49 protein-coding genes, 1 pseudogene and 1 riboswitch (2 of these 51 cut by a window edge) are annotated in these 57,671 nt (G+C 49.2%); of the genes and pseudogenes, 29 read left to right on the top strand and 21 right to left on the bottom strand.

Annotation, left to right across the window (positions count from 1 at the left end):
• The 13 genes from M988_RS15720 to M988_RS15660 form a co-directional block, all read left to right on the top strand.
• Positions 1 to 1,660, top strand: the final stretch of a protein-coding gene (locus tag M988_RS15720; protein WP_064574929.1) for an alpha-2-macroglobulin family protein. Its footprint begins 3,329 nt before the window's first position; 1,660 of the gene's 4,989 nt are visible here — the last part of the coding sequence; its start codon lies beyond the left edge, outside the window; the stop codon is at positions 1,658 to 1,660.
• Positions 1,661 to 1,670: 10 nt separating this feature from the next.
• Positions 1,671 to 3,995, top strand: a complete 2,325-nt coding sequence (gene pbpC, locus M988_RS15715; RefSeq protein ID WP_039185857.1) for a peptidoglycan glycosyltransferase PbpC — start codon at positions 1,671 to 1,673, stop codon at positions 3,993 to 3,995.
• A 298-nt stretch (positions 3,996 to 4,293) separates the two neighbouring features.
• The gene (gene ndk, locus M988_RS15710; RefSeq protein ID WP_004847454.1) at positions 4,294 to 4,725 is read left to right on the top strand and encodes a nucleoside-diphosphate kinase; all 432 of its coding nucleotides are present in this window, start codon (positions 4,294 to 4,296) and stop codon (positions 4,723 to 4,725) included.
• A gap of 410 nt (positions 4,726 to 5,135) precedes the next feature.
• Positions 5,136 to 6,272 carry a dual-specificity RNA methyltransferase RlmN gene (gene rlmN / locus M988_RS15705; protein ID WP_095661749.1) on the top strand — a complete coding sequence of 379 codons (1,137 nt, stop codon included), beginning with the start codon at positions 5,136 to 5,138 and terminating at the stop codon, positions 6,270 to 6,272.
• Between the two features lie 87 nt (positions 6,273 to 6,359).
• Positions 6,360 to 7,112 carry a type IV pilus biogenesis/stability protein PilW gene (pilW, locus tag M988_RS15700; protein WP_039185860.1) on the top strand — a complete coding sequence of 251 codons (753 nt, stop codon included), beginning with the start codon at positions 6,360 to 6,362 and terminating at the stop codon, positions 7,110 to 7,112.
• The gene (rodZ, locus tag M988_RS15695; RefSeq protein WP_064574927.1) at positions 7,102 to 8,106 is read left to right on the top strand and encodes a cytoskeleton protein RodZ; all 1,005 of its coding nucleotides are present in this window, start codon (positions 7,102 to 7,104) and stop codon (positions 8,104 to 8,106) included. The genes pilW and rodZ overlap by 11 nt, the downstream gene beginning before the upstream one ends.
• Positions 8,107 to 8,312: 206 nt before the next feature.
• Positions 8,313 to 9,437, top strand: a complete 1,125-nt coding sequence (gene ispG / locus M988_RS15690) for a flavodoxin-dependent (E)-4-hydroxy-3-methylbut-2-enyl-diphosphate synthase (protein ID WP_064574924.1) — start codon at positions 8,313 to 8,315, stop codon at positions 9,435 to 9,437.
• 117 nt (positions 9,438 to 9,554) lie between these two features.
• Complete coding sequence (gene hisS / locus M988_RS15685) at positions 9,555 to 10,829, top strand: histidine--tRNA ligase (protein ID WP_004847443.1); 1,275 nt, start codon at positions 9,555 to 9,557, stop codon at positions 10,827 to 10,829.
• A 13-nt stretch (positions 10,830 to 10,842) separates the two neighbouring features.
• On the top strand, positions 10,843 to 11,463 hold the full coding sequence (locus M988_RS15680) for a YfgM family protein (RefSeq protein WP_008812504.1): 621 nt from the start codon (positions 10,843 to 10,845) through the stop codon (positions 11,461 to 11,463).
• Between the two features lie 11 nt (positions 11,464 to 11,474).
• Positions 11,475 to 12,653 (top strand): outer membrane protein assembly factor BamB, encoded by a 1,179-nt coding sequence (gene bamB, locus M988_RS15675; RefSeq protein ID WP_008812505.1) that lies wholly within the window; start codon positions 11,475 to 11,477, stop codon positions 12,651 to 12,653.
• 190 nt (positions 12,654 to 12,843) lie between these two features.
• Complete coding sequence (der, locus tag M988_RS15670; RefSeq protein WP_004847438.1) at positions 12,844 to 14,331, top strand: ribosome biogenesis GTPase Der; 1,488 nt, start codon at positions 12,844 to 12,846, stop codon at positions 14,329 to 14,331.
• A gap of 160 nt (positions 14,332 to 14,491) precedes the next feature.
• The gene (locus M988_RS15665) at positions 14,492 to 15,448 is read left to right on the top strand and encodes an AEC family transporter (RefSeq protein ID WP_008812506.1); all 957 of its coding nucleotides are present in this window, start codon (positions 14,492 to 14,494) and stop codon (positions 15,446 to 15,448) included.
• Between the two features lie 9 nt (positions 15,449 to 15,457).
• Positions 15,458 to 15,679 (top strand): zinc ribbon domain-containing protein, encoded by a 222-nt coding sequence (locus M988_RS15660; RefSeq protein ID WP_020303909.1) that lies wholly within the window; start codon positions 15,458 to 15,460, stop codon positions 15,677 to 15,679.
• Positions 15,680 to 15,766: 87 nt separating this feature from the next.
• Here M988_RS15660 and M988_RS15655 read toward each other — a convergent pair whose 3' ends face one another.
• From M988_RS15655 to xseA, 3 genes are all read right to left on the bottom strand, one after another.
• The gene (locus M988_RS15655) at positions 15,767 to 16,963 is read right to left on the bottom strand and encodes a MalY/PatB family protein (RefSeq protein ID WP_039185870.1); all 1,197 of its coding nucleotides are present in this window, start codon (positions 16,961 to 16,963) and stop codon (positions 15,767 to 15,769) included.
• Positions 16,964 to 16,977: 14 nt separating this feature from the next.
• Complete coding sequence (gene malX, locus M988_RS15650) at positions 16,978 to 18,549, bottom strand: maltose/glucose-specific PTS transporter subunit IIBC (protein ID WP_020303908.1); 1,572 nt, start codon at positions 18,547 to 18,549, stop codon at positions 16,978 to 16,980.
• Between the two features lie 377 nt (positions 18,550 to 18,926).
• Positions 18,927 to 20,303, bottom strand: a complete 1,377-nt coding sequence (gene xseA / locus M988_RS15645) for an exodeoxyribonuclease VII large subunit (RefSeq protein ID WP_064574921.1) — start codon at positions 20,301 to 20,303, stop codon at positions 18,927 to 18,929.
• Positions 20,304 to 20,473: 170 nt separating this feature from the next.
• Between xseA and guaB the strand changes: the two genes are divergently transcribed.
• The 3 genes from guaB to M988_RS15630 all read left to right on the top strand — a co-directional run bounded on the left by guaB (position 20,474) and on the right by M988_RS15630 (position 25,989).
• Positions 20,474 to 21,940 carry an IMP dehydrogenase gene (guaB, locus tag M988_RS15640; RefSeq protein WP_008812510.1) on the top strand — a complete coding sequence of 489 codons (1,467 nt, stop codon included), beginning with the start codon at positions 20,474 to 20,476 and terminating at the stop codon, positions 21,938 to 21,940.
• A 102-nt stretch (positions 21,941 to 22,042) separates the two neighbouring features.
• Positions 22,043 to 23,620: a glutamine-hydrolyzing GMP synthase gene (gene guaA / locus M988_RS15635; RefSeq protein WP_004847419.1), complete on the top strand. Its 1,578-nt coding sequence runs from the start codon at positions 22,043 to 22,045 to the stop codon at positions 23,618 to 23,620.
• Between the two features lie 311 nt (positions 23,621 to 23,931).
• Entirely contained in the window at positions 23,932 to 25,989 is a 2,058-nt protein-coding gene (locus tag M988_RS15630; RefSeq protein ID WP_064574920.1) for a hypothetical protein, read from the top strand.
• A 157-nt stretch (positions 25,990 to 26,146) separates the two neighbouring features.
• Here M988_RS15630 and hemL read toward each other — a convergent pair whose 3' ends face one another.
• Entirely contained in the window at positions 26,147 to 27,430 is a 1,284-nt protein-coding gene (gene hemL / locus M988_RS15625; protein WP_004847413.1) for a glutamate-1-semialdehyde 2,1-aminomutase, read from the bottom strand.
• Positions 27,431 to 27,678: 248 nt separating this feature from the next.
• Between hemL and clcA the strand changes: the two genes are divergently transcribed.
• Together clcA and erpA are read left to right on the top strand one after the other, a co-directional pair.
• Positions 27,679 to 29,115: a H(+)/Cl(-) exchange transporter ClcA gene (gene clcA / locus M988_RS15620; RefSeq protein WP_008812512.1), complete on the top strand. Its 1,437-nt coding sequence runs from the start codon at positions 27,679 to 27,681 to the stop codon at positions 29,113 to 29,115.
• Positions 29,116 to 29,240: 125 nt separating this feature from the next.
• A complete protein-coding gene (gene erpA / locus M988_RS15615) occupies positions 29,241 to 29,585 on the top strand; it encodes an iron-sulfur cluster insertion protein ErpA (RefSeq protein ID WP_004847400.1) in 345 nt (114 codons plus the stop codon).
• A 63-nt stretch (positions 29,586 to 29,648) separates the two neighbouring features.
• Here the strand turns inward: erpA and yjdN are convergent, their stop codons facing one another.
• Positions 29,649 to 30,077 carry a VOC family metalloprotein YjdN gene (yjdN, locus tag M988_RS15610; protein WP_008812513.1) on the bottom strand — a complete coding sequence of 143 codons (429 nt, stop codon included), beginning with the start codon at positions 30,075 to 30,077 and terminating at the stop codon, positions 29,649 to 29,651.
• A 241-nt stretch (positions 30,078 to 30,318) separates the two neighbouring features.
• On the opposite strand from yjdN, the gene M988_RS15605 reads away from it, so the two are divergent.
• Together M988_RS15605 and M988_RS22485 are read left to right on the top strand one after the other, a co-directional pair.
• Positions 30,319 to 30,543, top strand: coding sequence for a PTS transporter subunit IIC (locus M988_RS15605; protein ID WP_064574918.1), 225 nt, complete (start codon positions 30,319 to 30,321; stop codon positions 30,541 to 30,543).
• Positions 30,515 to 30,721 (top strand): annotated as a pseudogene (locus M988_RS22485) (cupin domain-containing protein); the annotation flags it as partial. The gene M988_RS15605 and the pseudogene M988_RS22485, both read left to right, overlap by 29 nt.
• 93 nt (positions 30,722 to 30,814) lie before the next feature.
• Here the strand turns inward: M988_RS22485 and mngB are convergent.
• Both mngB and mngA read right to left on the bottom strand, forming a co-directional pair.
• Entirely contained in the window at positions 30,815 to 33,469 is a 2,655-nt protein-coding gene (mngB, locus tag M988_RS15600) for a mannosylglycerate hydrolase (RefSeq protein WP_064574916.1), read from the bottom strand.
• A 59-nt stretch (positions 33,470 to 33,528) separates the two neighbouring features.
• Positions 33,529 to 35,442, bottom strand: a complete 1,914-nt coding sequence (gene mngA / locus M988_RS15595) for a PTS 2-O-a-mannosyl-D-glycerate transporter subunit IIABC (RefSeq protein ID WP_061059150.1) — start codon at positions 35,440 to 35,442, stop codon at positions 33,529 to 33,531.
• Positions 35,443 to 35,620: 178 nt separating this feature from the next.
• Here mngA and M988_RS15590 point away from each other — a divergent pair, with 178 nt between their 5' ends.
• A complete protein-coding gene (locus M988_RS15590; protein ID WP_048797690.1) occupies positions 35,621 to 36,373 on the top strand; it encodes a GntR family transcriptional regulator in 753 nt (250 codons plus the stop codon).
• Here M988_RS15590 and M988_RS15585 read toward each other — a convergent pair whose 3' ends face one another.
• From M988_RS15585 to mtnN, 3 genes are all read right to left on the bottom strand, one after another.
• Complete coding sequence (locus M988_RS15585; protein ID WP_008812518.1) at positions 36,374 to 36,988, bottom strand: TRIC cation channel family protein; 615 nt, start codon at positions 36,986 to 36,988, stop codon at positions 36,374 to 36,376.
• A 215-nt stretch (positions 36,989 to 37,203) separates the two neighbouring features.
• Complete coding sequence (btuF, locus tag M988_RS15580) at positions 37,204 to 38,022, bottom strand: vitamin B12 ABC transporter substrate-binding protein BtuF (protein WP_048797689.1); 819 nt, start codon at positions 38,020 to 38,022, stop codon at positions 37,204 to 37,206.
• Positions 38,023 to 38,046: 24 nt separating this feature from the next.
• A complete protein-coding gene (gene mtnN / locus M988_RS15575; protein ID WP_064574915.1) occupies positions 38,047 to 38,748 on the bottom strand; it encodes a 5'-methylthioadenosine/S-adenosylhomocysteine nucleosidase in 702 nt (233 codons plus the stop codon).
• Positions 38,749 to 38,913: 165 nt separating this feature from the next.
• Here mtnN and dgt point away from each other — a divergent pair, with 165 nt between their 5' ends.
• From dgt to M988_RS15555, 4 genes are all read left to right on the top strand, one after another.
• Positions 38,914 to 40,425, top strand: coding sequence for a dGTPase (gene dgt / locus M988_RS15570; protein WP_064574914.1), 1,512 nt, complete (start codon positions 38,914 to 38,916; stop codon positions 40,423 to 40,425).
• Between the two features lie 254 nt (positions 40,426 to 40,679).
• Positions 40,680 to 42,107, top strand: coding sequence for a serine endoprotease DegP (gene degP, locus M988_RS15565; protein WP_008812522.1), 1,428 nt, complete (start codon positions 40,680 to 40,682; stop codon positions 42,105 to 42,107).
• Between the two features lie 306 nt (positions 42,108 to 42,413).
• Complete coding sequence (locus tag M988_RS15560) at positions 42,414 to 42,698, top strand: hypothetical protein (protein WP_004847375.1); 285 nt, start codon at positions 42,414 to 42,416, stop codon at positions 42,696 to 42,698.
• Complete coding sequence (locus M988_RS15555) at positions 42,695 to 43,033, top strand: type II toxin-antitoxin system RelE/ParE family toxin (protein WP_074388456.1); 339 nt, start codon at positions 42,695 to 42,697, stop codon at positions 43,031 to 43,033. Before M988_RS15560 ends, M988_RS15555 begins: the two co-directional genes overlap by 4 nt.
• Positions 43,034 to 43,192: 159 nt before the next feature.
• Here the strand turns inward: M988_RS15555 and emrB are convergent, their stop codons facing one another.
• From emrB to cobD, 11 genes are all read right to left on the bottom strand, one after another.
• Positions 43,193 to 44,728: a multidrug efflux MFS transporter permease subunit EmrB gene (gene emrB / locus M988_RS15550; RefSeq protein ID WP_008812524.1), complete on the bottom strand. Its 1,536-nt coding sequence runs from the start codon at positions 44,726 to 44,728 to the stop codon at positions 43,193 to 43,195.
• Between the two features lie 17 nt (positions 44,729 to 44,745).
• Complete coding sequence (gene emrA / locus M988_RS15545; RefSeq protein WP_008812525.1) at positions 44,746 to 45,921, bottom strand: multidrug efflux MFS transporter periplasmic adaptor subunit EmrA; 1,176 nt, start codon at positions 45,919 to 45,921, stop codon at positions 44,746 to 44,748.
• 24 nt (positions 45,922 to 45,945) lie between these two features.
• Positions 45,946 to 47,403 (bottom strand): efflux transporter outer membrane subunit, encoded by a 1,458-nt coding sequence (locus M988_RS15540; protein ID WP_064574913.1) that lies wholly within the window; start codon positions 47,401 to 47,403, stop codon positions 45,946 to 45,948.
• 34 nt (positions 47,404 to 47,437) lie between these two features.
• A complete protein-coding gene (gene mprA, locus M988_RS15535; protein WP_004847364.1) occupies positions 47,438 to 47,956 on the bottom strand; it encodes a transcriptional repressor MprA in 519 nt (172 codons plus the stop codon).
• A gap of 157 nt (positions 47,957 to 48,113) precedes the next feature.
• Entirely contained in the window at positions 48,114 to 48,455 is a 342-nt protein-coding gene (ygaH, locus tag M988_RS15530; RefSeq protein WP_174705379.1) for an L-valine transporter subunit YgaH, read from the bottom strand.
• A 22-nt stretch (positions 48,456 to 48,477) separates the two neighbouring features.
• Positions 48,478 to 49,239 carry an AzlC family ABC transporter permease gene (locus tag M988_RS15525; protein WP_064574912.1) on the bottom strand — a complete coding sequence of 254 codons (762 nt, stop codon included), beginning with the start codon at positions 49,237 to 49,239 and terminating at the stop codon, positions 48,478 to 48,480.
• Positions 49,240 to 49,471: 232 nt separating this feature from the next.
• Positions 49,472 to 49,966, bottom strand: a complete 495-nt coding sequence (locus tag M988_RS15520; RefSeq protein ID WP_020303905.1) for a DUF1198 family protein — start codon at positions 49,964 to 49,966, stop codon at positions 49,472 to 49,474.
• Positions 49,967 to 50,055: 89 nt separating this feature from the next.
• Positions 50,056 to 51,030 carry a DMT family transporter gene (locus tag M988_RS15515; protein WP_064574910.1) on the bottom strand — a complete coding sequence of 325 codons (975 nt, stop codon included), beginning with the start codon at positions 51,028 to 51,030 and terminating at the stop codon, positions 50,056 to 50,058.
• A gap of 97 nt (positions 51,031 to 51,127) precedes the next feature.
• Positions 51,128 to 51,949 carry an AraC family transcriptional regulator gene (locus tag M988_RS15510; RefSeq protein WP_039187377.1) on the bottom strand — a complete coding sequence of 274 codons (822 nt, stop codon included), beginning with the start codon at positions 51,947 to 51,949 and terminating at the stop codon, positions 51,128 to 51,130.
• Positions 51,950 to 52,070: 121 nt separating this feature from the next.
• On the bottom strand, positions 52,071 to 52,625 hold the full coding sequence (locus tag M988_RS15505) for a Dps family protein (RefSeq protein WP_008812532.1): 555 nt from the start codon (positions 52,623 to 52,625) through the stop codon (positions 52,071 to 52,073).
• 309 nt (positions 52,626 to 52,934) lie between these two features.
• Positions 52,935 to 54,014: a threonine-phosphate decarboxylase CobD gene (cobD, locus tag M988_RS15500; RefSeq protein ID WP_064574909.1), complete on the bottom strand. Its 1,080-nt coding sequence runs from the start codon at positions 54,012 to 54,014 to the stop codon at positions 52,935 to 52,937.
• 203 nt (positions 54,015 to 54,217) lie between these two features.
• A riboswitch (cobalamin riboswitch) is annotated at positions 54,218 to 54,410 on the top strand.
• Positions 54,411 to 54,584: 174 nt separating this feature from the next.
• Here cobD and M988_RS15495 point away from each other — a divergent pair.
• The 4 genes in view from M988_RS15495 to cbiD are tightly spaced (at most 49 nt apart) and all read left to right on the top strand, a layout consistent with a single transcriptional unit that may run on beyond the window.
• Positions 54,585 to 55,949 carry a cobyrinic acid a,c-diamide synthase CobB gene (locus M988_RS15495; protein ID WP_039187373.1) on the top strand — a complete coding sequence of 455 codons (1,365 nt, stop codon included), beginning with the start codon at positions 54,585 to 54,587 and terminating at the stop codon, positions 55,947 to 55,949.
• Positions 55,949 to 56,902: an adenosylcobinamide-phosphate synthase CbiB gene (gene cbiB, locus M988_RS15490; protein ID WP_039187438.1), complete on the top strand. Its 954-nt coding sequence runs from the start codon at positions 55,949 to 55,951 to the stop codon at positions 56,900 to 56,902. The genes M988_RS15495 and cbiB overlap by 1 nt, the downstream gene beginning before the upstream one ends.
• A 49-nt stretch (positions 56,903 to 56,951) precedes the next feature.
• A complete protein-coding gene (locus M988_RS15485) occupies positions 56,952 to 57,596 on the top strand; it encodes a cobalt-precorrin-8 methylmutase (RefSeq protein WP_039187436.1) in 645 nt (214 codons plus the stop codon).
• Positions 57,593 to 57,671, top strand: the 5' end (the start) of a protein-coding gene (cbiD, locus tag M988_RS15480; RefSeq protein ID WP_008812537.1) for a cobalt-precorrin-5B (C(1))-methyltransferase CbiD. 1,085 nt of this gene lie beyond the right edge of the window; 79 of the gene's 1,164 nt are visible here — the first part of the coding sequence; the start codon lies at positions 57,593 to 57,595; its stop codon lies beyond the right edge, outside the window. The genes M988_RS15485 and cbiD overlap by 4 nt, the downstream gene beginning before the upstream one ends.

Raw genomic sequence — 57,671 nt, 5'->3', positions numbered from 1 at the left:
TGTTGGGATGCAACTGCCTGGCGAACAAATCAGTGACTATCAGCACAGCTGGAAAATAGGTGTCCGCCCAGCGTATCCCGCTGAAACACGCCATTTGGCGAGCGTGATTCAGCCGGGAGAAAGCTGGAGTGTGGATGCAGCACAGCTTTCTGGGCTAGATGCTCCTGAAGCGAAGTTATTACTGACAAGCCGTCCGCCACTGAATATAGCCCGCTATATTCGTGAGCTGTACGCCTATCCGTATGGTTGTGCGGAGCAAACAACCAGTGGGCTCTATCCATCGTTATATACCAACCAGCAGCAGTTGGCGCAGTTAGGCATTAAAACTTCAAGCGATGAGGTTCGCCGCCAAAAAATTGAAACGGGTATTAATCGATTACTGGGAATGCAGCGCTACAACGGCAGCTTTGCGTTATGGAGTAGCGATGGCCCAGAGGAATATTGGCTGACCGCTTATGTAACCGACTTCTTGCATCGCGCGCGTGAACGTGGATTTGCGGTGTCTGACGACGGATTAAAGCAGGCAGATGCCGTATTACTGCGTTACCTGCAGGATCGTAACCGAATTGATGTGAGTTCCAGTGCTCGTCCAGACGCGACTCGCTTTGCCGTACAAGCCTATGCGGGATTTGTATTAGCCAAGCAAAAACAGGCTCCGTTAGGCGCTTTGCGTGAGTTGTATGAGCGCCGAGCTCAGGCTGAATCGGGTTTACCGCTGGTTCAATTAGGCATTGCTCTGAAGGTCATGGGGGATGTGCCGCGCAGTGAAGAGGCTTTGAAACAAGGCTTGGCAATGTCGCGTCAGTCTAACAATTACTGGTTAGACGATTATGGTAGCCCAGTGCGCGATGAAGCGATGATTATCGCGCTGATGGAAGAGTTTAACGTGGAGCCAAAAGCACAGGAGCAGCGCTTACTTTCACTGTCCGATCGGCTGACAACCATCAAATATTTGTCTACGCAGGAACTGAATTCTGTGTTTATGGCAAGCAAAGACGCTATTGGTCAACCTGAGGGGCCATGGAAAACGGTTATTTCATCTGCCAAAGGGATGGATTTAGCCAGCGGTGAAAGCATGCAGGTGAAAGATTATGATGAGTCTTGGCTAGCTAATGGGTTAGTGATAGATAACCAAGGCGAGTCAGCACTTTATCCTCGTTTTGACGTAGTGGGGTATCCATCGTCAGCGCCTCAGCCGATGAGTAACAATTTGGATATCAAACGTGACTTCATTGGCTTGGACGGCAAACCTGTAGATTTAAACCAACTGAAAAGTGGACAATTGTTCTTAGTCCACTTGGAAATCTGGTCATCTGAGCATGTACCAGACGCGCTGGTGGTTGATTTGCTACCGGCGGGGGTGGAACTGGAAAACCAAAATCTTAATGATTCCAGCGCCAGCATGAATGAAGCTGCCGCCGAAGTGGTTTCCCTGTTAGATGCCTCTCGCCAGTCAGCGGTTAAACACCAAGAGTTTAGAGACGATCGCTATATTGCCGCGATAGACGTTCAGCCAGAACAGCATACAACGCTGCTGTATCTTGCAAGAGCCGTAACTCCAGGGAAATACTTACTCCCCGCGCCTCAGGTAGAGTCTATGTATATTCCACAATGGCGCGCGGTAGGAAGCACACCAGAATCAGTCACCATTGGGCAGTGATAATCGGTTGATGATATTACTAAAACGGTTATGCAAGTGGTGCGGGATAATCGCACTGCTTGCGCTGTTGGTTGTTGCTGGACTCTGGGTAGCGGATAAAGTGTGGCCGCTACCTATCAAAGATGTACAAGTTGCTCGCATCGTGGTTGCAGCTGATGGATCTCCGCTATGGAGATTTGCTGATGGGCAAGGCGTTTGGCGATACCCTGTGAATGTTGAACAGGTTTCGCCTTATTATCTCCAAGCATTGTTAACTTATGAAGATCGCTGGTTTTACCAACATCCCGGCATCAATCCTTTTGCTTTAGCCCGTGCCGCATGGCAAGACGTTAGTCATGGCAGGATTATTTCTGGTGGCAGCACGTTATCCATGCAGGTCGCGCGTTTGCTCGATCCTCATTCCCGAACGTTTGGCGGCAAAGTTCGCCAAGTTTGGCGGACGGTTCAGCTTGAATGGCACCTGTCTAAAACTCAAATCCTTGAGCTTTATTTAAACCGCGCTCCTTTTGGTGGCACGCTGCAGGGAATTGGCGCTGCTAGTTGGGCCTATTTGGGCAAACCACCTGATGAACTCACTCGCTCTGAGGCGGCACTACTTGCGGTATTACCTCAGGCTCCTAGCCGTTTGCGTCCCGATCGTTACCCTATTCGCGCACAGGCCGCGCGGAATAAAGTGCTCGATCGTTTGGCTGAGTATCAAGTATGGGAGCAGCAGCAAGTTGATGATATTAAGCAGGAACCTGTTTGGTTGGCGCCGCGTCAGATGCCACAGAGTGCACCGCTGTTAGCTCGACGGATGATTCAAACATATCCTCTGCAGGGGGTCATCAATACGACGATAGATGCCTCGCTACAGCGACAATTAGAAACGTTGGCTAAAGGTTGGGGCTCTCGTCTTCCCGCTAAGACTTCCGTTGGCGTTTTGATCGTTGATCATACTGATATGCAGGTAAAGGCATATCTGGGATCGCTAGATTTTGCTGACAATAGCCGCTTTGGACATGTGGATATGGTGAGAGCTTGGCGTTCTCCTGGCTCAACCTTAAAGCCATTCTTATATGGATTGGCCTTGGATGATGGATTGATCCACAACGAGTCGCTATTACAAGATGTTCCGCGGCGATTTGGCGATTATCGACCCGGTAATTTTGACACGGGTTTCCACGGCGCGGTAAGCGCCAGTGAAGCATTAACTCGATCGTTAAATCTGCCAGCCGTTCAGTTGTTGGAGGCCTATGGCCCTAAGCGCTTTGCTGCTCAACTACGCAACGCAGGGTTAGAACTGAGTTTTCCCGATCACGCCGAACCGAATCTTGCGTTAATTTTAGGTGGGGCGGGGGCGCGCTTAGAACAGCTGGTTTCCACCTACAGTGCTTTGGCTCGTCAGGGGGAAAGTGCTGACTTGCGCTATGTCGTTGGGCAGAAAATATATAACCGTCCATTAATGTCGCCGGGAGCGGCATGGATTATTCGGCGTACGTTAGCAGGACAAGCCAGGCCAGAGCCCGATGATTCACTTAGCGCAGTAGTGCCTCTTGCATGGAAAACGGGCACCAGCTTCGGCTATCGAGATGCGTGGGCGATAGGTGTCAATGCGCGTTATACCATTGGTGTATGGGTTGGACGGCCTGATGGTACGCCAGTAGCAGGCCAATTTGGTTATGCCACCGCGGTGCCATTGCTATTCCAACTGAATAATTTATTGCTGAATAACCCGACATTACGGGGTAATGGCTGGCCCACAGATCCGCGCCCATCGACGGTTACACGAGCAATGATCTGTTGGCCGAGTGGACAACCATCAAATGAACAAGACGGAAATTGTCGTCAAAGGCGCTCGACATGGGTACTGGATGGCACCACTCCACCTACGTTAGTTGCTCCAGAACAGGAGAGCAGTCAGGGGATTTGGCGGCATGAATGGCTAGATGATGAGGGTAAGCGAGTTGCTCCAGAATGTCATGGTGCGGTTGAAAAGTTGCTAGCACTCTGGCCCTTGCCGCTTGAGCCTTGGTTACCTGAGGCAGAAAAGCGAGCTAACCGTATTCCGGCAGCGAGTAAGGTTTGCCCTCCTCCGGTAGAAACCTTATCAGCTCCTCTCGTCTTGATTGGATTAAGTGATGGCTCAATTCTGCGACGTCCACCAGGAAAAACGGACATTGATTTGCGGTTGACTACGCAGGGCGGAGAGGGACAACGTTGGTGGTTTTTGAATGGAGAACTAGTTTCGCAGGAGGCATCGTTATTTTATCGATTCACTAAAGTTGGCCGTTATCAGCTCACAGTAATGGATGGCGGTGGACAAATTGCCAGCGTAGATTTTCAGGTGGAATGATACCGCTTTGTGCTTTAAATCAAAAAAGTAATATTTCCTTAACATTTTCATCTCATTTCAATAGGCAAATATTAGTCGCCCATCTATAATCGGCGGCGATTCATAGCCGGAGTTTGGCTATCGAGGTATGAAAATAAGAGAATAATCCTTTCATTCAAATGGTTAGAACTCTAAAAATATTCCATCTGCCTTGATGTGGTCGTAAACTCACAAAATAAGTCTCTCCGTAGTACTTAGCGTTAACGCGCTAATCGCGAAGGAGTTAACGGCTTTCATTGGAAGTTAGACAGAGGTTTAAATGACAGTAGAACGTACCTTCTCCATCGTAAAACCCAATGCGGTGGCTAAAAATGTTATTGGCGCTATTTATTCTCGTTTTGAAGCAGCAGGGCTGAAAATCGTTGCAGCAAAAATGGTTCATCTCACCCGTGAACAGGCTGAAGGTTTCTATGCTGAACACAAAGGCCGCCCATTCTTCGATGGTCTGGTTGATTTCATGACTTCTGGCCCGATTATGGTTCAGGTGCTGGAAGGTAAAGATGCCGTTCGCCGTAATCGTGAAATCATGGGGGCAACAAACCCTGAAAATGCATTAGCAGGTACGTTGCGCGCTGATTATGCAGATAGCCTGACCGAAAATGCGGCACACGGTTCTGACTCTTTAGAATCAGCCGAGCGTGAAATTGCCTATTTCTTTGCAAGCAATGAAGTTTGCCCACGCACTCGTTAATCGACTGCGCAAATCGGTAAGAGATTCTGTTCGTGAAGCTTAACGGCATAGCATCCCGCCGATAGACCGAGTACAATATCGCGCCCTGAGTGGTTATTCCTCAGGGCCGTTTTTTTAAACACATTATCAGCGTAATTATTAATACAATGTTTTTAATGTGTTGTACCTAACAAGACTGAATACGATGCGAACCGAGTTTGTATCTACCCGCAACAGGCGTTACGCTTGTCTAGTCAGTCACCTTAATTATCGTGCCGCAAAGTGTAACAACGAGGCCAGAGTTTAGTATGTCAAAAGATCCAGTGATCAAAGCCCATTCATCTCATTCAGATATTACGTCTGAATCTATTGTCGTCGAGTCAAACTTGTCTGAAATTAGCGCACCTATAAATGCTGCGCAGGCTGATGCTATGCAGTCTGCCCCGGCCAATACGTCGGAAAAAATTAACCTTCTCGATCTCGATCGCCAACAAATGCGCGAATTCTTCGCTAAGTTGGGTGAGAAACCTTTCCGCGCCGATCAGGTGATGAAATGGATGTATCACTACTGTTGCGATAATTTTGATGAGATGACCGACATCAATAAGGTGTTGCGTAATAAGCTCAAAGAAATTGCTGAAATTCGTGCCCCAGAAGTTGCTGAAGAGCAGCGCTCAACTGATGGCACCATTAAGTGGGCAATTCAGGTGGGCGACCAGCGGGTTGAAACGGTTTATATTCCGGAAGACGATCGCGCAACCTTATGCGTATCTTCGCAGGTCGGTTGTGCGCTGGAATGTAAATTCTGCTCTACCGCACAGCAAGGGTTTAACCGTAACCTGCGAGTATCAGAAATTATTGGTCAGGTATGGCGCGCTGCTAAGATTATCGGTGCGCATAAAGTCACGGGACAGCGCCCCATCACTAACGTTGTCATGATGGGCATGGGTGAGCCGTTGCTGAATTTGAACAACGTCGTGCCAGCAATGAACATCATGCTTGATGATTTCGGATTTGGTCTCTCCAAACGTCGCGTTACCTTATCGACCTCAGGCGTTGTTCCTGCTTTAGAGAAACTGGGCGATATGATTGACGTCGCGTTGGCCATCTCTCTTCATGCGCCGACAGATGAGATCCGAGACGAAATCGTACCTATCAACCGTAAATACAACATCGAAACTTTCCTCGGTGCGGTACGTCGCTATTTAGAGAAATCTAATGCAAATCAGGGGCGAGTGACGGTTGAGTACGTCATGCTGGATCATATCAACGATGGGATGGAGCACGCGCATCAGTTAGCTGAATGTTTAAAAGATACGCCATGCAAAATCAACCTAATCCCATGGAACCCGTTCCCGGGAGCGCCGTATGGCCGTAGCTCGAATAGTCGAGTAGACCGCTTCTCTAAAGTTTTGATGGAGTATGGCTTTACTGTGATCGTACGTAAGACACGCGGCGATGACATTGATGCGGCGTGTGGACAGCTGGCCGGTGATGTTATTGACCGAACAAAACGGACCATGAAGAAAAAAATGGCGGGTGAACCTATTACGGTTCGAGAGGTCTGACGCAGAGTGCGTTCATATTAGTGACTTCCCTAACGTTGTTGGTCAAACCCTTTGAGATTCAAAGGAAAAGGATAATAGGGTAAAGCAATGAAGCTAAAAATGAGATGGGTAGTAGGACTGCTGACGGTCGGTTTGTTGGCAGGCTGCTCAAGTTCTAAACCTGAGAGCCAGCAGACCGCGACGGTATCACAGAGCCGGTTGCAACTCGGGTTGGAATACTTGAATCAGGGCGACTTGAAAGCCGCTCAGCAAAATCTGGAAAAGGCACGGGATGCTGCGCCGGATGATTACCGTACTCAGCTTGGCATGGCGCTTTATCAGCAGCGTGTGGGAGATAATCAGGCCGCACAGGAAAGTTATCAGAAAGCGATGAATTTAGCGCCACAGAATGGCACCGTGATGAATAATTACGGTGCGTTTCTGTGTAGTTTAGGGCAGTATGTACCAGCACAACAACAGTTTAGTTCAGCTGCAAATCTTCCTGATTACGGTCAGGTTGCAGATAGCTTCGAAAATGCAGGTTATTGTTTTCTAAAAGCAGGACAGACTGAGGAAGCGCGTAAGCTATTTAGCCGCGCTTTGAAGAGCGATCCGGATAAGGGAGTTTCGTTAATTGCGGAAGCTATCCGGGAATTTGACCAAGGGAAGCGCGGAGATGCGCGAATAATGTTGGATGTTTACAATCATATTCTACCGGCTAGCGCTAATAGTCTATGGTTACAAATCCGCTTCGCTGCGTTAGATGGGCGCCAAACGAACTTAGAGCGTTATGGCAAACAACTGGCGCGAAATTTTCCACAATCTCAACAGTACCAGCAGTTCCTAGCGAATGAATACTGAAGCCCCCCAAGATCAAACAGCTCCATTGACTACAGGCGAACGCCTGCGCCAAGGCCGCGAAAAGTTAGAACTGTCACAACAGGCTGTTGCAGAACGTCTGTGTCTGAAAGTTTCAACCGTTCGTGATATTGAAGAAGATAAGGCTCCGGTTGATTTGGCCTCAACATTTTTGCGTGGGTACATACGTTCCTATGCAAAATTGGTTCATATCCCGGAAGACGAATTAACGCCGCTGTTAGAAAAGCAAGCACCGTTGAAGGCGGCAAAAGTTGCGCCAATGCAAAGCTTCTCACTGGGTAAAAAACGTAAAAAGCGCGATGGTTGGCTGATGATGTTTACCTGGCTTGTGGTATTTGTGGTTATTGGTCTCACCGGTTCGTGGTGGTGGCAAAATCATAAAGCCCAGCAAGAAGATATTGCGACAATGGCGAATGAATCCTCTGCTCAGTTGGCGAAAAATGGCCAATTACAATCATCAGATCCCTCTAATGGGTCTGATGATGTTGCGGCTGCCACGGATACTCAGGAGTCTGCCGGTACCCCGCCAGATTCCTCGGCAGCTGACGGTCAAGCGGCAAACGTTCCTGCGAGTTCGACGGCAACGGCACCTGTGGCCAATGCAGAAACTCAGCAGAGCCAGAACAACGCAGTTGTATCGCCAAGTCAGGCTCCGATTGATACGACAACCAATGCGAACGCAGCAACGTTACCTACTGCGAGTGCAACAGTGGATGCTGCTGCAGTCGTGTCCAATAATCTGGTAATGAAGTTTAATGCGGATTGCTGGTTAGAAGTAAAAGACTCAACGGGTAAGACGCTTTTCAGCGGTATGCAAAAATCCGGTGCATCTTTGGATCTTGCTGGAACAGCGCCATATAAGCTGAAAATCGGTGCTCCAGCAGCCGTGCAAATTACGTATCAAGGCAAACCTGTTGATCTGAGTCGCTTTGTTAAATCAAGTCAGGTCGCACGTTTGACACTGAACGCTGAGTGATCCAGTCAATCACTCATAGTGAGCGCAGTACGCTGCGAGCATAGATGAGATCACCAAAACTGGCGTTGCAAACAACGGTTAGTCTCGGTGATTCATTTTTGGCAGCGTTGGCAGTATAAGTATCTTGTTTACCTGAGTGCTGGTTAAATATTGGATTATGAAGAATCATTATCCCATTGATAGTACGGCACTTATGGAGAGTTAATATGCATAATGAGTCGCCCATTAAGCGGAGAAAATCGACCCGCATTTATGTTGGCAATGTGCCTATTGGTGATGGTGCACCGATTGCCGTGCAGTCGATGACAAATACCAAAACAACGGACGTTGATGCAACGGTAAAACAAATTCACGCCCTCGAACGTGTCGGCGTTGATATTGTACGTGTATCAGTTCCAACCATGGATGCTGCTGAAGCATTCAAGCTTATTAAGCAGCAGGTTTCTGTGCCGCTGGTCGCTGATATTCATTTCGACTATCGCATTGCGCTAAAAGTTGCTGAGTATGGCGTTGATTGCCTGCGTATTAACCCAGGCAACATCGGTAATGAGTCCCGTATTCGTTCGGTCGTTGATTGTGCTCGTGATAAAAATATTCCGATTCGTATCGGGATCAACGGTGGATCGTTAGAAAAAGATATTCAGGAAAAATTCGGCGAGCCAACGCCGGAAGCCTTGCTGGAATCAGCCATGCGCCACGTTGACATTCTGGATCGTCTTAACTTCGATCAGTTTAAAGTCAGCGTTAAAGCATCGGATGTTTTCCTTGCCGTACAGTCATATCGCTTATTGGCTTCCCGTATCGATCAACCGCTGCACCTCGGGATCACCGAAGCGGGCGGGGCGCGTAGCGGATCGGTTAAATCTGCGGTGGGTTTAGGCATGCTGCTGGCTGAAGGTATTGGTGACACGTTACGTATTTCGTTGGCCGCAGATCCTGTCGAAGAAGTGAAAGTTGGTTTCGATATCCTTAAGTCTCTTCGCATTCGTTCGCGTGGGATTAACTTTATCGCTTGTCCAACCTGTTCACGACAGGAGTTTGACGTTATTGGTACCGTTAACGCGCTCGAACAGCGTCTGGAAGACATTATTACGCCAATGGATGTATCTATCATCGGTTGCGTGGTGAACGGTCCGGGCGAGGCTTTGGTTTCAACGATTGGCGTGACAGGCGGACACAATAAGAGCGGCTTCTATGAAGACGGCGTACGTCAGAAAGATCGCTTCGATAACGAGAAGATGATCGATCAGTTAGAAGCCAAGATCCGTGCTAAAGCTTCAATGTTGGATGTGAATAAACGCATTGAAGTCAGCCAGATTGACGAGAAGTAATCGACCGTGGTCTGCATGGTCGTTTACTTTGATTAAACAATGTCCCGATTGATGAGATTGCCCTAATCCTCCATAATCGGGTTCATTTTTTTGAATTAAATAGTATAGAGAATTGACGTGGCGAAGAATATCCAAGCTATTCGTGGCATGAACGACTACCTGCCGGAAGACACGGCGCTTTGGCAGCCGATTGAAGCTGCGCTCAAACAAGTCCTGACCAGCTACGGTTACAGCGAAATCCGTTTGCCGATTGTAGAGCAGACCCCGTTATTCAAACGTGCGATTGGTGAAGTGACCGACGTCGTTGAAAAAGAGATGTACACCTTCGATGACCGTAATGGTGACAGCCTGACTTTGCGTCCTGAAGGGACTGCGGGCTGTGTGCGTGCCGGTATCGAGCATGGTCTGCTGTACAATCAAGAACAACGCTTATGGTACATCGGTCCGATGTTCCGTCATGAGCGTCCGCAAAAAGGCCGTTATCGTCAGTTTCATCAGTTAGGAGCCGAAGTCTTTGGGCTAAACGGTCCTGACGTAGACGCCGAGCTTATCCTGCTGACTGCCCGTTGGTGGCGTGCGCTAGGCATCTCTGAGCATGTCTCTCTGGAACTGAATTCAATCGGTTCTCTGGAAGCTCGCGCGAACTACCGTGACGCGCTGGTCGCTTATCTGGAACAGTTTAAAGATAAACTGGACGAAGATTGCAAGCGTCGTATGTACAGCAACCCGCTGCGCGTTCTAGATTCGAAGAATCCAGAAGTACAAGCCTTGCTGAATGACGCGCCGCGCCTGTCTGAATATCTCGACGAAGAGTCTCGTGAGCACTTTGCTGGCCTGTGTAAGTTACTCGACGATGCGGGTATTGCGTATACCGTAAATGAGCGTCTGGTGCGCGGACTGGATTATTACAACCGCACGGTATTTGAGTGGGTGACGAATAGCTTAGGCGCTCAGGGCACCGTTTGTGCCGGTGGGCGTTATGATGGTTTGGTTGCTCAACTCGGTGGGCACGCCACGCCAGCCGTTGGGTTTGCTATGGGCTTGGAACGTTTGGTTCTTCTGGTTCAAGCCGTTAACCCTGACTTCCAGCCACAGCGCGCGGTTGACGTTTATCTGATTTCTTCTGGTGAAGGCACTCAGAGTGCGGCGATGCGTTTGGCTGAAAAAATTCGTGATGCCTATCCGCAGGTCAAACTGATGACGAACTATGGCGGTGGCAATTTCAAGAAGCAGTTTGCACGTGCTGATAAGTGGGGCGCTCGCATCGCTCTGGTATTAGGCGAAAATGAGATGAACGCGGGTCAGATTAATGTTAAAAATCTGCAAAGCGGCGATCAGCAAACTATTGCACAGGACGACGTTGCTGCGATCCTGGCATCAATGTTGGCGTAAGGAGTAAAGAACAGTGGAAGTCTATAGCACAGAGAACGAACAGGTTGATGCCTTACGTCGCTTCTTTATTGAAAATGGTAAGGCGTTAGCGATTGGTGTTGTGATTGGGATTGGTGCACTGCTTGGTTGGCGTTACTGGCAGAATCACCAGCAGGCTGAAATGACAGGGGCTTCCCAGTCTTATCAGCAGGCAAGCGAGGCGCTGACCGGCGGTAAAGCTGACGGTGTGGCGTTAGCTGAAAAGTTTATTGAAAAAAATGCTAACAACTATGGTGTGTTAGCAGCGTTGCAGTTAGCGCAACATGAAGTTGACCAGAAAGACTTTGCTAAGGCTGAACATCAGCTAGCTTGGGCCCAAGGTCAAGCTAAAGATGAAAACTTGAAATCCCTGATTGATTTGCGTTTGGCTCGTGTTCAGCTACAGGAGAATAAGCTGGACGACGCATTGAAAACTCTGGATTTAGTCAAGGCGACCGGCTGGGTTGCTATGGCGCAGGACGTACGCGGCGATGTACTGGTTAAGAAAGGCGATGTAAAAGGCGCCCGCGAAGCATACAGCAAAGGCTTGGCCTCTGATGCTTCCCAGTCTTTGCAGGCTTTACTGCGCATGAAACTGAACAATTTATCCAACTAAGGGGATAATAAATGCAATTGCGTAAAACGCTCTTGGTGGGATTACTGTCTGTAACATTTTTGAGCGGATGCTCTTGGTTCAGCAGTGAAACTGACGTTGTAACCATGTCTCCGTTGCCAAAAGTTGAAAACCAATTCACACCAACTCAGGTCTGGAGCACATCGGTTGGTGACGGCATTGGTGAATATTATTCTCACCTGCGTCCTACTTGGCAGGATAACCGCATTTACGCCGCCGATCGTATGGGTGTGGTAAAAGCGATGGATGCGGAAAAAGGCGATGTGATCTGGTCTGTCAATTTGGCAGAGAAAGATGGCTGGTTCTCGCATAAAACAGCTCTGCTGTCCGGTGGCTTAGCGGTTTCGGGTGGCAAGGTTTATGTAGGGTCTGAGCGTGCAGTGGTATATGCATTGAACGCTGAAGACGGTACTGAAGCGTGGAAAACCACGGTTGCTGGCGAAGCGATTTCTCGTCCCGTAGTGAGTGATGGATTGGTATTAATTCATACCGCAAACGGTATGCTGCAGGCTTTAAATGAGGCTGATGGTGCAATCAAATGGACCGTTAACCTTGATATGCCTTCTCTGACATTGCGCGGCGAATCAGCGCCTGCGACTGCCTATGGTGCAGCAATTGTTGGCGGTGATAACGGACGCGTGAGTGCGGTGATGATGCAGCAGGGCCAAATGATTTGGCAGCAACGTGTTGCTCAGCCAATGGGCTCAACGGAGATTGACCGTCTGAACGACGTGGATACAACCCCTATCGTTGTTGATGGTGTTGTATACTCCCTCGGTTATAACGGTAACTTAGCGGCTTTGGATCTGCGTTCTGGTCAGATTCAATGGAAACGTGAAATGGGTTCAGTGAACGATTTCATCGTTGATGCAGGCCGTATTTACGTTGTTGACCAAGATGATCGAGTCGCGGCGTTAAGCGCTGACGGTGGTGTATCTCTGTGGAAACAAAGCGATCTGCTGCATCGTAACCTGACTGCTCCAGCGTTGTATAACGGTTATCTGGTTGTGGGTGATAGCGAAGGTTACCTGCATTGGTTGAATACTGATGACGGTCGTTTTGTTGCTCAACAGAAAGTAGACAGTTCGGGTCTTCTTAGCGCGCCGCTGGTAGCCAGCGATAAGCTGATTATTCAGGCTCGCGGCGGTAAAGTTTACGCATTTACCCGCTGATATATCCAATGATTTGGTGTATTAATGCCAAGTTAGACGGTTATAAAACAATTATTTAGGGCGGCAATATGGTCGTCTGGGAACGGCTCCTGATCACCTCAGGAGCCGTTTCGTCTTCTGAAAAGTCCTTGCGCGGGCGCGATCTTTCCCCGTGTATTTGGAATTAAATTAAGTAATAGAGGCTTCAACAATGATACCTGTCGTCGCGCTGGTCGGGCGCCCGAATGTGGGTAAATCCACTTTATTTAACCGCTTAACGCATACTCGTGATGCTCTGGTTGCGGATTTCCCTGGGTTGACCCGTGACCGTAAATACGGTCGTGCTGAAGTGAGTGGTCATGAATTCATTATCATTGATACCGGTGGTATTGATGGCACTGAAAACGGTGTTGAAACGCATATGGCTGAGCAATCGCTGATGGCGATTGAAGAGGCTGATATCGTGCTGTTTATGGTTGATGCTCGTGCTGGCTTAATGCCAGCGGATGAGGGCATTGCTCAGCATCTGCGTAGCCGTGAAAAAGCCACTTTCTTAGTCGCGAACAAAACGGATGGTATTGACCCTGATGTTGCTATCGGTGATTTTTACTCGCTTGGCTTTGGTGAGGTTTATCCCATCGCTGCTTCTCATGGCCGTGGTGTTGCTCAACTGATTGAAGAAGCACTGATTCCGTTTGTGGGTGTGCCAGAACCTGAGCGTGAGCTGACCGAAGAAGAGGCGAATGCCGCTTATTGGGCAGAGCAGGAAGCTGATGAAGCGGAAGAGTTGGCTGAAGAGGAAGAGGACGACTTTAATCCTCAGGATCTGCCGATTAAAATCGCTATCGTTGGTCGTCCTAACGTAGGTAAGTCCACACTTACAAACCGTATTTTGGGTGAAGACCGTGTCGTGGTCTACGACATGCCGGGCACGACGCGTGACAGCATTTACATCCCAATGGTTCGCGATGAGCGCGAATACGTGCTGATTGATACCGCTGGGGTTCGTAAGCGTGGGAAAGTGACTGATACCGTTGAGAAATTCTCCGTTATCAAAACGCTGCAGGCGATTGAAGATTCCAACGTTGCATTGTTGGTGATTGATGCACGTGAAGGTATTTCTGACCAAGATCTGTCGCTGTTGGGCTTTATCCTGAATAGTGGGCGCTCACTGGTGATTGTGGTGAATAAGTGGGATGGACTGTCTGAAGATGTCAAAACTCAGGTCAAAGAGATGCTGGATCTGCGTTTGGGCTTTGTTGATTTTGCCCGCATCCACTTTATTTCCGCTCTGCACGGTAGCGGCGTAGGTAATCTGTTTGAGTCTATTCAAGAAGCCTATGATTGTGCGACTCGCCGCGTGAGTACATCCTTACTTACTCGTATCATGAATATGGCGCAGGAAGATCATCAACCGCCGTTGGTACGTGGTCGTCGTGTAAAACTGAAATATGCGCATGCCGGTGGCTATAACCCGCCAATCGTGGTTATCCACGGTAATCAGGTAAAAGATCTGGCTGATTCTTACAAGCGTTATCTGATGAACTACTTCCGTCGCTCGCTGAAAGTGATGGGTACGCCAATCCGCATTCAGTTTAAAGAAGGCGACAACCCGTATGCGGGTAAACGCAATATGCTGAATCCAACTCAGCTACGTAAACGTAAGCGTCTGCTGGCTCATATCAAAAAGAGCAAATAGCGTTTACTGACAACGAAAAACCACAATGGGGTGCAGAATATGCATCCCATTTTTTTATGGTTTTCTCTATTTTTTACGGCGTTGCATATAGTCGTTGTATAAGCTTTGAGTGTATTCTCTTTGCTTGCAAAGTATTTTCGACATCAACAAGGATTTAAGTATGTCTTGGGAGACGTGGAGTTTTGCCTTCGGTGTCACAGTACCTAATCTGTTGATGTTACTACTGGGAGTGTTGTTACGCCGATTACGGCTGCTGGACGATGCGTTCTGCGATGGTGCGACTCGGCTCGTTTTTAATCTCTCTCTTCCTTGCCTGTTGTTTTTCAGCATTGCCACTAACCACTCTACGCTTGGCAACAACTTCGCCTTTGTCGTTTACGGCGGAGTCGCAACGATTATTAGTTTTCTACTGCTGGAGCTGGTGGCGCTTAAGTTGGTAAAAGAGCCACGTGAGCGTGGCATCTTTGTTCAGGGAGGATTTCGCGCCAATACGGCGATTGTTGGTTTAGCTTATTGCGCCAGCGCCTATGGTAGCGAAGGCGTTGCCATTGGGTCGATGTACATGGCCGTAACGGTGATCCTGTTTAACGTATTGTCGGTTGTGACTCTCACCCGCACATTGAGCGTGGATAGCCAGCAGAAAATCAGCTGGGGGAAAATACTGCGCGGGGTTATCACTAACCCATTGATTATTGGTATCGTGCTTGGTCTATGTTATTCCTTCACTCGGCTCCCGATGCCGGAGGTTTTATCATCAACTGGCAAATTTATCTCTGGCATGGCGTTGCCGCTTGCGCTGTTGTGTACCGGAGCAAGTATTGACTGGCACGCGATGTTTAGCTCATCAAACGTTGCGGGATATGCAAGTGCAGCAAAGCTGATCGCCGTCCCGGTATTCATGACCTTAGGAGGCTGGCTGCTTGGATTCCGGGGCGTTACACTTGGCGTGATGTTCTTATTTACGTCGACGCCAACGGCGGCTGCCAGCTATGTTATGACGCGGGCGATGGGAGGAAATGCCACGCTTGCGGCGAACATTATTGCGATTACCACCGTTGGGTCTTTTTTCACGACCGCGCTTGGGCTTTATTTCTTGCGTAATTGGGGTGTGATTTAGGAGGTTAAAATGGACGTGTTGTGTCCAAAGTGTCAGCAACAGATGCAGTGGATAAACGGTGATTATTATTGCCCAAACTGCCAGCAAGCATACCATCAACACGCGGATTGCCCTGAATGCGGGAAACCATTACAGGAATTGAAAGCCTGTGGCGCGGTGGACTATCTGTGCCAGCATGGGCATGGGATGATATCCAAGAAACGTGTGAAGTTTAGCTATAGCGAAAAATAGCGTTCGAGAGTGAATGCAAAGAGTGAATGCGACGACGGGCGCATCCTTGCGCCCTAGTGTTCAAGCAAACCGTGACGGGTATAAACGTTATCTCTTTATACAACAACGCCGTTGTACAAATTCCTCTAAGCGCGCCATCGCTTGTTCAATCAACGCCTTCGGCGTGCCAAAGTTAATGCGGATATAGTTCTCACCGTTTTGCACGTAGTGGGTGCCATCTTCAACAACAACACCGGTTTCATGCGCCAGCTGATGAGTAAAATCATAGGCACTCATACCCGTGGCGCTGACGTCTACCCATGCTAGATAGGAGGACTCTGTTCGCATCATTTTGAGCGTTGGTAGGCGCTCACTCATGAATTGATAAAGGTAGCGCTCGTTTTCTGCAAGATATTGGTTGAGCGCTTTCAACCATGGTAAGCCTCGGTTATAGGCATAAATTAACCCCCAGACGCCAAACATATTAGGGGAGGTAATTGAGTTTTTCTCTAGCCGCTGGCGAAAACGAGAGCGCAATGCCTCATTGGGTATAATGCTGTAAGAGGTCTTTAATCCGCCAAGGTTAAACGCTTTATTCGGTGACGTAAGTAATATGAGATTGTCTGGGGCGGCACAATCCTTGTTTAACGCATTGATAAAGTTGCCCTGTAAAATATGTTCTGCATGTACCTCATCGATAACGAGAATTACCCCGTATTTCTGACAAAGATCGGAAACTCGATGAATCTCTTCGGCACTCCAAATTCTCCCAGAGGGGTTGTGTGGTGAACAGAAGAGATAAAGTTTAGGCTGATTCTGTCTTATTTGGTCTTCAAGTAATTCGAAATTGAGCTGGTAGCGGTTATTTTTCACCGCCAGAGGGTTCGCAATAATACGTACCTTTTGACGTTCGGCGGCCTGTGCAAAAGGATCATACACCGGTGTATTCATAAGGATGCAATCACCTTCTGTGCAGAATGCCTGAATAGTGTAATGCAACGTTGAGACGGTGCCGTAGGTTAGCGTGATCCACTCGCGCTCGACGTGGGCATTGTGCTGCTTGGCCTGAAAGTCGATCACCGCTTGGTAAAATTCGTCGAAGCAATAGGTATAGCCAAAAGTGCCGTGTTCCACGATTTGGCGCAGGCCCTCAATCACCTCGGGTGGAGATTTAAAGTCCATATCGGCAATCCACATGGGAATAAAGTCTCTCGGTACGGCACCAAAGCGTGAGCAAACATAGTCGTAATCCCACTTACGGCATTTATCGACGCGGCGATCGATGATCTCATCAAAATTATACATGCTGGCTCCTTGGCCTAAATTAATGCTTCAATGCCGGTTTTTACACTTTGAACTTGTGGGCCAATGATGACCTGTAAACTGTGATTATCAAGAACGACCACGGCAAGAGCACCCGCTTTCTTTAATATTTCTTTATTAATAAGCGCCATATCTTTAACGACTAAGCGTAAGCGGGTGATACAGTTGTCTAGTGAGTCGATATTTTCTTTTCCTCCCAAAGCAGAAAGAATGAGTTCTGGATCGTACTGAGCGCCTTTTTTATTTCCGCTGGGTTTCTCCGCTTTTACGTTTTCAGTAATATCGTCATCCTCTCGTCCTGGTGTTTTAATATCATGTTTGAGAATATACCAGCGGAATACAAAGAAGTAGATAGCAAACCAAATAATGCCAACGGGGATAACTAAATACCATTTGGTTGCAGTGCCTTGCATTATGCCAAATATTAATAAATCTAATATTCCACCGTCGGTATTTCCGATTGTCACACCGAGTAATGCCATCACCATTAGAGCAAGACCGGACATAATGACATGGAAAACATATAAGAAAGGCGCGATGAATAAAAAGAGAAACTCAATAGGCTCGGATATACCGGTCACCACGGAAACTAAAACGCCTGAAAGCAGTAGTCCTTTTATGATAGGGCGGTTTTCAGGTTTAGCTGTTCGGTAAATAGCATAAGCGACAGCAGGCAAGCCAAAGATGAAGGTAGGCATGAAGCCTTGTGATAAGAATGCGGTAACGTGAGGGCTAAAAGGTAGACCTGCTTTTAGCTCAGCATAGAAAATGTTTAGCGCTCCTGATATTTCCTGCCCGCCAACAAATTCAGTCCCGCCAGCAGGAGTGAAGCGAACCATCGCCAGTAAAATATGGTGCAAGCCAAACGGTTTAAGTAATAGAACCCCAACGCCGTATAAGAATGGCCCAAACACGCTGGTGCTCTGGATTAATCGTCCAATTGCGGTAATACCTATCGCCACATATTCCCATAAGAATGGAATGATTAATCCAACGATGGATAGCGTTAGGGCGGTAATGATAGGGACAAAACGGATCCCACTAAAGAAGGCAAAAGCGTCATGGAGCCGAGTATCTTGGAAACGTTCATGTAGGAAATAGGTAATTACACCCACGACGATCCCACCTAAAACCCCCATCTCTAGCGATTGAATTCCTAATACCATCGCTTGACCCGCTTGTTTCATATTGGACGCGTCGGCGAGTTGATGGCTACTGAGAAGATAATAATTAATCGATAGATTCATTATCATATAGCCGACAAAACCCGCGAATGCACCGATGGCTTTATTCCGTTTTGCCAGTCCTAGTGGAATTGCCATAGCGAACATAATAGGTAAATAAGTAAAGGCAAATCCGCCAACGGTAGCAACAAAACCAAATGTTAATTGCACTAATTCATTTCCCAGAAAAGGGAAACTTTTTATAGTGGAGGGACTGGTAATAGAGCTACCAACACCTAATAACAACCCCATAAATGCGAGTAAAGATACGGGGAACATAAACGTCTTTCCCAGACTTTGAAAAAATTCCCATAACCTTGACTTGAATGATTTTGTGTCCGACATGTGGGCACTCCCAATAAGCTGATAACTATAATAAACCGTCATCATCCCAAATGAATGACGATAATTTTTTATCTGTGAGCTAAGGGGATTTTTAATAAATGAGATGATTCCCCAATGACCTAAATAGGTCGTTAGGAATTAAAGCAAAGCGATTGTGGATAGAATGCACGGAGGATCACAGTTTTATTTTGCTCGGGTTTTAGGCTATTTTGCTTTCGTTTCATAACCAACCAAAAGCAAAGCGAAAAATTAACAAGTAATTTTTATCTATAAAGTAAGGAATCATGCAGAAGATAACGAAAGTGGGGATAATTAGGATTCAGGCCACGGCTTTTATTATGCAAAGTGACCTGTCTCACAGAACTCACTATTCGCGTTTAAGCGTCGCGTTTGGACACGCGTTTTTTGGGGTGCGGTGTGATCGCGGTAACCGTGCTTTCAATCCATCCATCTTGCAGTCGCGTTTTCAGTAATTCGCCGTTATTCACCTGCTTAACACTTTTCAATACGTTACCGTTTGGTGACTGAGTCACGCTGAATCCACGAGACAGCGTCGCGAGTGGGCTCACTCCTTCCAATTGTGAGCAAAGTGCGCCAAAACGTTCACGGCTGCTACTAAGCTGGCGCTGGATGAGCAGTTCCATACGATTGTGAATTTGCGCTAATCGTTGCTGATTACGCTGGATCCGTGCCGATGGTTGTTGTTGGTTGAGGCGTTGACTCAGACGCTCCTGCTGGCGTTCTGCGAGACGTAGGCGAGTTTGCACAGCCTCATCCAACCGACGGCGTAACTTTAAAAGTAACGTGTTCTGACGCGCCAGACGGAGCTGTGGATGCTGTTGCTGTAAACGATGGTTGAGCCGTGTAAAACGTTGCTGGTGGCGAGCAAGATAATAATCCATCGCCATTTCCATGCGCTGTTGCTGTGAGAGCATTTGGCGCATAAGTTCTGTTTGATTACGGCTAACCAATTCAGCTGCCGCAGAGGGCGTTGGCGCTCGTAAATCACCGACAAAATCGGCAATGGTGACATCGGTTTCATGGCCGACTGCGCTCACGATGGGAATTTGGCTGGCAAAAATAGCCTTGGCCACGCGTTCATCGTTGAAACTCCACAGATCTTCTAGCGATCCACCGCCGCGACCGACAATCAATACGTCGCACTCTTTCCGCTGATTGGCTAACTCGATGGCGCGCACAATCTGCATCGGCGCATCGACGCCCTGGACTGCGGTTGGATAGATAATGACGGGCAAAGAAGGATCGCGGCGCTGCAAAACGTTCAGAATGTCATGCAGCGCAGCACCGCTTGAAGAGGTCACAACCCCAACGCAACGCGCGGGCGAGGGCAACGGTTTTTTGTGCGCGGGATCGAACAGGCCTTCTTCCTGCAAACGCTGCTTGAGTTGTTCAAACTGCTGTTGCAGTAAGCCATCCCCAGCGGGCTGCATACTTTCGGCAATCAGTTGGTAATCACCACGCGGTTCGTACAGCGTGATGGTTGCACGCATCAATATCTGCTGACCGTTTTGCGGACGAAACGCCACCCGACGGTTGCTGTTGCGGAACATTGCGCAGCGCACCTGAGCACGATCGTCTTTTAACGTGAAGTACCAGTGGCCGGAAGAGGGCTGAGATAAATTAGAGATTTCACCTGATAGCCAGATCTGCCCCATTTCCATTTCTAACAGCTGACGGACGGTTTGGTTCAACCGACTAACGGTAAAAATTGGTGGGGAAGATGGTAGTGACATGTGACGTAGATCAAACTCTAAATCAAGGTGTTAATTAGTCGATACTACATGCTTGAATGACCTTCGCAAGACTTTTTTGTAAAAAGTACTGGAGGCAACCGTTTTCGGCCTGTATAATGCCGCGGCAATATTAAATCTATTTGATTTACCACTCTGGTGAGATATTGCCCATGCTACGTATCGTTAAAGAAGCCCTGACGTTTGACGACGTCCTCTTAGTTCCAGCCCACTCTACCGTTCTGCCAAACACTGCCGATCTTAGCACTCAGCTGACTTCATCTATTCGAATGAACATCCCCATGCTGTCTGCGGCAATGGATACCGTTACTGAAGCCCGTCTAGCGATTGCGCTGGCGCAGGAAGGCGGTATTGGCTTCATCCACAAAAACATGTCTATCGAGCGTCAGGCTGATGAAGTCCGCCGCGTGAAAAAACATGAAAGTGGTGTGGTGAAAGATCCTCAGACTGTTACCCCAACGACGACTCTGCGCGAAGTTAAAGAGCTGACCGAACGCAATGGTTTTGCGGGTTATCCTGTTGTGACCGATGAACTGGAACTGGTGGGGATCATTACTGGCCGTGATGTGCGTTTTGTCACCGATCTGGAACAGCCAGTGACTGCAGTAATGACGCCTAAAGAGCGTCTGGTAACGGTAAAAGAAGGTGAAGCACGCGAAGTAGTTCTGCAACGTATGCATGAAAAGCGCGTTGAGAAAGCGCTGGTCGTGGATGAAAACTTCCACCTGTGCGGCATGATCACCGTTAAAGACTTCCAAAAAGCTGAGCGTAAGCCAAACGCATGTAAAGACGAGCATGGTCGTCTGCGCGTGGGTGCTGCGGTTGGCGCAGGTGCTGGCAATGAAGAACGCATCGCTGCGTTGGTTGAAGCCGGCGTCGATGTTCTGTTGATTGACTCCTCTCACGGTCATTCCGAAGGCGTGTTACAGCGTATTCGTGAAACTCGCGCTAAATTCCCCGATCTGCAAATCATTGGCGGTAACGTAGCAACGGCAGCCGGTGCGAGAGCATTGGCGGAAGCCGGTGTGAATGCGGTGAAAGTGGGCATTGGTCCTGGCTCTATCTGTACGACGCGTATCGTAACCGGTGTTGGGGTTCCACAGATCACTGCGGTTTCTGATGCCGTTGAAGCCCTTGAGGGCACCGGTATTCCGGTTATCGCAGACGGTGGTATCCGCTTCTCTGGCGATATTGCTAAAGCTTTGGCAGCAGGCGCAAGCTGCGTCATGGTCGGTGGTATGCTGGCAGGGACTGAAGAATCTCCGGGTGAAATCGAGCTGTATCAGGGCCGTTCATTCAAATCTTACCGTGGTATGGGTTCACTGGGCGCAATGTCTAAAGGTTCTTCTGACCGTTATTTCCAGAGCGATAATGCCGCGGATAAACTGGTTCCAGAAGGTATCGAAGGCCGCGTTGCATACAAAGGCCATCTGAAAGCGATCATTCACCAGCAAATGGGCGGTCTGCGCTCATGTATGGGGCTGACTGGTTGCGCGACGATTGATGAACTGCGTACTAAAGCAGAATTCGTTCGCATTAGCGGTGCAGGTATTCAGGAAAGCCACGTTCACGATGTGACCATCACCAAAGAGTCACCGAACTACCGTATGGGATCGTAATTCTGAATGTCGAGGCGGGAACGTATTGCAGGTTCTCGCCGTTCGGTATTTAGTCACCTATTTTCGTTTTTTGGCTATTTATTTTTCTAAACAAGGCCTTACATGACTCAAAATATTCATAAGCATCGCATTCTGATTCTGGATTTCGGCTCCCAGTACACCCAGCTTCTGGCGCGTCGTGTTCGCGAAATCGGCGTATATTGCGAACTGTGGGCGTGGGACGTCACCGAAGAGCAGATCCGCGAATTTAATCCAAGCGGTATTATTCTGTCCGGTGGTCCAGAAAGCACCACTGAGAACAATAGCCCACGAGCGCCAGAATATGTGTTTACTGCTGGTGTGCCTGTGTTTGGCGTGTGCTACGGCATGCAGACCATGGCGATGCAGCTGGGTGGCCATGTAGAAAGCTCTAACGAACGTGAATTTGGCTATGCGCAGGTAGAAGTTACCGCACACAGCAAAATGTTTGATGATATCAAAGACTCCCTGACCAAAGACGGCACGCCAGTGCTGGATGTCTGGATGAGCCACGGCGATAAAGTGACCGCTATCCCTTCTGATTTTGTCACCGTCGCCAGCACCGAAACCTGTCCTTATGCCATCATGGCAAACGATGAAAAACGTTTCTACGGCGTACAGTTCCACCCTGAAGTGACTCATACCCATCAAGGGCAGCGCATGCTTGAGCGTTTCATTCTGGATATCTGCGGTTGCGAAGCGCTGTGGACGCCAGCGACGATCATTGAGGATGCGGTCGTGCGACTGCGTGAGCAGGTCGGTGAAGACGAAGTGATCTTAGGCTTGTCCGGCGGCGTTGACTCCTCTGTGACAGCTTTGCTGCTGCATCGTGCTATCGGCAAGCGTCTGACCTGTGTCTTCGTTGACAACGGACTGCTGCGCCTGAATGAAGGCGAGCAGGTAATGGATATGTTCGGCGATAAATTCGGCCTGAATATTATCCATGTTAAAGCCGAAGACCGCTTCTTGAATGCGCTGGCTGGCATCAACGATCCAGAAGCCAAGCGTAAAACTATCGGCCGCGTATTCGTTGAAGTGTTCGACGAAGAAGCGTGCAAGCAGCCTAACGTTAAGTGGTTGGCACAGGGCACCATCTATCCTGATGTGATTGAGTCCGCAGCGTCAGCAACCGGTAAAGCTCACGTGATCAAGTCTCACCACAACGTTGGTGGTTTGCCGAAAGAGATGAAGCTGGGTCTGGTTGAGCCGCTAAAAGAGCTGTTCAAAGACGAAGTGCGTAAGATCGGCCTAGAACTGGGTCTGCCATACGACATGCTGTACCGCCATCCGTTCCCAGGTCCAGGCTTGGGCGTGCGTGTACTGGGTGAGGTCAAGAAAGAGTACTGTGACCTGCTGCGTCGTGCGGATGCGATCTTCATTGAAGAACTGCATAAGGCTGATCTGTATAACAAAGTGAGCCAGGCATTTACCGTATTCCTGCCGGTTCGCTCTGTTGGCGTAATGGGCGATGGCCGTAAATATGATTGGGTCGTTTCTCTGCGTGCGGTAGAAACCATCGACTTCATGACCGCGCATTGGGCGCACCTGCCATATGACTTCTTGGGGCGTGTATCCAACCGCATCATCAACGAAGTGAACGGCATTTCCCGCGTAGTGTACGATATCTCCGGTAAACCACCGGCTACGATTGAGTGGGAATAGTGCTCGGCCACGAGTAACGATGTGAGTCGGTAGCAAACATCTTAAGCCCTCTGAGAGATCAGAGGGCTTTCTTGTTTCTACCGGCGATATCGAAGGCTGAACATCGGATTTTTTGATACCAGTTTGGCACCACTTTGGTGAAAAATAGCGTCGTTATTCTCTCGCTATTTTCGTGTGATTCGTGAACTTCGTGAGAGCGGTGGGCTCTAACCAAAATCACTTCTGGACAACGTGAATCATGGGATAGAGTGCCCGATGGCGTTGTTGATACAGTTTTTTAGGTGCCAACAAAATATCTTCAGGGAACATGAATGCCACATTTTGATTTGTCCTCAAATGGAAACCCGTTTCGCACACTATCGTTAGCGGCACTTATTGCGGCAGCGCTGGTTTTTCCGCAGAGTAGTTTTGCTTGTGGGCCAGACTTTCCCAACCGTTTACTGCTCAATCGTAACGATACTCTTCTGTCGATGCCGGAAGGCAATTTTGTATTTGAAGCTAGCCGACTCGTGCCTGTAGACAAGCAATTACCACTTTGGAAAGCACCTGTATCGTCAACACTCGGCACGTCATCGAAACCTGTTCCGTTGTCGCCAGAACAACGAATCATTGCTGATATGCGACAAACTCACAGCGTTGAGGCTGCTTCGGCAATCGATGCGAAGAGCCTATCGAACGCAGCACGCCTGTATACGCTGGGTGCCGTGGCTTTTGGAGAAAAAGATCCTCGTGCATCGGAATATTTTCAGCAGGTTCTGGCTCTCCCCGTTGCTGATCAGGGAAAATGGGGACTACGGGCGCAATATTCACTGGGGCGCGTGCAGATGAACGATTATGGTACGCCGGAAGACGTATCTGGATTGAACACGCCACCAGCGTCGCACCCCAAAAAAGAGCAGCTTGAGCAAGCTCTGGCTTCCTTCCAGCAAGTGATTGATAACGTAAAAAGCGGGGCTGTTGATCCAGAACAACTGGCGCTGAGTAGCCTAGGGCAGCAGGCGCGTATTCATTTATGGCTTGGAGACATAATCCCTGCAACAAAGTTATATGCACAGCAAGCGGCTCAGGGCGATACCGATGGCGGGCTTTCACTGATGTATATCTCCGGCTATCTGATTAGACCAGAAAATAGGAATGTGCTTAAGCAGGCCATTAGCGATCCATTGGTGCAGCAGTTGGTGACTATCGAACTGTTTGCTCGTAGCAGTAATTTGCAGATGGGGAACACCAAGCCAGAACAGACTATTGCTCCGATCCTCGCGTTACTGATGGATTCAGTGAAAAGTGGCTTCCGCGGTAGCGATCGTTTAGCTGCGTTAGCTTATCGTTCCGGACAATATACGATGGCTGCCAGCCTGCTGAAGAACGCTGGCGACGGGGGATTAGCGTGGTGGCTACGTGCCAAGATGGCTCTACGTGATGGTGATGTGAAGTCTGCCACCGAGGCCTATGCCAAGGCGGCTTCCGCATTCCCTTCGGATGAAAGCTGGGGGCTACAGCGTAATGATGATTATGCGCCAGAAATGATCACTCCAGTTTGCCGAGTTTCTGGTGAGCAGTCCATTCTGGCACTGAATCGTGGCGATTATCTGCAAGCCATGGCTTTTATGTATCAAGGTAAAGAAAACTATTGGGCGGATGTGGCTGATATCGCTGAACGAGTGCTAACCATTGATGAATTGAAACGCTTTGTTGATGAACACATACCTGCACCTAGCACACCATTGAAGCCCATTAATCCGGATGGGTACAGCGATCACCAGATCACGCAGGATGAAAAACTGCGTGACTTGCTAGCACGAAGAATGATGCGGGCTGGGCGCTATCAGGAAGCGGTGAACTACTTTGCGTTCCCAGCTTATCGTCAGTTTGCGCAGGAATTTGTTGATAGTATAAATGCTGCCAAAAATAAAACGTCTGACAAGAGAGCCAAGGCCAAAGCCTATTATCACGCCGCCACATTACTGCGAAAGCAGGGGTTGGAGTTTATGGGCTATGAAATGACGCCGGACTACGCTATTTATGGCGCTGGTATTTCTTATCTGGGGGATGCATTCGATACTCGTGATTTACAGCATAAAAGCTGGATCAACGTGGCTGAGGCAAGTCGGGCAGTGAAATCATTGCCAGAGGCGGACAATCACTTCTTGCATTACCGCTGGCGAGCGGTGGACTTGGCTCAGAAAGCAGCCAATTTATTGCCACCGAAAAGTCAGGCTTATGCTGCCGTATTATGTAATGCCACAAGCTGGGTGATTGCATACGATACGAAGACGAGCCGAGCATTGTACCAACGCTATATCAAGAATGGCTCGTATTATGACTGGGCCGCCAAGTTTGGCGAGAATTGTCCTGAACCGCAGTTTTAAGCGTAGTGCCGCGATCGAGAATGAATCCAGTGTTTGAAAACTTCGAGGAGGAGGGGGGCAGGTAAAACGTTCCTGATATCCTCTTAACGCGCGACTTTGAAGCGTTCACGCTGCATATTTAAGTAGCCGCATTGTGCGGCTACTTAATGGATAAAGATTACTTCATCTTCACAAAACAGCGGCGCGCGGCGTCGATGGTCTTTTGGATATCTTCCTGAGAATGCGCCAGTGACATAAAGCCCGCTTCAAACGCTGACGGCGCGAAGTACACGCCTTCTTCCAGCATCAGATGGAAGAACTGCTTAAAGCGGTCTACGTCGCAGCGAGTGACGTCGGCATAGCAGGTTACGGTTTCTTGATCGGTAAAGAAAATCCCGAACATGCCGCCCACGTGGTTAACCACTAATGGAATGCCTTCTTTTTGCGCGGCGTTTAACAGGCCGGAAGCCAGATTGTCGGTCAGCTCAGTCAGCTGTGGATAGATCCCCGGCTGAGAAATCTCATTCAGACAGGCAAATCCAGCCGCCATCGCGACCGGGTTACCTGATAGCGTCCCCGCCTGATAAACCGGGCCCGTTGGTGCCAGAGCTTCCATGACATCGCGACGACCACCAAATGCGCCCACTGGCATACCACCACCGATGATTTTCCCTAAGCAGGTGAGATCTGGTGTTACACCGTAATAATCCTGAGCTCCCGCTAGTGCCACGCGGAAACCGGTCATGACTTCGTCAATGATCAATAAGGCGCCATATTGGTCACACAGCTCACGCAGACCTGGAAGGAATTCAGGCAGAGGTGGAATGCAGTTCATGTTGCCGGCGACGGGCTCAACGATAATACAGGCGATGTCGTTAGGATATTGCTTGAACGCCTGCATGACAGACTCTACGTCGTTATAGGTGCAGGTCAGCGTATGTTTAGCAAAGTCAGCGGGAACGCCTGGAGAGTTTGGCTGGCCTAGCGTCAGTGCGCCGGAGCCCGCTTTAACCAACAGGTGATCTGCGTGGCCGTGGTAGCAGCCTTCAAATTTGATAATTTTGTCGCGACCGGTAAAACCACGCGCCAAACGAATGGCGCTCATGGTGGCTTCGGTCCCTGAGTTCACCATGCGAACCATGTCCATACTTGGCACCAAGTCGGTAACCAATTGGGCCATTTTCACTTCCATTTCCGTCGGCGCGCCGAAGCTCAAACCACGGCCTACGGCTTCCAGAACGGCTTCGCGGATCGCTGGGTGGTTGTGGCCGAGAACCATTGGCCCCCATGAGCCAACGTAGTCGATATAGGCTTTACCATCGGCATCGTACAGGTAAGCGCCATCTGCGCGCTCGATAAACAAAGGCACGCCACCAACGCCGGTGAAGGCGCGAACGGGGGAGTTTACGCCACCCGGAATTAGCTCTTTTGCCTGAGCGTACAGACTTTCAGACTTACTCATAAATCGGCTCCTGACCTGTGCTGAATGTAAAAAGTCGCGTCTATTCTAAAGAAGTCGCCGCAGAGATGAAATGAAGAAAAGCTCAAGCTAAGGGATTGAACAGAATTCAAACGTTCTTATCTCATCCATCATACTATCCTTAGGGAGTATTCAACTTTCCTCATAAGAGGACTTTGTCGCATTTGACATGTAGAATAGCGCCTCTTTTATTTGTATTACTTATCAACCACAGCTTTAGTTGACTGATTATGACACAGAAAGAACAACACACTTCTCTGCCGTCTGCCACGCGTTTGCGCCGTAGTGACGTTATGTTGCAAATTTTACGTCGCGATAAAACTCCCGTGGCAATCTTGTTTATGGCGGCGGTTGTCGGGACGCTGGCGGGGCTTATTGGCGTGGCATTTGAAAAATGCGTCGATTGGGTGCAGCAACAGCGTTTAGGTGGATTGGCGCATGTGGCCGATTACTGGATTATCGTTTGGCCGATGGCGTTTATCGGCTCTGCGCTGTTAGCCATGTTTGGCTACTATTTGGTGCGCCGCTTTGCTCCTGAAGCCGGAGGCTCCGGTATTCCTGAAATTGAGGGCGCATTGGAGAATTTACGCCCCGTACGCTGGTGGCGAGTGATCCCCGTGAAGTTCTTCGGCGGGATGGGAACACTAGGTGCGGGCATGGTGCTCGGGCGCGAAGGCCCCACTGTGCAGATGGGCGGCAACCTCGGTCAGATGGTGTTCGATCTCTTTCGCGCTCGTAGTACGGAGGCGCGTCACAGTTTGTTAGCAACCGGTGCCGCTGCGGGTTTAACTGCCGCGTTTAACGCGCCGTTGGCGGGCATTTTATTCGTTATTGAAGAGATGCGTCCGCAGTTCCGCTATAGCCTGATTTCTATCAAAGCGGTATTTATCGGCGTGATTATGTCCTGTGTCGTTTTTCGCTATTTCAACGGCGAACGCACAGTGATTGAGGTGGGTAAACTCGGCAGTGTGGGTATCAACACCCTATGGCTGTATCTGATTTTGGGAATGGTATTTGGCGTCGTTGGCGTGCTGTTTAACCGTGGTGTTTTTCGCGCTCAGGATATGTTCATGCGCATGCACGGCGGAGATTGGCGCAAACTGGTGCTTATCGGCGGTGTGCTTGGCGGGCTATGCGGAGTGTTAGGGCTAATTCAACAAGAAGCTGCTGGTGGGGGCTTTAACCTGATTCCTATTGCGGCGGCGGGGAACTACACCGTCGGCATGCTGCTGTTTATCTTTATCGCGCGCGTAGTGACTACGCTGCTGTGTTTTGGCTCCGGTGCGCCTGGCGGCATCTTTGCACCGATGCTGGCGCTGGGGACTTTATTGGGGACCGCATTTGGAATGGCAAGTGCGCATCTTTTCCCACAATACGGCATAGAGGCGGGGGCTTTTGCCATTGCTGGGATGGGGGCATTGTTTGCTGCTACGGTCAGGGCTCCACTCACCGGCATTGTGCTGGTGTTAGAAATGACGGATAACTATCAGCTCATTTTACCGATGATCATTACTTGTCTTGGCGCTACACTATTGGCCCAGTTTTTAGGTGGCAAACCGCTATATTCTTGCATCTTAGAAAGAACGCTTAAGCGTCAGGAACAGGCACAAGAGCAGGCGGCCCAACAAGAAGCGGAAAAGACGTCGTTACCGACGAGCAATACTTGAACGAATTAGTCAGGTATTAGATAATGACCGCATAAATCAGCATGGCTTTTTAGCGCTACCTGTATTTTGACATCGCCATGCTGTGTAGAAACATTCTGTGAAAAGCAGAGTTTTGGGAGTGAGAAATGAGTGAAGATATGGCTCTGCCGTTGCAGTTCACTGAAGCTGCAGCTAATAAAGTAAAAGTCCTGATCGCAGACGAAGAAAACCCGGATCTGAAACTGCGAGTCTACATCACTGGCGGCGGCTGTAGCGGCTTCCAGTACGGCTTCACCTTTGATGATAAGGTGAACGAAGGCGATATGACCATTGAGAAACAGGGCGTTATGCTGGTGGTAGATCCAATGAGCCTGCAATATCTGGTGGGCGGGTCTGTTGACTACACCGAAGGCCTAGAAGGTTCTCGTTTTATCGTCACCAACCCGAATGCAAAAACCACCTGCGGTTGTGGATCGTCCTTTAGTATTTAATCTTTGAGTCCCCCTCGCCAATGACTCTCTTTGTAAGGGCATCGGGAGGGGGACCTATCAAAACTACCCCATCTCTTTTTCCACGTTTACCATCCACGGTATCCCGAACCGATCGGTTAACATTCCAAACCCTAATGCCCAGAATGTCTCCTGAAAGGGCATTGTCACGTTCGCCCCCACAGATAACCTTTCAAACCATGTTTTACCCTGCGCTAAATCGTTGGAATGCAGGCTGACAGAAAAGCCGCCGTGCTTTTTTTCCTCGGCGCACATGTTGCCGTCGCTCAGCATCAAGAGGCCATCGCCGATCTTGAGTGACGCATGCATGATTTTATCGGCGGGAAATGGAGGTGTGGTTGCACATTGGGAATCATCGACCGGCGCTTCGCCAAACCGTATTTTGTGCAAAACTTCAGCACCAAGCGCCTGAGTGTAGAACGTTAGCGCTTGTTCTGCGTTGCCGTCGAAGAACAGATAAGTACTCAATTGCATAACAGTATTCCTCGGTATGTGATTGGATTACCGAGAATTCATGATCCGACGCTTCGTGCCTGAGAGTCGGGCTCTGCTATTAGAAGAGTTATATGCTGATAGTAATCCGCACAAGGAAGTTTAGCTGATGATGGTGTTGGTTGCTGCTGCGATCGTCGTGAGTTTGATGTCTTCTTAATTATAGGTGTTTCATTTTTAAAGTGCTGGTCTAGTTAACGCCATCACAATTGCTGTTTTTCCTATGCTGGGGTTACCGATTATTGTTCCGGGTATTCTCGCAAGTTTTACCTGTGGTGGTACGGCGGCCATTTTTGGCAATGCGACGGGGGGACTTCGTGGGGCCATCATTGCCAGCTTCGTTAATGGCCTATTGTTGTGCTTTTTACCGGCATTAGTGCTGCCACTTTTCAGCTACTTAGGTGCTACAGGCGTGACCTGTTGGCCCGATGCACAATCATCCGCATGAACAGACCACATACGTAAAGTCTGGTGTTTTCGATTTTACGGTTGGCGATGAAACTCATCGCGTATCTGCTGGCGATACGCTGTACAAAAAGCCTAACGTCATGCATGGCTGTATATGCGTTGAAGCGGGGACTTTGATTGATGTCTTTACGCCACAAAGGGACGATTTTATTTCATAAGTCATGGCGTGAGCACAGCGTCATATGAGCTCAAACAAACCTCATCCAACGTTGTTGGATGAGGTTTGTGTTTCATGAACTTAGGCTAAGGTATTACTTTTTTAGTGCAAAACTGAACGTCTTCGATTGGCACGGGGCAAAGTTGCCCATGTCTCCCGGTTGATATTGAGTTTCTTCCCGTAGAATTTCATCCATTCCCGCTTCGCTCCAATGGATTGTCTGTGGATGAATGCTGACTTCTCCCATAGCCGGTGCCTGTTCACTTGGGTTATAGCAACGAATAATCAGCTCATCGCGATCTTCTGCTTTTTTCAATGCGCTGAGCATCACACCGATGCGTGGCATTTCCAGTAGGCTGTAGTGATGCGGTATCTGATGAGGCGCAAGGTTTAGCTTCATCGCGTTGTACGGCATTTTGTTATAACAACGTATTGGCGTGAGATAGTCGCGGGCGAACTGCGGAACTCCAGCCTCTAATGCTGTCCCAGTAAAACCGAACAGGGCGAACTGAAAATGATGTTTTCCCTTCATCTGTGAATCTGGCGTGGGGAGTTTTATACCCGATGGGCGGCCAGGCCTTAGCAACAGCTCTTCTTTGCCTAACACCCCGACGGAACGGAACAGCGTGAGAGCGAAAGTATCATGTTGTTCACCGACAATTTCGAATTCACGTAACCCTTGGGTGAACAGAGCCATACCCGCTTTATTACCTTGCAGAGCGGCGAAATTAAGCATTTGCCAGACAGGGATGGGTGCCTCTTTCCAGTCCTCCTGCTCCCAGTGCTGCATCGCAGGATCGCGGGTAGGGCGAGTCATGGTGCCAAATGGATTATCCGCCAGTACGTTTTGGCTTGGGAATGGCGTTGGGATAAGCACCCGCAGGCGATGATCTTCGGCGAGGTTTTCTAAGGTGATATCGATGTCGATGCGGCGACTGTTTTTTGCCAATGTGACGCATAGCGTCACAGGCATAGACAGGCTAGCGCAATGAGTTGCACGTTCTGCAAGCGAAGCAGGAACTGGCTGTGCGAACTGAATAACGGCGATGCTTTGCAATGGCTGATGAATAAATTCTGTCTGCGCTTGTGCTTGCTCAGAGGTCATTAACCATTCTTCACGCGGAGGTGAATAGTCATATTCATCGCCATCATCGCCGCCGTTTTCTAACAACAGCGCTTGCTCATAGTGTATGTCGGCCTGTTTATCGAAAATATTAAGCGAGCCGTTCGTATTCACGGTTATCCGATAAAACGCATTCTCCAGTGCCTGGTCATGATTGTCCTCGTTGGACAGGAGCTGCGTATCAGCCTGAGTTATCCGCAGCGTGGTATATCCCATGGCGGGTAGGCGGCGCTCTAACTGAATATCAAACTCCATGAAGGGATCGTAGTTACCGTAATGAACAATTTGCCGATCGACTAAGCCTGGATCAATTTCTCGTGAGGCGCGAATGAAATAGGGGACTTCTTTTCCTTCGTTATCCGTGAGACGAAATGCGTTGGCGCGAATGCGGATAGTGGTGTTAATTACCTCGTCGCGCGCATACGGCGAAAAATTGAAAAGGGTGAGAGAGTCACTGATTTCGTGCTGGTTGTGTAAATTGTCAGCGATTTTGCGCAGAGTAAACTGAATGAGGCTTTCGGCCATATCATCGGCTAGAATGAAACGTGACATCACTTCTTGGTGTACTTTGTCACTGCAGCAGCAGCTAATACTATCGTGAGCATGGTTTTTAAGGATCTCTTTCCACATTTTTTCGAACAAACCGTGGTGATAATCAAAACCTAGGCTCCAAGCGATAGCACACAGCGGCTCAAGGATATTCACGATCTTATTTTCAATCGCGGCATGCGCCTGTTTGATATCCATGCGGGTGGATGAAATAGTGCGGTGCACACGCATGTATTTGCCGTCGTTGAATTCGCCGCGCAGGACAGGAAGTTGATCGTGAATGGCCTCAATCCGATCAAAAACCTCTTCGAAGCGGCTGAGAATAAACTCACGATCGGGATAGATCTCACGCAGCTTATCCATGACAGCAAAAATATTTTGCTGGAGCGGCATTTGATCGTGGCCGTTAGGGAGCAATATATCTTTGGTGATAGATGCCTGTTCTAGAACAGGAAAATACTTATCTAGTCGGTCGCGAAGGCCAGCTTCATCTGACGGTAAATATTTACCGATGGCATAACCTAGCGGCAAAACCTGCGTGGTGACTTCGCTGCCGTCATTGCTCTGCCAAAGGAACTCGGTTTTATCGGTACCGTGACGCTCGGAGCATCCGCGCCAGAACATAGCGCGTGTGATGCCAAAACCATTAAAGATATGGGGGAGCTGTGAGGACATACTGAATGAATCCGGTAAATAACCGATTTTCATTGGCTCGCCTAAACTCAGACAATCGCGCATACCATACATCAGATTACGTACGATCGATTCAGCACTCACCATCATCGTATCCGTCTGGGTGTACCAAGGGCCAACAATCAGTTTTCCTGCCTGAACTAAGGCTTTCACTCGTTCGCGATTATGTGGACAGACTGAAAAATAGTCTTCCAAAATCGCAGTTTGGCCGTCGAGAACGTAAAATTTATAGTCAGCATCTTGCTCTAAGCGCTGCAATATTTCTTCCATGTTGTTCACCAGCAAAACACGAGACTCTTCAGTGGTGAAATACCATTCGCGATCCCAATGCATATGCGGAGTGATGTGTACGCGAGAAGTGGTTTTGGTCGTGGAATTTGTCATCAGATATTATCCAGTTCAGTCTCAATCTCGTCCCTTTTTCAAGGAACAATGGCATTCAGTTATTTGATATCGGGTGCAAATGAGCCTTTTTGGCAGGCATATCGACGCCATAACAGCAGGCTAAACGTCGAGATAACGGTGCCGAGCAGCGCAGCTCCGAACCAAAGTAGGGCTGCGTAAATGCCGCCCAGCCCGTTATCGCTAAGTAGGAACAACGAGAAAATACCGGCGCCTGGCGTTGATAGACCAATACCTGCACCTCCGACGATGGCGCCAGTAACCACCGACCCCAGAAGGAATGAGCCAATAACGCGTAGCGGATCTTCAATCGCCATAGGAATGGCGCCCTCGGTGATGCCGGCTAATCCCAGCAGCCACGTTGATTTTCCAGTCTCAATTTCAAAGCTACGGAAGAGCTGAGGGGCGATAATTGTTGAGGCGGTCACGGTAAAAGCAGAGACCATTTTAGTGGCCCCAAAAATGGCATAAGGGCCATACACACCGTTTGCCATTGCGCCAAGGCAGAAGGCATAGGCTGCTTTATTCACCGGTCCACCCAGATCGAATGAACACATAAAGGCAACTATCGCCCCGAGAAGAATGGCATTAGTCCCAGATAGGCCATTCAGCCAGTGGGTCAGGCCATTGTTAATCCATGCGACTGGCTCGCCGATAACGAAAAGCATAATGCTACCCACCACCAGCGTGCCAATGACGGGATACAGATAGAATGAGAGAAAGCCGTTAAAGTTTGGGCTTAAACGAATATGCTTTTTCACCCAACGCATGACATAGCCTGCAATGAGGCCGCCCGCCACACCTCCCAGAAAACCGGCACCAATCAGGTTGGCACAAATACCGGCGACAAAACCCGGTGTTAACGCGGGCTTATCTGCCAGTGACCATGCGATATATCCCGCGAGTACGGGAACCATTAGCGTTCCCAGCATATTTCCACCAAGCTGGCGATACATCCACAGCCATGAATCCTTCTGTGCGTATAAATCCTGCCAACCAAACATCTGCGCCAGTAATACAGCGACAGCTAAAACGGTGCCACCGGCCACAATTAGCGGAACGGCAAATGAAATGCCGCTTAAGAGAGCTTGTTTTACCTCTTGTTTCCACCCCGGTTTAGGCTGAGTTTCGACGGTGGAAACCGGCTGTTCAGCCAGCGTTATCGCTTGTTGAAGAAGCGCCTTGGCATGGCGAATAGGTTCAGCGACCGGAACCTGTAGTTTGGGTAACGCTGCAAATCGTTCAGATTCTTTTATTGCCACTTCAGCGGCAAAAATGCAGGCGGTAGCCTGTTTGATCTGCGACTCATCAAGGCGATCTTCCACACCATTGGCGCCCTGTTTCTCGACCAAAACGCGTATTCCAAGTTCACGTCCCGCTTTTTCAAGATATTCAGCGGCCATATAGGTATGAGCAATACCCGCCGGACAGGCGGTAACGCAGACCACTAAAGGTGCCGCCGCAGTCGAAAGATCGTTTTCTACCTGACTTTTTTCTGCGGGTGTACGAGACAATAGCGCCAATACTTGCTGAGGCGTTTGTGCCTGCATCAGCGCATTACGCACCTCGTCATCCACCAACATGGTGGTTAGGGTGGTGAGCAACTGTATATGGGTAGATCCCGCTTCAGCGCTGGGTATCGCCAACAGAAAGATCAAACTAACGGGCTCGGGGCCATCAACACCGTCCCACTCTAATGGCTGACATAGCGTTGCCATGGCAAAAGCGGCTTGGCGTACGCTGTCTGATTTGCCATGCGGAACGGCGAGCGACTCACCCAATGCCGTTGGGCCTTCTGCTTCTCGCTGCATAACTGCGGTACGAAATGCGTTGGCATCATGGAGAATACCCTGACTCTCCAGTCGTTGAATTAGCGCATCCAGCGCTTCATCCCGATGCGTAAATGACTGCCTTAAGACGATCAGTTCCGGTGACGTAAGGTGTATCAGATCCATAGAAACTCCCGCGAGAATAATTTGTATTTAATTTGTATTTATATTTTCAGTAGAACGCAAAATTATTAGCGGTGTCTGTGATCTTAATTAGATAATTCGTATTAAACTTGTATCAACTTGTATTAAGAGAGGTGGTTGATAGCAAAATAGTGGGTAGAATGTGGTTATCGGAATGAGAATGGGGGTTTTAGTGAGTCATCAATCAGTCAGCAGCAAACCGATTTATCGTCAGATTGCTGATGATATTCGCAATAAAATTCAGAAGGGGGAATTGAAGGCGGGAGATGCTTTGCCAACAGAGGCTCGTCTACGCGAGATGTATTCTGTCAGCCGCGTTACGGTGCGGCAGGCAATTCGGTTGCTTGTTGAACAGCAGATATTGGAAAGCATTCAGGGAAGTGGCACTTACGTCAAAGAAGCTAAGGTAAATTATGATATTTATCAGCTCACTAGCTTTGATGAAAAACTGATTAACCATAATATTCATACCCACAGCGACGTACTGACTTTTACGGTGATGACTCCACAGCCGATTGTGGCCGAAGAGCTTTCATTGAATGAAGGGGAACGGGTTTGGTATATAAAACGTCTACGTTATCTGGGTGACAAAGCGGTTACGCTAGAAGAAACGTGGATGCCGCTGGCGCTGTTTCCCGATCTCACTTTTCAGGTGATGGAAGGGTCAAAATATGTGTGGATTGAGCAGGTAAAACAGCTATCGATTGAGCGTAGCGAGCAGGAAATTATTCCGCGGATGCCATCTAAAGAAATGGTCCAACTACTTGGATTAGCGGCCGATAAGCCTATTCTCGAAAAGGTGTCTAAGGGGTATTTAAGCGATGGTCGATTGTTTGAATATAGCCGCAATTATTTTAGCACCGATGACTATAAATTTACGCTGGTGGCTCGTCGCCATCCAGCGTCGGCATAATTAGCTGTCTAAGGTAAATGTCGGTAGTTTCAGGTGCCAACGGATGGCGGCGAGACGGATCGCGAGGGTGACAAACATCCCCAGCATCATGGCGTTTTGCAACTCCATGTTGAAGGTCGCGTAGGCGGTCACGTGAACGATACCGCCAATGATGCAGGCGGTTGCGTAAATTTCAGTACGTAAGATCATCGGAATTTCGCGCGCCAGAACGTCACGGATCATTCCACCGCCTACGCCGGTAATCACCCCCATACACACGGCGATTAGCGGGCCAGCGCCACCAGCAAAGGCTTTATTCACGCCGATCCCCACAAATACCGCTAAGCCAACGGCATCCAGAACGGGCAAGATCCAACTGGGTAAACGACGCGGTTGGCGTACTAACACAATAGTGGCGAGACAGGTGATCATCGCGACAACAAGATCGGTCGGATCTTTCACCCAAAACACCGGTCCGTGATCGAGTGCCATATCACGAATAGTCCCGCCGCCGACGGCGGTAACAACGCCGAGCACCAAGACGCCAAACGGATCCATTCGCAATTTGCCGGCTAACAGCACGCCTGAAATGGCAAATACAGCCGTACCTAAAATATCCAGCCAATACACCAGCATGGTTGGTTTCCCCTGTTTAAATCTCAGTGTTATGTAGCAATAGTCTAATTTATGAGGTGATTGTTATATGATTAACTTATTGTTTTAATTGGTTATTTTGTTTTTTATGATGCAATAAGATACATTGAATTTTGAGGAGTTTCTATGGGGAGACACAGAATTAAGCACTTTTCTGCCAAAATAATGGGAGAAAAGTGCGGTTAATCACTGCTAGCTTAGCGGGGAGTTTTGACGGAAAGAGTATCTAGCTGCTCACATAGCGTCTGTGCAGCAAGAATAATGCGCGGGCCGCTGCGGTTTAACCAGTCTTCATTAATGGCGATGACAGGAACGTTCAACTGTGGTTGCCAGAACTGCTTCACGGTTTCTACCTGCTTTTGCGAGCCGCTTACCACGATGACCTGCGGCTTACGCATAATCACCTGTTCCCGACTTACCTGTGGCCACGGAACAGGGCTGTCGGCAAAAATATTGGTTGCCCCACACAGTGAGAGTAAATCGCTTTGAATTGTTGCTTTAGAGGTAGTGAATAGCGGCTGAGTGCCGAATTGCATGAGCACGCGGCTTGGATGAGGGCGATGGTATTTCTCACGCAACACTTTCACTTGATCACGAAAATGGCTTGCTGCATCGTGGGCGATCTGAGGTGTTGGGCTATAGGTGGCTAAACGATCGAGATCGTCGGCAATACCATCAATGGTTTTGGGATCGGAATAAAAGATAGGGATACCGAATCCCGACAGCTGATCTAAAACCCGCTGTGGGTTTCCACCGCGCCATGCCAAGATCAAATCAGGCTTTAACGCTAAAATACGCTCCAGATTAATCCCCTGCCATGAGGCGACTTTTTCCAGTTTTTCCGCTGCCGGTGGGTAATCAGAATACGCGCTCGCGGCTATCATTTTATCGCCTAAGCCAGCAGCGTAGGCCATCTCGGTAGTATGGGGAGAGAGGCTAATCACGCGGTCTGCCGCAAAAAGCGGCAGACACAGCAGCAGCCAAAGAGCGCCAAATAGGCGAGAGACAGGCTTCATACGGTAGGTCTCATCTTTGTTCGATCACGCGCGTTTGGCAAATTCTTGCAGCATGGCTTCAACCATGAGCGAAGATTGCTGAGCGGCAACAACTAAAAATTCATCAAAGCTCAGGTGAGACTCTTTGTCTGCAACGTCAGAAATCGCGCGAACTACCACAAACGGTGTTTTGAATGCATGGCATACATGGGCAACCGCGGCTGCTTCCATTTCTACAGCAGCAACTTTAGGGAAGGTTGAACGAATGCGGGCCAAAGGTTCAGCGCCGTTAATGAAGGCATCGCCGCTGCAAATCAGGCCGCGAACTGCATTCAGGTTTAGCGCCGTGATGCAGCGTTCAGCCAACGCAATCAAATTCGCATCGGCGATAAACGCGGCGGGGCAGCCAGCCATTTGACCCGGCTCATAGCCAAAAGCGGTAACGTCTGCGTCGTGATAGCGAACTTCATCTGAAACGACGATATCGCCCACGGTCAGAGTGCTTGCCAAACCACCTGCTGAGCCGGTGTTAATCACCACGTCTGGGTGGAAATGTTCTAGCAACAGCGTGGTTCCCATCGCGGCAGAAACCTTGCCGATGCCAGACTTCAGCAGTGCGACTTCTACGCCGCACAGCGTGCCGGTATAGATTTCACAGCCCGCACGCTGCATAGTTTGGCGGTTTTCGATACGGTCGCGCAGCACAGCAACTTCTTGCTCCATTGCACCAATGATGCCTACTTTCATGATGATACCTGCAAAATTGTGAGTTAGAACTGGAGGCATTCAAGCCTTGTACTAGTCTAACATGCGAGCGCAAAGATTCTGGCTGGATTTGCATTTTACGTAGCGCATTGTTATCACTAGTGAATAGCAATATATGTTCACGCTCGGCAACACAGGACGCAGACGGTGACCAATTTCAGCAACAAGTTTAACTATCAACGCTATTTCAGCAGTCCGATCAACGTAGAGGATGAATACGATATTATTCGTCAGTTTGAAAGCGACCGTGGGCGAATAGTAAACTCGGCGGCGATCCGTCGCTTACAGCAGAAAACGCAGGTTTTTCCGCTGGAACGCAATGCCGCAGTCCGTAGCCGCCTGACGCACTCTATGGAAGTCCAACAGGTAGGACGCCATATAGCTAAAGAAATTCTGCATGATTTACGCCGCCACGATCGATTAAATGAAATGGGGTTAGCGCTGTTTATCGATCCCTTCGAAAGCATCGTTGAAATGGCGTGTTTACTGCACGATGTGGGCAATCCGCCTTTTGGCCATTTTGGCGAGGCTGCGTTGAATAACTGGTTTCGCCAGCATTTAGGCGTGGATACTCAAGGGAATCTTCTCGCCGATGAAATGAGCTGTCAGGTGGCCTGTCTACGGCTAAAAGCCGGTGACTCTGAGCTTAATTCATTGCGTACCCGCGTGCGGGCCGATCTCAGCTACTTTGAGGGAAACGCTCAGGCTATCCGTTTAGTGCATTCGTTGCTGAAGCTGAATCTGACCTATGCTCAAATCGCCTGCGTACTAAAATATACCCGCCCAGCTTATTGGCAAGGAGAGGTCCCCGCTAACTATCATTATTTAATGAAGAAACCGGGTTATTATTTAGCTGAAGAAAAATTCATCCAACGCCTGCGCCAAGAATTAGAAATGAAAGAGTTTCACCGTTTTCCACTGACTTATATTATGGAGGCGGCTGATGATATTTCTTATTGTGTCGCTGATCTCGAAGATGCAGTGGAAAAAAATATCCTAACGGTCGATCAGCTTAGAGCCTATTTAGAGTCGGAATGGGGACGGGTAGAAAAGGGCGATCTGTTTGATATTACCGTGGGTGAGGCTTATCGGCGACAAAAAGAAAAATACGGGCACCGCAGCACCGACGATCTTTTCTTTATGTATCTACGGGTCAACGTGGTTAAAGCTTTGGTTCCGCATGCCGCACGACGTTTTATAGAGAATCTCCCACAGATAGTGGACGGCAGTTTTAATCAGGCACTGCTTGAGGCTTCTGATTCCGCTAATCATTTGTTAAGGGTATTTAAAAAAGTCGCCTTTCAGCATGTGTTTAACCACCACGAGGTGGAACAGTTAGAGTTGCAAGGGTATCGCGTTATCGGCGGTTTGCTAGATATTTACAGCCCACTATTACAAATGCCGCTGGCTGACTTTGCCCAATTGGTTAAGGACGATACCCACCGCGGCTACCCGATTGAAACGCGGCTATTCCATAAGCTATCCGTGAAACATCGTTTGGCCTATGGTGAAGCACTTGAGTTATTAGAAGTCCAAAGCCCTGATGAGTTTATGGTGTGGGAGTATTATTACCGCGCCCGCTTAATTCAAGATTATATCAGTGGTATGACCGATCTTTATGCATATGATGAATATCGCCGTTTAATGGCAGCTGAATAATAGGATAGATGAATAAAGTTGAGTTTTGTAAAGACAGGCCATAATTTTTTACGCTTTCTTGACTGATTGAAAGGGAACTTCAATGTTTTATCCGACTCTTAATAAGCACAAATATCACGGCTAATTTGCCGGTGATCATTAGGGAACCGTTGAAAACGTTCGTATCAGACTTACTTTATGAGTAAGTACATCATTGGCGATGTTAGGCGTTCCTCAAATTATTTATCGTTGATAATACAAGAGAAAAACATTCTATGAAAAAATCCACTTTAGTATTGAGTGCAGTAGCATTGAGTTTGGGTATGGCGTTAAGCCCGATGTCAGCCAGCGCCGCTGAAACAGCGTCGGCAGTGACCAGCCAGCAGCTACCTAGTCTCGCACCCATGCTGGAGAAAGTGATGCCATCGGTGGTGAGCATCAACGTGGAAGGCAGTGCAACCGTGAATAACAATGGGCGTATGCCACAGCAGTTCCAGCAATTTTTCGGTGACAATTCACCATTCTGTCAGGATGGCTCACCGTTTAGCGGCTCACCTATGTGTCAGGGGGGCGGCGCAAATGGCCCATCTAAAGAGAAATTTAAAGCCTTGGGCTCAGGTGTCATTATTGATGCAGCCAAAGGTTATGTTGCTACGAATAACCACGTGGTAGAAAACGCGGACTCAATTCAGGTACAACTGAGCGATGGCCGCAAATACGAAGCCAAAGTGATTGGTACCGATCCGCGCACCGATATTGCATTGATTCAACTGAAAGATGCCAAGAATTTGACCGCCATTAAGATGGCCGATTCTGACGCGTTGCGCGTGGGGGATTACACCGTGGCTATCGGTAACCCATACGGTCTGGGTGAAACCGTGACTTCGGGTATCGTTTCTGCGTTGGGACGTAGCGGCCTGAACGTAGAGAACTACGAAAACTTTATCCAAACCGACGCGGCGATTAACCGTGGTAACTCCGGTGGTGCGTTGGTGAACTTGAACGGTGAGCTGATTGGGATTAACACCGCAATCTTGGCTCCAGATGGCGGTAACATCGGTATCGGTTTTGCGATCCCAAGCAACATGGTGAAAAACTTGACCGGTCAGATGGTCGAATTTGGTCAGGTGAAACGCGGTGAGCTGGGCATCATGGGTACCGAGTTGAACTCTGAACTGGCTAAGGCCATGAAGGTTGATGCACAGCGCGGCGCATTCATTAGCCAAGTACTGCCAAAATCTTCCGCTGCCAAAGCAGGGATTAAAGCGGGTGACGTTGTGGTGTCTCTGAACGGCAAACCTATTTCTAGCTTTGCATCGTTCCGTGCTGAAATCGGGACTATGCCGGTAGGCAGCAAATTGAAACTGGGCCTGATCCGCGATGGTAAGCCAATCAGCATCGATGTGACGCTGGAGCAGAGTCAACAAGCTCAGGTTGCGTCTAGCAATGTCTTTGCCGGGATTGAAGGGGCAGAGCTAAGCAACGTAACAACGGGTAAAGTTAAAGGCGTTAAAGTAGACAATGTGCAGAAAGGCTCAACCGCGGCGCGTGTTGGTCTACAGAAAGGCGATATCATTCTGGGCGTAAACCAGCAGCCTGTCGCTAACTTGGGTGAACTGCGTAAAATTATGGATTCTAAGCCACCAGTTCTGGCTCTGAATATTTTGCGCGGTGATAACTCTCTGTATCTGTTAATGCAGTAATTTTCTGAGGCCGCATCAAGCGGCCCAATAAGATAAAAAAGCCCCTGTGAGCGTACGCTTGCAGGGGCTTTTTTGTGAGTTTTGCGAACAGCATTGCCAATCTGAATGTAACTTGGCTGTAATTAAGGTTTACCGTTTTCTCGCTTGAGCTAGCGAGATATCTTGCATCAGCACGGAAAGTGGACTGGTAATTGTTTATTATTTGGTCATAATGACAACACAAATGACAACACAAATGACAACACAAATGACAACACAAATGACAATACAAATGACACCGCAAATTATAAATGAGAGCCGCCAATTATGAGTACTATTCATTTTCGCATTGATGAAGAGACTAAACGTCTAGCGATGCAGGCTGCGGAGCGTAAAAAGATGAGCCTAACTGAGTTAGTGAGGGAACGCGTGGAGGCGTTGGCTGATGAGGAGCGCCGCTTCCAGTTAGAAAATGCCAATATGGAGCTTGAAACGCTGATCGAACAGGCTTTCAGCGATTATGATTCAGGGAAAATGGAGTTTATTTCTGACGAGCAAATGAATTCGGAAATGGGCAGTCTGAAAGATTTAGCACGGCAGGGAAAGCTGTGAATTCTGTATTTTGGGGAAATCAGGCAGTTGCCGACAGAATGTCTATTTTCCGTTTTTTGGTTCACAAGGCTGGCGCTAAGGTAGCGATTGCGACGGATGAGCGCTTTATCGCGCTGTCTTCATTGCTTTCCGAGCACCCAAAGTCGGGGCATGCCATTAATGGCAATATGCAACGGAGAAGGTTAATTATGCCACATTTTCCTTTTGTCATGGTTTACGCCTTAGAGTCTCACTCTGTGCGTATTTTGCGCGTAATCCACACCTCTAGAAAGATCGCGGTAAATTACACTCAAAAATCATCGTTACCAATAAAAAAGCCCAGACCGAAGTCTTAATGCTTGTCAGTTAAGCCTGATTTTAGGGGAAGTACACCGATGGGGTCGTAGCAGCTTTAGCTGCCGGAGCGCCCCGCGGTGTGCTAGCCCCGTGTATCTCGATCTCTTAAATGAACAGCATTAAGACCGAAGTCTGAGCTTTTTCCTAAACGCATCGGGTTAGTGAGCACCACCACCGCCACCGGCGGTTGAGAACGGTGGACGAGCGAACCAAATGAGCACCAGCAGTACCAAGAACACGCCCGCAGACATCCAGAATATCTCGTTGGCGGAGATGATCAGTCCCTGCGAGGTAATTTCATTCGCGAGGTAAGCAGAGGCTTGCTTACTGCTCATACCCAGTTTTTCAAGCTCGCTGTACGTCTGCTGTGCCAGCGGATTGTACGGATTCACCGATTCGGTCAGCTGTGAATGGTGTAGCGCTTCACGGCGAGTCCACAGCGTGGTTGTGATCGATGTACCAATAGAACCGGCCAGCGTACGGCAGAAATTACTCAGGCTAGAGGCTGCCGCCAAACGCTCTGGAGGAAGTCCCGAAAGGCTGATGGTTGTCAGTGGCATAAAGAAGCACGCCACGGCAAAGCCTTGAATAAACTGCGGCCAGGCTGAAGCGCCAAAGTCCATCCCCGGTTCAAAAGTATAGGCACGCCAGTAGAAGCAGACGGCATACATTATGAAGCTGAATGTTACTAAGCGGCGCATGTCCAGTTTAGGCGCAAACTTACCGATAATGGGCGATAATATAACCGGTATCAAACCGACTGGCGCGGACGCCAAACCAGCCCAGGTTGCGGTATATCCATAGACCTCTTGCAGTAGCTGCGGTAGCAATACGATTGCACCGAAGTAGAGCATGTAGGCCAAGCTGATACATAGCACACCAATGGTGAAGTTACGCATTTTGAACAAGGATAAATCGACCACCGGATGTTCGTCGGTAAGCTCCCAGACGAGCAGGAAACACAGAGCAACGACGGCGATAACCGTCAGTACAATGATCTCGGTGGAGTTAAACCAGTCGAGCTCTTTCCCCTTATCCAGCATCACCTGCAAACAACCTACGCCGAGCGCAAGAAGCACTAGCCCCACGGTATCGATAGGCTTGATTTCGGTTTTTGTTTCGCGTCCTTTCAGCGTAGACATGGCGACCAGCGCAACGGCGATCCCTAAAGGCACGTTGATGAAGAAGATCCAGCCCCAGTGATAGTTATCACTGATGTAGCCACCTAGAACTGGCCCGCAAATCGGCGCGACGATAACGGTCATAGACCACATCGCCAACGCCATACTTCGCTTCGCAGGCGGGTAGTTACTGAGCAAGAGACTTTGCGACAGGGGAATCAGTGGGCCTGCTACGATCCCCTGTAACACGCGGAAGAAGATCAGCATCTCGAGGCTAGAGGAGATCCCACACAACCAAGAGGCTGCGGCAAACAGGATCGTTGACCACAGAAATAAACGAACTTCCCCGAAGCGTTTTGCCAGCCAACCGGTGATCGGGATCGAGATGGCGTTAGCCACCCCGAATGAGGTGATCACCCAAGTTCCCTGCGAGTTAGATGCACCTAGGTTCCCGGAGATCGTCGGGATCGCCACGTTGGCGATCGTCGAGTCCAGAACCTGCATAAAGGTGGCCATTGCAAGGGCCACCGTCATCCATGCAAGCCGTGCGCCCTCAAGTGGTTTTTGTTGCACGTTAACCTCTGCCGTTTTTAGCTTGCGTTAGCCTGAATGATCTCGGCAATCACCTGATTCACCGGTTCAAGGTTCAACGTCAGGACATTACTTTCATATGCAGGCGTTTTGCGTACGTTGTTAGCCAGCACTAAACCGTCGGCATTGGCGGTATCTACCGTAACCAGCGTAGACAAACCAATACGCAGCGGATGCTCTGCAATCTGTTTGGCATCTAATTCGATACGGACGGGTAAGCGCTGAACCACTTTGATCCAGTTACCGGTCGCATTCTGTGCCGGGAGCAGGGAGAACGCACTACCGGTCCCCATGTCTAAGCCGACAACTTTGCCTTTATAAACGACATCATCGCCGTACATATCACTGATAACGGTGGCTGGTTGCCCAATACGCATGCCGGCGAGCTGAGTTTCTTTAAAGTTGGCGTCAATCCACAGCTGGTTATCGGGAACGACGGCCATCAGAGGAGTGCTTGGCGTAATTTGAGCTCCCACCTGAACGCTACGGCGCGACACATAACCCGTGATCGGGCTACGGATCTGAGTACGCTCCAGCGCCAACCATGCATCACGAACCTGTGCTGCTGCCTGCTGAATCGCGGGTTGTTTTTCAAGCGGCGTGTTCAGAATCAACGCTTGGTTCGCGTTATATTGCTGAATAGCCACATCCAGCGCGGCTTTAGCGCTTTCAACCGCATCTTGCGCGTGTTGCAGTTCTTCACGACCAATAGCATTAACACTGCCTAGCACCTGACGACGCTTGTAGTCATCGGTGGCTTTATTTAGCTCGGTTTTACGCAGCTGGATGTTGGCCTGATATTGCTTGCCGTTAATGATGAGCTGATGCGTTTGACGCACGCTGTTTGCCAGCGCGGTTTTCGCTTTTTCATAGGCTTGTTCAGCGTCGGTACGATCAAGTGTTACCAGAATATCACCGGCTTTCACTAAATCGGTGCCATCAAAATACACTTTAGTCACGCTGCCAGAAACCTGTGCGTTAATCTGCACCTGATTACCGGTGACGTAAGCATCGTCAGTTTCCTGATGATGACGCAGTACGAGGAACCAATAGGCCAAATAGGCAATACCAATAACGACAAAAATAACGGTCAAAATCGTGAGCCACGTTTTGCGCTGTCTCTTTTTGTTCGAAGGTTGCTGCTGAGTGGTTTGAGCTGCCACGCTTTCGCTCATGTGTGTCTCCGCCTTGCTAAAATATTATGCTTTTGAATTCACGACAGGGGCTTGATAGCCGCCGCCAAGTGAACGAATAAGTCCAATTTTTGACTGCAACAGATTATTTTTGGCATTCAATTCTGCCTGTTGCTGCTGTAACAGCTGAGTTTCACTGTTTAACATAGGCAAACGCCCAGTCAGTCCGCTTTGGTACTGGGCTTGGGCAACACGATAAACCTGTTCGGTTGACTGCGATGCGCCCTGTGCTTGCTGATACATCTGGCTCGCGCTTTGCTGCTGAGTAATGGCGTCAGCGGCATCTTGAACTGCATTAAGGATAGTCTGGTTGTAGGATTCTACCGCTTGATCATAAAGCGCTGATTCTTCTCCCAGTTTGCTCTGCAGCGCACCTGCGTGGAAGATAGGTAGCGAAATCGCTGGCGCTAAGTTCCATGCTTTACTGGCTGCTTCCAGCAAGGTTGGATTCGTTCCTTTGAAGTTAGCAGTAGTAAATCCGGCAAAACCGCTGATGGACACGCTTGGATAAAAATCTTTGCGTGCCGCTTGAACGCTTTGTTCATAAGATTCAACTAACTCACGCTGAGCAGTGATGTCGGGACGCTGGCCTAACAGATTGATAGTTAGCTCTGTCGGTGGTGTTAGCCACTGGCTATCAGGAAGACTAACGCGCTGAATGGCTGATTTTCCGGCTGCGCTTTTGCCTGTCAGTGCTGCGATCTGATGCGACATCAAATCGATTTGCGTCTGGATTTGCGTCACCATTTGGCGGTTGATATCTACCTGCGCCTGCGATTGCTGCCAAACCTCAATACCAACCACGCCAGCGTTATATTGCTGCTGATTGATTTCGGCCAACGCCTGATAGGACTGGATCTGCTTGTTCAGCAATTCTTGCATGGCATAGTTGCTTTGCAGCTGATAATAGGCCGATGCAATGGCAGACGTCAGTGATAACGCTGTCTGCTGCTGTTCAGCCTGCGCCGCATTAACCTGTGCTTTTGCAGCATTGACTTGGTTACGGTATTTCCCCCACCAGTCAAACTCATAGCTAAAGTTAAGACCCAAATTATTGGTGGTTTCATACAGCGGCTGCGGGTTTGGCATATTAGGTGCCAATGGCTGAATCGTATTCTTAGAGAAACGATCGCGACGACTGCTGGCGGTGAGATCGAGATTCGGGCCATTGGCTGAGTTGGCCATACCTACGGCGTTCTCAGCTTCACGCACGCGCGCCGCCGCCTGTTTCAGCGTCGGTGCATTTTTCAGGGCGTCAGCCATGAGTGCATTCAACTGTGCGTCATTGGCTGCCGTCCACCAGTTAATGCTCACCGCTTTAGCGGTGTTAGTTGACGTGGATAACTGCAACTGCTGTGAGTTAATCAGCGAGGACTGCGGTTCAATATTATTGGTTGATGCGCAGCCTGCCAGCAGGAGCACCGCAGTAAGCGCGGTAAATTGTCCACGAATAGGGAATTGCATGGTTAATACCTGATGGTTTAGTTGCCAGACGCGGTTATTGCGTCAGGCCAGATTGTTCCATCTCTTCAATGCGACCCAGCAGCTTACGCGTCAAGGTTTCGAGCACCTGTTGCTCATCCGCAGTCAGAGTGGACCATAAGAAATGCAGGCATTTGTGCTGTGGAGGAAGGATCTCTCCAAGGAACGCTTCGCCGGCTTCGGTCAGGTGCAAATGCAGACAACGACGGTCGCTGTCACTTTCCTGACGTTCAATCCAGCCACGTTTTTCCAGCTCATCGGCAATACGAGTTGCATTGGTACGCGATGAACCTAAAGCGGCGCTCAGCTCAGATGGTTGAATACTTTTGCTCTCTTGTGCATCCAGCGTGATCAGAGCCATGAACAGTGTTTCGTTAATCCCTTGTTCTTTAAGCATCTTGTTGCGATTTTCCAACAATTTGCTTTGCATATGCATACACAGACGTGTCAGGAGAATTTCTTGGTATGGGAAGTCTTTCTGACGGAGTGCGCGTAGCTTTAGCATTTCCTCAATATGAGCAATAGAACTTGACATGGATGTAACCTCGTTAGTTTCAGGCGGTATAGTAACTATGGGAATTAATAATGTAAATAATCTAACACATAAATAATTAGCGATGATTGTTATTAATTGCTGTTGGAAACATTAATCGCAAAAAATAATTTGCCTGATTAATATCACTGAGATGAAATCAGGTGAACATCATCATCATCTTAAAAACCAAACCGAAGGTAACTGCGCCCGATATGGTAGACATAATGATGCTTTGAGTGCGGTAAAAACACAGTGAAAGGGCGAGAAAGCCACAGAGCGTGGGAATGAATCGTTCGTGGTGAGATAAAATTTCAGGCGTACTCGAAACCACCAACAGAGCACAAATAGACGCGATGCCGATATTGTCTAAGAGCAAAGAGACAATTCCCTGTTTCGCGGTGTCGCTTTTGCGTGCCCGCCCGAGTCTGAGTGGTAAATAGCGAAAGAGAAAGTTTGCCCCCCCGACGATCAGGCTGATAGTGACGACCGTTGAATCCATCGCAAGGCTACTGAAGGTGAAGTTATTTATCATTGCAGACCTCCGGTAACGGCTGTGGTTTTGGCCCAAACAGTGAGGCAAGGCAGCCTGCAGCAATACCGGCCAAAATGGATGCAGGAATAGAAAAGATGAGAAGCGCAGCCAAAGAAGCAGCCAATGATGCTATTACGGTAAAACTTTGCTGACGTTTAAACGAGGCTAATAAAAAGCTCAGAAACAGCGCTGGAAGCATAAAGGTCAGCGATGCTTCGATGGCAGGATAGGCTTTCAGCGGTCCATTGCCAAAAAGTGCGCCAACCGCGGTGCCAAATACCCAAGACAGCCACGAACAGAGTGCAATACCGATCATCCAGTTTTCGCTCCACCGGCGATTATCGCGCATCAGTTTGCTGGTGGCTGCGGCAAAGACTTCATCGGTCAGGCCAAACGCCCAAAGCGCAGTTTTTCCCGGGCTCATCTTGGTGATAATGCGATGGCGGAGCGAAGGTCCATACAAGATATGACGAATGTCCATCGCCATCACCGTCAGCGCTGATATCCATAACGACATCCCCGCACTGAGCAGCGCGGTTATCACAAACTGGCTGGCACCTGCGTAGATCACGCTGGAAAAGAAGATGCTCTCAAGCGGAGAGAACCCGAGTTTCACCGCGGTTAAACCAAAGGCAAAAGCGACAGGCAAGTAACCAATCACAATCGGCAAGCTATCTACAATGCCGTCTTTGAAGGTTGATGGCGTAACGATAGTCTCTGCGGCTTGTTCAGCAGAAATTTGAGTTTGCATGTTTGGGTCGTTATGGCTGGATTAGAGATAACACATGGTGAATGAATCGTTAATATGATCACATTATCAGACTGTATACACGCATGATAGTCCCGTGATTAATTAAAATTAAAAATAACTATTTGCAAACTAATTTATGCAAGAGATGATTTGTTTTTTGATTGAAATTTATACAGCTGGCGTGAGATCCCCTAACGAACATTAGGGGAGAATGGGGGGGTTATGCTGAATGCTAATCTCGATGAGATGATCCATCTATATAAAAGACATTACTGTTGGACGCTTCGCCTTCAGGCACAACGGCGGTAAACCGTGCATTATAGCGTAGGCGATAGGATGCCATTTCATTCGGATCAGGTTCAAGCTCGCGTAAGAAAGACAACGCCAGTCGAACATGCTTGTGGGTTATCTCTGTTGGCAGATGCGCTTTACGCAATACCGAACGCCAAAACGTTAAGCTCTCTTCAGACTCATCAACGATAAACGTTTGGTAAATCAGCAGCACACCCGCTGCGTTTCCCATGTGTGATTCGCTATCTTGCAACAGATACTGGATAAATTCTCCACCCGCGGTCTTGCCCATCTGGCTAAGCATCGATTCCACATAGACCGGCTCGATGTTCAACCGTTTGGTCAGAGCCTGTGATGCGCGACGCGCATCGGAGTTCAGTACGCGAAAACCGATAATAAAAACCACCACTAGCGTCGCCAGCATTAACCAAATCATGGACAGTCCTATCAAGAAAGATGGCGGGTATCATAAAGGGAAACGACGTCACCGCAAAATAATCGTAAATAGCACCGCACTTAGCTAGCTTACCTCCCATCCATCGTTTGCAGTGGCGTGATTACCACTGGCGTAGATTTTACTCTCATGGCGCTGATTACGCCGATAATCAGACATGTGATACCTACTAGCGTCAGCACGGGAGGCCATTCGTGACGCCAAATAAAGGCATAGCTCAAACCAGCGAGCGTTTCAAACACAATAAGCGGTCCCACTTTGGCGGTAGGTAAGCGTTGGCTTGCCTGATTCCAGCATAGTGTCCCTAACCATGAACACAGCAGACCGATAGCGATCATTAGGCCAACAAACACCATGGGACGCGGGCCAAACGGCATCGGAAAATCACTTTCTGTTATGGTCGAATGCCCCCATACCAGCGCATAACCAATAACTGCCAGCGGTAGGGTGACCAGCCCCTGTGCGGTGGCCCAGGTTGTCGGGCTTTTGTCTGGGTGTGTTCTTAACCAACTGGCGTTGCGCATGGGATACCATGTCCAGCACACTACCGCGATGAAAGCTAAAACTAAACCAGTGACATAACGGAACATATCTGTTGGCGCGTGTGCGCTCTGTAGTTCGGCCACGTTGACGCAGCCCAGACCTAAAGCGATTAGCAGTAGCGACGGTGCAAGGTGTCGCCATGAAAGCTTCCCATCGCGGTGGCTGTATTTCAGATTGGCGCTCACCGAAATCACCACCGGCAGGGTACCAATAATCATCGTGCTCACCGGTGCGCCGGTGCGTTGAATGGCACTCGCCAAACACAGGTAATAGATAAAGTTACCAACAACGGTAAGCTTGAGCGCTTCAAGCCAATCAGTGCGTATTAGCTGACGTAGACGATGGCGATCGTGCCACGCTAGAGGTAATGCAATGAGACCAAACGCCAAATAGCGTCCTACGGATTGTAAGCTGGCTGGATATTCCGGCACGATAAGCGGGCCCACAAAAATCAGTCCCCACATTAGCCCTGCCGTCAGCGCGTAAAGCACTCCGATTAGCATCGTTCTACACTCTTAAAATGGATTATGTTAAGAGTCTAGAAGGGGTTTGTAGAAGCGTCTTGTAGCAGATTGCTGTTTGAGGAAAAACGTCAGAAAACTACCGTACTTGTTTTTGATAGCGTGCAGGCGTGACACCGTAGAAGCGGTTAAAAGCGCGAGTGAGGTGAGCCTGATCGGTGAGGCCTACCGCTGCGGCCACCTGCGCAGGCGGCAATCCCTGAGTCAGCAAGTTTTTAGCTTCGTATAAACGATAGGCCATCAGCATTTGCTGCGGTGTGACGTGGTATTGCGCTTTAAACTGGCGCAAAAAATGGTAAGGGCTGAGATCGGCCAACGTTGCCAGCTCAGGTAATGTCATGCGTTTGTCCAGATGCGCACGTAGATACTCTTTTACGACCGTGAAACGTTGCGGGGCATCCAGCCTGAGCGGTTGCGGTGCTTTCGCCCAATGACGCGTCAGCGATAGTAATTCACTCAGCAAGCTTGATTGCGCCAACGGTTCATCGCTTTGCCACAGGGCATTTATCAGTGCGGTAGTCGCTCTGGCAAACTGTGGATGGTGTGTCACCGCGTCGTTAAACCACCAGCTTGGTTCACCACTGACCTCGGCTAAAATCTCAGGCGTGAGATAAATCATGCGATAGCGCCAGCCGCCTTCGGTGCCAGACTGTCCGGTATGTAGTTCATCGGGATTCATTAAGACCAATGAATCAGCGGGGGCGACATGATTCACACCGCGATAGCGAAAGCGCTCGGCGCCATATTCAATTGCGCCAATACCATAGGCTTCGTGCGTATGGGGTTCAAATTCATGATGCTCGATATGCGCCCGATACACTTCAACGCCGGGCAAATGGGCGAAGTGTTTAAACTGGGCACGATCTCGATCGTCAACAAATTGGGCTGGAACGCCGTGCATAGAAGAATCTCTGGTAGAAACAGGGATAACCGCGATTAATTTATCACTATAGCGGAATTAGGCGGGGGGGAAATAAAAAAGCAGACCCGAAGGTCTGCTTTTGCCGTTCTCGCCAAAAAAACTAGTGGCCAGAGGTTTGTGACTGGCGGCAGGCTTCAAACAGGAACCACACGCGGCGTTCGGTTTGATCTACCCAATTTTCAATCAGGCTAGTGGTTGAAACGTCATTATGTTCGCTACACACAACATGTGCTGCACGCAGTTCTGCGGCTAACAGCTTGTTGTCTTCGCACAGTTCAGCCAGCATATCCAGTGGTTCAACGTACTCAGCATTATTATCTTTAATACGCTGCATTTTAGAGATCTGTCCGATTGAATGCAGGGTCATGCCGCCCACTTTACGTACGCGCTCGGCAATATCATCCGTCATTGCGAATAGCTCTGCGCCTTGCTCGTCCAGTAGCAGATGATAATCGCGGAAATGTGGACCGCTCATATGCCAGTGGAAGTTTTTGGTTTTCAAGTAAAGCGCATAGATATCAGCAAGAATGGCATTCATTGCACCACTGATTTCTTTGGTTGCCTCAGCGCCCAAATCGCTTGGGGTTGCCAGAGGAATGAATTGACGTTTTTTAGCGTCACCGACTTTGCTTTTGTCCAATTTTGGTGTGCTCATCTTCATCTCCTAAGGGTATTGATAGATTCACCACTCGCAGTCTAGTCACTGTTTAGTACGGAATCAGTATAGATCATCCTCACAAAATTAGAGCTCAATATGTATGACAATTAGCGCCATTCCTGTACCTGAATCTGTACACCTTGACATGCTTTTCCCTTAGCACCTGCCTCTCAGAACGATCCGCAGTAATCTCATTTTCGGATAATACGGGTGAATTTTTTATGCGGAGCTTATCTATGAAACCCGTTTTCGCTACCTTCTCTCCAACCTTGAATTAATTCACTACACGAAGCAGGGTAGCGGGCTTCAGCCATCCGATAAAATCTGCGTTAATGCGGCAATCAGACGATCGTTATCCCGTGAATCCTTGATCGCCACACGATAATAATCTGCGCTAAGCCCCGGATAATTGGCGCAATGGCGAATCAAAATATGGTGCTCTAACAGCGCCTGCTGCAGGTTAATGCGACTATTGGTGCAGCGTACAAAAAGATAGTTCGCCGTAGGAGGCCACACTTTGAGCTGCGGCAATGCTTCCAATGCCGCGAGCATTCTTGGCTGCTCTTCTGCCAGCCAGCGATGGGTTGCGGCGATGTAATTCACATCATCCAGAATAATTTCGCCCGCTAACGCAGCAAACGCGTTGATAGTCCATGGTTCGCGCTGCTGTTTCATCCGCGTGACTAGCGGCGCATTGGCGCTCACCAAATAGCCTAAGCGTAGGCCAGGAATAGCGAAAAATTTGGTCAGAGAACGCAGCACATAGAGATGAGGATATTGAGCTAATAAAGGGATGAAGCCTGATTCAGTCGGTATAAAATCAAGAAAAGCCTCATCTAAAATCAACGCAATATTCATCTGCTGGCAACGGTCAGCTATCGCCATCAACAAGCTTTTATCCACCAGCAAGCCGGTCGGATTATTGGGCGTGCATAAAAATAGGCAATCAAGATCCGGAGTTAATGCTTCAAGCAAGCGCTCATCGGGTTGAAACCCCTCTTCTTCGAGCAGAGCATAATCGACAATCTTGCAGCCAATTCGCATTAATGCGCGTCGATATTCGGCGAAACCGGGGGTAAGCAACAGTGCTTTAGCAGGTTGGAGTTGATTGACCAACGCAAATATGAGTTCGGTTTCTCCATTGCCAGCCATCACCCATTCATCAGGACAATCATGATGTCGAGCCAGCGCTGCGTGTAGTTCACGGTATTCTACGTCGGGGTATTTTTCTGCTACTGCCATCTGGTTGATGATGGCGTGCTTAAGGGATTCAGGCATGCCTAATGGATTGATGTTGGCGCTAAAATCAATAATGGCGTGAGGAGAAACGCCTAGAGTGAGTGCGGTTTCTAAAATGTTTCCGCCGTGCTGGCTGCTAATGGCCATAGATATTCTCGCTTCCTGAATAACGACGATATGTTAACCCATTTACTGTTTATTCTCGGTTTTTGTTGATCTCACAGTGGGTATCTCTATGTCTAATGATTTACCTTGTATACCCAGCATACTTCAAGTTGCCTTTTTATTGGCTGTGTTCATTTGCCGCCTCAATGCAACTCGAATGACTAGGGTATATCCCAGATTACAAAATGAAACTAAGACATACAGGTTTTTGACGTTCCGTAAGGACGTCAGGAAGGAGGTGCGTATTCCAATACAATTCCTCCGCAGCCCCCGCTGCTGTGATGCCGACGAACCCACAAGATGCCACTGAACGATATCGGGAAGGTGTGGGTAAGGATGACGCTAAGCCAGAAGACCAGCCTGTAAGCCCAATTGATTGATCGCTGTTGCGTGATTTTATTCGGGTATTTCTATTAATTTCAGCTCCTTCGGTGGGAAGTGAGTTGTCATTGTTTCCCTGCATGTCGCCGCATAGGCGGCGGTGCAGCGTGCTGCTATGACAACGCAAAGCCCATCCATCAGGATGGGCTTTTTTGTTAGGTAGGCGAATTGATGAAGGCATTTCTGATTGGCGGAACCGGTAGCGGCTGTGGCAAAACCACGCTGACCCTCGGACTGCTGCGGGCATTTACCCGCCGCGGTTTAAAGGTTCAGCCGTATAAAGTTGGGCCCGACTACATTGATACTGGGTGGCACAGCGCTGTCTCCGGTGTTGCATCACGCAATCTGGATGCCTTCATGTTACCTGCGTCTACGCTCAATTGGCTGTATAACCAACATATGCAGGCCGCTGATATTGCGGTGATAGAAGGTGTGATGGGGCTGTACGACGGCTTCGGCACCGATCCCAACTATTGCAGCAGTGCTGGTATGGCGAAACAGCTTGGCTGTCCCGTGATCTTGCTGATCGATGGCAAAGCCGTTTCTACCTCGGCGGCAGCAACGGTGCTGGGATTTTGCCATTTCGATCCTGAAGTGCGTATCGCTGGCGTTATCGTTAACCGAGTTAACAGTGAACCCCATTATCAGTTGTTAAAACAAGCCATTGAGAAATATACCCAAGTCCCCGTTCTCGGTCGCATTCCCTCGTTGCCTAACGTCAGCCTGCCCGAGCGCCATCTAGGCTTAATCACCGCCCACGAACAGCATGACATGGATGAACAGTGGAACACGCTGGCTGACCTCCTCGAACAACATATCGATCTTGATCGTCTACTGGCGCTGAGTAACGTTGAGCCGGCCACCAATGCCAGCGCACCGAGTTTACCTGCATCTGAATCAGGCCGTGGTTTAACGATGGCTTTAGCCGATGACGAAGCCTTCCACTTTTATTATCCCGATAATTTACAGTTGCTTGAGCAAATCGGCGTCAACATCGTGCGCTTTAGCCCGCTGCGAGACGCTGCTCTGCCCGAATGCCAGATGGTTTATATCGGTGGTGGCTATCCTGAATTACATGCTGAAACGTTAACGAAAAATCACGCTATGCGTCAGTCATTGTGTGACGCACATCAGCGCGGCGTGGCTATCTATGCGGAATGCGGCGGGCTGATGTATCTCGGCACTAGCCTGAAAGATCAAAATGGAAATACACACGAGATGACCGGTATTTTTGCCGGCGAAAGCCGAATGGAAGGGCGGCTCAAGCGATTTGGCTACTGTCAGGCCACGGCGCAGCAAGACACCGTGCTGGCGGCACGGGGGGAAACTCTGCGCGGCCATGAATTTCATTACTCGGATTTTCACGCAGATATTCCGTGTGCGTTCCAGTTTGAAAAACAGCGCGATGGCGTCACGTTACAACGCTGGCAGGGAGGCTACCAGCGAGGGAATACGTTGGCGAGTTATCTGCACGTGCACTTTTATCAGAGACCGGAAATGCTGAAGCACTGGCTAGAACGAGGGAGAGCCCTGTGATCAGTTTCTCCGCCTGCCTAGTGGCGTATCTGCTGGATTTGCGTTTAGGCGATCCACCCACGTGGCCGCATCCGGTGCGTTGGATCGGCAATTTTATTACCTTTCTCCAAGGCCGGATCCGAGCGTTCTGTCACACCACAACCTCTCTCTATATAGGAGGCGCTTGCCTGTGGCTGATTGTGGTTGGGGTGAGTTGGGGGGCGACCTACGCGCTGCTTGCGTTTCTAACCCAGATTAACCCTTGGCTTAGCTGGGCTGCACAGGTGTGGATTATCTACACCCTATTGGCGGGACGCTGCTTAAGCGACGCGGCGATGGCCGTCTATGTGGCACTTCAAAACGGTTCGCTGGAAGAGTGCCGCCGTCAGCTCTCCTACATCGTCGGGCGTGATACGTCTGAACTGGATCGTCCACAAGTGACCCGAGCGGTAGTTGAAACGGTAGCTGAAAACAGCGTTGACGGCGTGATTGCGCCGCTTTTTTTCCTGTTTATTGGCGGTGTCCCGCTGATGATGGCTTACAAAGCGGTTAACACCCTCGACTCGATGGTGGGGTACCGCACGGAGAAATATCGCGCTATCGGCTGTGTGTCTGCGCGCATGGATGATCTTGCCAATCTGATTCCTGCTCGTTTGAGCTGGCTGTTGCTAAGCCTTGCCGCCCGCTTGCTGTGCCTTAACGGTAAACAGGCGTTCAAAATTGGCTGGCGCGATCGGTATCTGCATAAAAGCCCGAACTGCGCATGGTCTGAAGCCACGGTGGCTGGTGCGCTGGGTATTCGCCTTGGCGGACCCAATAAATACTTTGGTGAGCTCGTAGATAAACCGTGGATCGGCGATGAAGAACGCGAGATCGATATTCAGGATATTCGCTTGAGCATCCGTCTGATGATGACGGCTTCCGCGCTGGCATTAGCGCTCTTTGCGCTAGTCAGATGGCTGATTGTGATGTGAGACTTTTTAAAAAGGCGGGTAGGGCATGACGAATAACTCAGGGTTGACCATGGACTACAACAAAAATCCCCAAAACATCGAGCAACAGAGCTTTGAAATTATCTCGCAGATTATTGCCGAAGAGCGCCCTAGCTATCGCTTTGTCGATGAAATACAAGAAAAAATCATCAAGCGAACTATCCATACCAGCGCTGATTTTGAATGGTTGGATATTCTGCATTTCTCACCTGACGTACTAGGTCGAATTACTCAGGCGCTGCGCAACGGCTGCACGATTTATACCGACACCACGATGGCGCTATCTGGCATCAATAAAACACAGCTGGAACGCTTAGGTTGTCAGTGGAGGTGCTACATCGCAGACCCCCGCGCTGTAGATATCGCTAAAACGCAGGGCATCACTCGTTCGATGGCTGCGGTGGATTTAGCGGCGCAAGAATCGGGTGAAAAGCTGTTTGTGTTTGGTAATGCGCCTACCGCGTTGTTTCGGTTGCTCGAACTGTATCAGCAGGGCGTGATGACGCCAGCGGCGGTGATCGGTGTTCCGGTCGGTTTTGTTGGTGCCGCGGAATCTAAACAGGCGCTGGCGGAAAGCCATGTGCCTAACATCGCTGCGCTAGGGCGTAAAGGGGGCAGCAATATTGCCGCTGCAATTGTTAACGCCATTCTGTATCACATGAGAGATGCGCAATGAGTGAAAACGGGCTGGATACGCTGTGGCATAACGGCAAAAGCTATCGCAAGGGCTACACCACCGGTTCTTGTGCTA

The organism is Hafnia paralvei ATCC 29927 (assembly GCF_001655005.1).
GTDB lineage: Bacteria > Pseudomonadota > Gammaproteobacteria > Enterobacterales > Enterobacteriaceae > Hafnia > Hafnia paralvei.
Note: the sequence above shows the minus strand (reverse complement) of the source record. Positions and strands in the feature narration are given on the sequence as shown.

Bases quoted from the DNA above. Each gene is read 5' to 3' on its own strand.
- guaB (WP_008812510.1), top strand. From the start codon at position 20,474: ATGCTACGTATCGTTAAAGAAGCCCTGACGTTTGACGACGTCCTCTTA.
- M988_RS15605 (WP_064574918.1), top strand. From the start codon at position 30,319: ATGCTGGGGTTACCGATTATTGTTCCGGGTATTCTCGCAAGTTTTACC.
- btuF (WP_048797689.1), bottom strand. From the start codon at position 38,022: ATGAAGCCTGTCTCTCGCCTATTTGGCGCTCTTTGGCTGCTGCTGTGT.
- pbpC (WP_039185857.1), top strand. From the start codon at position 1,671: ATGATATTACTAAAACGGTTATGCAAGTGGTGCGGGATAATCGCACTG.
- mprA (WP_004847364.1), bottom strand. From the start codon at position 47,956: ATGTCAAGTTCTATTGCTCATATTGAGGAAATGCTAAAGCTACGCGCA.
- mtnN (WP_064574915.1), bottom strand. From the start codon at position 38,748: ATGAAAGTAGGCATCATTGGTGCAATGGAGCAAGAAGTTGCTGTGCTG.
- guaA (WP_004847419.1), top strand. From the start codon at position 22,043: ATGACTCAAAATATTCATAAGCATCGCATTCTGATTCTGGATTTCGGC.
- ndk (WP_004847454.1), top strand. From the start codon at position 4,294: ATGACAGTAGAACGTACCTTCTCCATCGTAAAACCCAATGCGGTGGCT.
- cobD (WP_064574909.1), bottom strand. From the start codon at position 54,014: ATGGCCATTAGCAGCCAGCACGGCGGAAACATTTTAGAAACCGCACTC.
- M988_RS15485 (WP_039187436.1), top strand. From the start codon at position 56,952: ATGGACTACAACAAAAATCCCCAAAACATCGAGCAACAGAGCTTTGAA.
- rodZ (WP_064574927.1), top strand. From the start codon at position 7,102: ATGAATACTGAAGCCCCCCAAGATCAAACAGCTCCATTGACTACAGGC.
- pilW (WP_039185860.1), top strand. From the start codon at position 6,360: ATGAAGCTAAAAATGAGATGGGTAGTAGGACTGCTGACGGTCGGTTTG.
- hemL (WP_004847413.1), bottom strand. From the start codon at position 27,430: ATGAGTAAGTCTGAAAGTCTGTACGCTCAGGCAAAAGAGCTAATTCCG.
- bamB (WP_008812505.1), top strand. From the start codon at position 11,475: ATGCAATTGCGTAAAACGCTCTTGGTGGGATTACTGTCTGTAACATTT.
- M988_RS15525 (WP_064574912.1), bottom strand. From the start codon at position 49,239: ATGCAAACTCAAATTTCTGCTGAACAAGCCGCAGAGACTATCGTTACG.
- emrA (WP_008812525.1), bottom strand. From the start codon at position 45,921: ATGAGCGAAAGCGTGGCAGCTCAAACCACTCAGCAGCAACCTTCGAAC.
- M988_RS15540 (WP_064574913.1), bottom strand. From the start codon at position 47,403: ATGCAATTCCCTATTCGTGGACAATTTACCGCGCTTACTGCGGTGCTC.
- rlmN (WP_095661749.1), top strand. From the start codon at position 5,136: ATGCAGTCTGCCCCGGCCAATACGTCGGAAAAAATTAACCTTCTCGAT.
- M988_RS15515 (WP_064574910.1), bottom strand. From the start codon at position 51,030: ATGCTAATCGGAGTGCTTTACGCGCTGACGGCAGGGCTAATGTGGGGA.
- M988_RS15585 (WP_008812518.1), bottom strand. From the start codon at position 36,988: ATGCTGGTGTATTGGCTGGATATTTTAGGTACGGCTGTATTTGCCATT.
- M988_RS15510 (WP_039187377.1), bottom strand. From the start codon at position 51,949: ATGCACGGCGTTCCAGCCCAATTTGTTGACGATCGAGATCGTGCCCAG.
- mngB (WP_064574916.1), bottom strand. From the start codon at position 33,469: ATGACAAATTCCACGACCAAAACCACTTCTCGCGTACACATCACTCCG.
- clcA (WP_008812512.1), top strand. From the start codon at position 27,679: ATGACACAGAAAGAACAACACACTTCTCTGCCGTCTGCCACGCGTTTG.
- ispG (WP_064574924.1), top strand. From the start codon at position 8,313: ATGCATAATGAGTCGCCCATTAAGCGGAGAAAATCGACCCGCATTTAT.
- mngA (WP_061059150.1), bottom strand. From the start codon at position 35,442: ATGGATCTGATACACCTTACGTCACCGGAACTGATCGTCTTAAGGCAG.
- yjdN (WP_008812513.1), bottom strand. From the start codon at position 30,077: ATGCAATTGAGTACTTATCTGTTCTTCGACGGCAACGCAGAACAAGCG.
- der (WP_004847438.1), top strand. From the start codon at position 12,844: ATGATACCTGTCGTCGCGCTGGTCGGGCGCCCGAATGTGGGTAAATCC.
- ygaH (WP_174705379.1), bottom strand. From the start codon at position 48,455: ATGGATTCAACGGTCGTCACTATCAGCCTGATCGTCGGGGGGGCAAAC.
- M988_RS15630 (WP_064574920.1), top strand. From the start codon at position 23,932: ATGCCACATTTTGATTTGTCCTCAAATGGAAACCCGTTTCGCACACTA.
- M988_RS15665 (WP_008812506.1), top strand. From the start codon at position 14,492: ATGTCTTGGGAGACGTGGAGTTTTGCCTTCGGTGTCACAGTACCTAAT.
- M988_RS15520 (WP_020303905.1), bottom strand. From the start codon at position 49,966: ATGATTTGGTTAATGCTGGCGACGCTAGTGGTGGTTTTTATTATCGGT.
- M988_RS15505 (WP_008812532.1), bottom strand. From the start codon at position 52,625: ATGAGCACACCAAAATTGGACAAAAGCAAAGTCGGTGACGCTAAAAAA.
- M988_RS15560 (WP_004847375.1), top strand. From the start codon at position 42,414: ATGAGTACTATTCATTTTCGCATTGATGAAGAGACTAAACGTCTAGCG.
- xseA (WP_064574921.1), bottom strand. From the start codon at position 20,303: ATGTCACTACCATCTTCCCCACCAATTTTTACCGTTAGTCGGTTGAAC.
- M988_RS15590 (WP_048797690.1), top strand. From the start codon at position 35,621: ATGGGGGTTTTAGTGAGTCATCAATCAGTCAGCAGCAAACCGATTTAT.
- erpA (WP_004847400.1), top strand. From the start codon at position 29,241: ATGAGTGAAGATATGGCTCTGCCGTTGCAGTTCACTGAAGCTGCAGCT.
- M988_RS15495 (WP_039187373.1), top strand. From the start codon at position 54,585: ATGAAGGCATTTCTGATTGGCGGAACCGGTAGCGGCTGTGGCAAAACC.
- M988_RS15660 (WP_020303909.1), top strand. From the start codon at position 15,458: ATGGACGTGTTGTGTCCAAAGTGTCAGCAACAGATGCAGTGGATAAAC.
- M988_RS15655 (WP_039185870.1), bottom strand. From the start codon at position 16,963: ATGTATAATTTTGATGAGATCATCGATCGCCGCGTCGATAAATGCCGT.
- malX (WP_020303908.1), bottom strand. From the start codon at position 18,549: ATGTCGGACACAAAATCATTCAAGTCAAGGTTATGGGAATTTTTTCAA.
- degP (WP_008812522.1), top strand. From the start codon at position 40,680: ATGAAAAAATCCACTTTAGTATTGAGTGCAGTAGCATTGAGTTTGGGT.